The sequence below is a fragment of the Streptomyces sp. NPDC085927 genome (genome assembly GCF_044540975.1).
In the GTDB taxonomy this organism is placed as follows: Bacteria; Actinomycetota; Actinomycetes; order Streptomycetales; family Streptomycetaceae; genus Streptomyces; species Streptomyces hirsutus.
The window spans coordinates 227,402-277,169 of record NZ_JBITSN010000009.1 but is presented as its reverse complement, the minus strand read 5'-3'; the positions used below and the strand labels follow the sequence as shown (position 1 = coordinate 277,169).

General features: G+C 70.9%; 37 protein-coding genes and 1 riboswitch (1 of these 38 only partly in view). Of the genes, 27 read left to right on the top strand and 10 right to left on the bottom strand.

Going from position 1 to position 49,768, the window contains the following annotated elements:
• Positions 1-178: 178 nt before the first annotated feature.
• Together ACIF80_RS24180 and ACIF80_RS24175 are read right to left on the bottom strand one after the other, a co-directional pair.
• A complete protein-coding gene (locus tag ACIF80_RS24180) occupies positions 179-1,390 on the bottom strand; it encodes a trypsin-like serine peptidase (protein WP_399808144.1) in 1,212 nt (403 codons plus the stop codon).
• Positions 1,391-1,569: 179 nt separating this feature from the next.
• On the bottom strand, positions 1,570-2,790 hold the full coding sequence (locus ACIF80_RS24175; protein WP_399808141.1) for a trypsin-like serine peptidase: 1,221 nt from the start codon (positions 2,788-2,790) through the stop codon (positions 1,570-1,572).
• A 507-nt stretch (positions 2,791-3,297) separates the two neighbouring features.
• Here ACIF80_RS24175 and ACIF80_RS24170 point away from each other — a divergent pair.
• Positions 3,298-4,512 (top strand): TolB family protein, encoded by a 1,215-nt coding sequence (locus ACIF80_RS24170; protein ID WP_399808137.1) that lies wholly within the window; start codon positions 3,298-3,300, stop codon positions 4,510-4,512.
• Between the two features lie 183 nt (positions 4,513-4,695).
• Entirely contained in the window at positions 4,696-6,702 is a 2,007-nt protein-coding gene (locus ACIF80_RS24165; protein ID WP_399808135.1) for an ATP-dependent DNA helicase, read from the top strand.
• 224 nt (positions 6,703-6,926) lie between these two features.
• Here the strand turns inward: ACIF80_RS24165 and lexA are convergent, their stop codons facing one another.
• Positions 6,927-7,706 carry a transcriptional repressor LexA gene (lexA, locus tag ACIF80_RS24160; protein WP_399808132.1) on the bottom strand — a complete coding sequence of 260 codons (780 nt, stop codon included), beginning with the start codon at positions 7,704-7,706 and terminating at the stop codon, positions 6,927-6,929.
• Between the two features lie 710 nt (positions 7,707-8,416).
• Here lexA and nrdR point away from each other — a divergent pair.
• The 3 genes from nrdR to ACIF80_RS24145 all read left to right on the top strand — a co-directional run bounded on the left by nrdR (position 8,417) and on the right by ACIF80_RS24145 (position 13,189).
• The gene (gene nrdR / locus ACIF80_RS24155; protein WP_399808130.1) at positions 8,417-8,974 is read left to right on the top strand and encodes a transcriptional regulator NrdR; all 558 of its coding nucleotides are present in this window, start codon (positions 8,417-8,419) and stop codon (positions 8,972-8,974) included.
• Between the two features lie 162 nt (positions 8,975-9,136).
• A complete protein-coding gene (locus ACIF80_RS24150) occupies positions 9,137-12,034 on the top strand; it encodes a vitamin B12-dependent ribonucleotide reductase (RefSeq protein WP_399808127.1) in 2,898 nt (965 codons plus the stop codon).
• 255 nt (positions 12,035-12,289) lie between these two features.
• Complete coding sequence (locus tag ACIF80_RS24145) at positions 12,290-13,189, top strand: hypothetical protein (protein ID WP_399808125.1); 900 nt, start codon at positions 12,290-12,292, stop codon at positions 13,187-13,189.
• Here the strand turns inward: ACIF80_RS24145 and ACIF80_RS24140 are convergent.
• Entirely contained in the window at positions 13,155-13,688 is a 534-nt protein-coding gene (locus ACIF80_RS24140; protein WP_399808123.1) for a TerD family protein, read from the bottom strand. The genes ACIF80_RS24145 and ACIF80_RS24140 overlap by 35 nt on opposite strands.
• Before the next feature lie 157 nt (positions 13,689-13,845).
• Here ACIF80_RS24140 and ACIF80_RS24135 point away from each other — a divergent pair, with 157 nt between their 5' ends.
• From ACIF80_RS24135 to ACIF80_RS24125, 3 genes are all read left to right on the top strand, one after another.
• On the top strand, positions 13,846-14,451 hold the full coding sequence (locus ACIF80_RS24135; protein ID WP_381364918.1) for a YdbC family protein: 606 nt from the start codon (positions 13,846-13,848) through the stop codon (positions 14,449-14,451).
• A gap of 106 nt (positions 14,452-14,557) precedes the next feature.
• A complete protein-coding gene (locus ACIF80_RS24130; RefSeq protein ID WP_399808119.1) occupies positions 14,558-15,217 on the top strand; it encodes a histidine phosphatase family protein in 660 nt (219 codons plus the stop codon).
• 12 nt (positions 15,218-15,229) lie between these two features.
• Positions 15,230-16,135: an ADP-ribosylglycohydrolase family protein gene (locus ACIF80_RS24125; RefSeq protein ID WP_399808116.1), complete on the top strand. Its 906-nt coding sequence runs from the start codon at positions 15,230-15,232 to the stop codon at positions 16,133-16,135.
• Between the two features lie 373 nt (positions 16,136-16,508).
• On the opposite strand, the gene ACIF80_RS24120 is transcribed toward ACIF80_RS24125, so the two are convergent.
• Positions 16,509-18,056: an MFS transporter gene (locus ACIF80_RS24120; protein WP_399808113.1), complete on the bottom strand. Its 1,548-nt coding sequence runs from the start codon at positions 18,054-18,056 to the stop codon at positions 16,509-16,511.
• Positions 18,057-18,242: 186 nt separating this feature from the next.
• On the opposite strand from ACIF80_RS24120, the gene ACIF80_RS24115 reads away from it, so the two are divergent.
• The 3 genes from ACIF80_RS24115 (at position 18,243) to ACIF80_RS24105 (ending at position 20,347) form a co-directional block, all read left to right on the top strand.
• Complete coding sequence (locus ACIF80_RS24115) at positions 18,243-18,866, top strand: TetR/AcrR family transcriptional regulator (RefSeq protein WP_399808110.1); 624 nt, start codon at positions 18,243-18,245, stop codon at positions 18,864-18,866.
• A gap of 81 nt (positions 18,867-18,947) precedes the next feature.
• Complete coding sequence (locus ACIF80_RS24110) at positions 18,948-19,649, top strand: ribonuclease HII (RefSeq protein WP_399808107.1); 702 nt, start codon at positions 18,948-18,950, stop codon at positions 19,647-19,649.
• A gap of 68 nt (positions 19,650-19,717) precedes the next feature.
• The gene (locus ACIF80_RS24105) at positions 19,718-20,347 is read left to right on the top strand and encodes a hypothetical protein (protein ID WP_399808104.1); all 630 of its coding nucleotides are present in this window, start codon (positions 19,718-19,720) and stop codon (positions 20,345-20,347) included.
• A 150-nt stretch (positions 20,348-20,497) separates the two neighbouring features.
• Here the strand turns inward: ACIF80_RS24105 and ACIF80_RS24100 are convergent, their stop codons facing one another.
• A complete protein-coding gene (locus ACIF80_RS24100) occupies positions 20,498-21,112 on the bottom strand; it encodes a hypothetical protein (protein ID WP_399808101.1) in 615 nt (204 codons plus the stop codon).
• 636 nt (positions 21,113-21,748) lie between these two features.
• On the opposite strand from ACIF80_RS24100, the gene ACIF80_RS24095 reads away from it, so the two are divergent.
• The 7 genes from ACIF80_RS24095 (at position 21,749) to ACIF80_RS24065 (ending at position 33,082) form a co-directional block, all read left to right on the top strand.
• Entirely contained in the window at positions 21,749-23,911 is a 2,163-nt protein-coding gene (locus ACIF80_RS24095; RefSeq protein WP_399808098.1) for a RecQ family ATP-dependent DNA helicase, read from the top strand.
• Between the two features lie 273 nt (positions 23,912-24,184).
• Complete coding sequence (locus ACIF80_RS24090) at positions 24,185-25,909, top strand: DUF4192 domain-containing protein (protein WP_399808096.1); 1,725 nt, start codon at positions 24,185-24,187, stop codon at positions 25,907-25,909.
• Between the two features lie 305 nt (positions 25,910-26,214).
• Positions 26,215-26,973, top strand: coding sequence for an NUDIX domain-containing protein (locus ACIF80_RS24085; protein ID WP_399808093.1), 759 nt, complete (start codon positions 26,215-26,217; stop codon positions 26,971-26,973).
• A gap of 169 nt (positions 26,974-27,142) precedes the next feature.
• Positions 27,143-29,074, top strand: a complete 1,932-nt coding sequence (locus ACIF80_RS24080) for an ATP-binding cassette domain-containing protein (RefSeq protein WP_399808091.1) — start codon at positions 27,143-27,145, stop codon at positions 29,072-29,074.
• 163 nt (positions 29,075-29,237) lie between these two features.
• On the top strand, positions 29,238-30,116 hold the full coding sequence (locus tag ACIF80_RS24075; RefSeq protein ID WP_399808088.1) for a FadR/GntR family transcriptional regulator: 879 nt from the start codon (positions 29,238-29,240) through the stop codon (positions 30,114-30,116).
• A gap of 430 nt (positions 30,117-30,546) precedes the next feature.
• Complete coding sequence (locus ACIF80_RS24070) at positions 30,547-32,061, top strand: RNA polymerase sigma factor (RefSeq protein WP_399808085.1); 1,515 nt, start codon at positions 30,547-30,549, stop codon at positions 32,059-32,061.
• A 145-nt stretch (positions 32,062-32,206) separates the two neighbouring features.
• Positions 32,207-33,082: a S1 family peptidase gene (locus ACIF80_RS24065; RefSeq protein WP_399808082.1), complete on the top strand. Its 876-nt coding sequence runs from the start codon at positions 32,207-32,209 to the stop codon at positions 33,080-33,082.
• A gap of 188 nt (positions 33,083-33,270) precedes the next feature.
• On the opposite strand, the gene ACIF80_RS24060 is transcribed toward ACIF80_RS24065, so the two are convergent.
• A complete protein-coding gene (locus ACIF80_RS24060; protein WP_055571934.1) occupies positions 33,271-33,501 on the bottom strand; it encodes a hypothetical protein in 231 nt (76 codons plus the stop codon).
• A gap of 444 nt (positions 33,502-33,945) precedes the next feature.
• On the opposite strand from ACIF80_RS24060, the gene ACIF80_RS24055 reads away from it, so the two are divergent.
• The 3 genes from ACIF80_RS24055 to ACIF80_RS24045 all read left to right on the top strand — a co-directional run bounded on the left by ACIF80_RS24055 (position 33,946) and on the right by ACIF80_RS24045 (position 38,390).
• Positions 33,946-36,069 carry a type IIA DNA topoisomerase subunit B gene (locus tag ACIF80_RS24055; RefSeq protein WP_399808078.1) on the top strand — a complete coding sequence of 708 codons (2,124 nt, stop codon included), beginning with the start codon at positions 33,946-33,948 and terminating at the stop codon, positions 36,067-36,069.
• A 102-nt stretch (positions 36,070-36,171) separates the two neighbouring features.
• Positions 36,172-36,801, top strand: a complete 630-nt coding sequence (locus ACIF80_RS24050; RefSeq protein ID WP_399808077.1) for a DUF485 domain-containing protein — start codon at positions 36,172-36,174, stop codon at positions 36,799-36,801.
• Positions 36,798-38,390 carry a cation acetate symporter gene (locus ACIF80_RS24045; protein WP_399808074.1) on the top strand — a complete coding sequence of 531 codons (1,593 nt, stop codon included), beginning with the start codon at positions 36,798-36,800 and terminating at the stop codon, positions 38,388-38,390. Before ACIF80_RS24050 ends, ACIF80_RS24045 begins: the two co-directional genes overlap by 4 nt.
• 103 nt (positions 38,391-38,493) lie before the next feature.
• Here the strand turns inward: ACIF80_RS24045 and ACIF80_RS24040 are convergent, their stop codons facing one another.
• Positions 38,494-39,432, bottom strand: coding sequence for a sucrase ferredoxin (locus tag ACIF80_RS24040; RefSeq protein ID WP_399808071.1), 939 nt, complete (start codon positions 39,430-39,432; stop codon positions 38,494-38,496).
• Between the two features lie 276 nt (positions 39,433-39,708).
• Here ACIF80_RS24040 and ACIF80_RS24035 point away from each other — a divergent pair, with 276 nt between their 5' ends.
• The gene (locus ACIF80_RS24035) at positions 39,709-39,948 is read left to right on the top strand and encodes a hypothetical protein (protein WP_399808070.1); all 240 of its coding nucleotides are present in this window, start codon (positions 39,709-39,711) and stop codon (positions 39,946-39,948) included.
• A gap of 61 nt (positions 39,949-40,009) precedes the next feature.
• Here the strand turns inward: ACIF80_RS24035 and ACIF80_RS24030 are convergent, their stop codons facing one another.
• Positions 40,010-40,567 (bottom strand): DUF6082 family protein, encoded by a 558-nt coding sequence (locus ACIF80_RS24030; protein WP_399808068.1) that lies wholly within the window; start codon positions 40,565-40,567, stop codon positions 40,010-40,012.
• 322 nt (positions 40,568-40,889) lie between these two features.
• On the opposite strand from ACIF80_RS24030, the gene ACIF80_RS24025 reads away from it, so the two are divergent.
• Positions 40,890-41,996, top strand: coding sequence for a CobW family GTP-binding protein (locus ACIF80_RS24025; RefSeq protein ID WP_399808065.1), 1,107 nt, complete (start codon positions 40,890-40,892; stop codon positions 41,994-41,996).
• 89 nt (positions 41,997-42,085) lie between these two features.
• Here the strand turns inward: ACIF80_RS24025 and ACIF80_RS24020 are convergent, their stop codons facing one another.
• Positions 42,086-44,542 carry a DNA topoisomerase (ATP-hydrolyzing) subunit A gene (locus tag ACIF80_RS24020; protein ID WP_399808062.1) on the bottom strand — a complete coding sequence of 819 codons (2,457 nt, stop codon included), beginning with the start codon at positions 44,540-44,542 and terminating at the stop codon, positions 42,086-42,088.
• 413 nt (positions 44,543-44,955) lie between these two features.
• Between ACIF80_RS24020 and ACIF80_RS24015 the strand changes: the two genes are divergently transcribed.
• The 4 genes from ACIF80_RS24015 to ACIF80_RS24000 all read left to right on the top strand — a co-directional run.
• A complete protein-coding gene (locus ACIF80_RS24015) occupies positions 44,956-46,350 on the top strand; it encodes a M16 family metallopeptidase (RefSeq protein WP_399808060.1) in 1,395 nt (464 codons plus the stop codon).
• Entirely contained in the window at positions 46,347-47,735 is a 1,389-nt protein-coding gene (locus ACIF80_RS24010; protein ID WP_399808057.1) for a M16 family metallopeptidase, read from the top strand. Before ACIF80_RS24015 ends, ACIF80_RS24010 begins: the two co-directional genes overlap by 4 nt.
• Positions 47,736-47,991: 256 nt before the next feature.
• A riboswitch (cyclic di-AMP (ydaO/yuaA leader) is annotated at positions 47,992-48,154 on the top strand.
• A gap of 12 nt (positions 48,155-48,166) precedes the next feature.
• Positions 48,167-48,940 carry a M23 family metallopeptidase gene (locus tag ACIF80_RS24005; RefSeq protein ID WP_399808054.1) on the top strand — a complete coding sequence of 258 codons (774 nt, stop codon included), beginning with the start codon at positions 48,167-48,169 and terminating at the stop codon, positions 48,938-48,940.
• A 256-nt stretch (positions 48,941-49,196) separates the two neighbouring features.
• Positions 49,197-49,768: the 5' portion of a GntR family transcriptional regulator gene (locus ACIF80_RS24000; protein ID WP_399808053.1), read on the top strand. It continues 151 nt past the right edge of the window; only the first 572 of its 723 coding nucleotides appear in the window; the start codon lies at positions 49,197-49,199; its stop codon lies off the right edge, out of view.

Here is a 49,768-nt window from a genome sequence, read left to right as displayed (position 1 = left end):
GGGGGGGCCCGGGGGCGGGGGGGGGGCCGCCCTGCGGGGCCGCCCCCCCCCCCCCGCGGGGGGCCCCCCCGGCCGGGGGGCGCGGCCCGCCCGGGCCCCCCCCCCCCCCCCCCGGGGGGGGGGGGGGCCCGTCTCCGTTGCGCGGATCAGCGAACGCCGTGATCACGTACCGCCGTGCTCACCGGCCGCCGTGGGTCCCGCTCATGTTCTGGTACAGCGCCTCGGCGTCCCGGCCCAGCTGCGGGCCCGCGAGCCAGGTGTTGTCGGTCGGGCCGATCGAGGTGTTCGACACCAGCACGGTCTCGCCGTTCACCACCCGGAACCAGCCGCCGCCGGACGAACCACCGGTCATGGTGCAGCCGATGCGGTGCATCGTGGGCAGATCGGAGGCGAGCGAGAACCGGCCCGGAGTGTCCAGGCACTTGAACATCCGCAGCCCGTTGTAGGGCGGCGCCGCCGGGTACCCCCAGGCGCCCGTCCGACCCGCCCCGTCCGCGGACGGGGCCGAGAAGTCCACGTCCAGGGCGGTACCGACCGTCTCCTCCAGGGACTTGTCCCCCTGCTCCGGCTTCACGTGCAGGACGGCGTAGTCGTACGGTGCTCCGGCGCCACCGGTCTGCGCGCCGCCCTCGATCCAGCCGGTGGAGGTCGAGGCCCAGTCCGCCCACCAGTTGCCGTACGGGGCGATCTCCGAGGCGTCCGTGTTGCTCAGCTCCGCCTCGGACCTGCCCAGGTCGTTGTACGCGGGGACGAAGACGATGTTGCGGTACCAGCCGCCGTCGCCGCCCGCGTGCACGCAGTGACCGGCGGTCCAGACGAGGTTGGACCTGCCCGGGCGGTTCACGTCCTTGACGACCGTGCCGGAGCAGACGCTCGAGCCCTCGGGGGAGTCGAAGAAGACCTTGCCGACCGGGGCCGCGTTCTCGTGGTACGGCGTCTGCTCGGCCTGCGCCTCGACCGGCCCCGGCTCCGGGTCGCTGACGCCCCGGGCGGCGGTCGCGTCCTTGGTCGAGAGGGTCTTGTCGGCCTCCTCGGCGGAACGCATCCGCTCCGGTTTCCACAGGCCCCCGATCACCGGGTTGACGTAGTCCTCGGCCTCGCTGAGCCACTTGTCCTTGTCCCAGTCCCGCCAGCCACCGGCCTTCCACCGGTCGACATCGATCCCGTGTTCCTCGAGCCTGTCCACGAGGTCGGCCGGGACCCGGGCCTTGCCGGTCTCGCCGTCCGCGGCCTGCGAGGTGCCGGGACCGGGCTTCTTCGGGCCGGCCTTGTCGTCGGTGGAACCGCCGCACGCGGTCGCGGTGAGCGCCAGGGCGGCGAGGAGCCCGGCGGCGGCGAGGGTTCTGCGACGGCCCCGCCGGCGCGGGGCGGACGTACGGATGGAGCGCATGGTGCGGTGACCCCCCGGTGCTACGAACGAATGTCCTGCTGCTGGGTACGGATGCCGCACGGGCGGGCCGGCGGATGCGTGCCGCCGGTGCCGCCCGTGCGTGCGCCGTTACCGAAATGCCGTTCCCGCCCGGGCGGGGCCCGTGGGAACGGAACCGCCGCCGCCGGAGCGGCCGACGGTCACTGACCGGCGAACTTGTCGCTGACCGCCTCGTACACGCCCTTGGCCTCGTCCCCCAGCCGCGGGCCGGCGAGCCAGCCCGACGTCACCGGGCCGATGGAGGTGTTGGACACCAGCGCCGGCTTGCCGTCGGAGCCCTCCGCGACCCAGCCGCCACCGGACGAACCAGCGGTCATGCTGCACCCGATGCGGTACATCGTCGGGTCGGAGGCGCTCAGCGAGAGCCGGCCCGGCCGGTCCTCACAGCTGAACAGCTTCTGGCCGTCGTACGGTGCGCCGGCCGGGTAGCCGGTCGCGGTCACGCTCTCCACGTCCGGCACGGCGGGAGCCTTGAAGTCCACCGGCAGCGCCGAACCGACCTTCTCCTCCAGCGACTTGCCGTCACCGCCCTTCTCCGGCGTCACATGGATGACGGCGTAGTCGTGCGAGGCGCCGTCACCGCCGGTCGCACCGCCCTGCTCGATCCACTGGTCGGAGGTCTGCGCCCAGTCGCCCCACCAGACGCCGTACGGGGCGACCTCGTCCTGGGCGGCGCCTTCGAGTTCGCTGCTCGGCCTGCCCGCGTCGTTGTACGACGGAACGAAGATGATGTTGCGGTACCAGCCGCCCTTCTTGCCGGCGTGCACACAGTGTCCGGCCGTCCACACCATGTTGGACTTGCCCGGGTTGGCGGGGTCCTGCACCACGGTCGCGGAGCACACCATCGTGCCCTCGGGGGAGTCGAAGAACACCTTGCCCGCCGTGGGGGCGTTGTCGTGGTACGACGGCGGCACGGCCTGCGCCTGCACCGGCTCCGGCGTCGGGTCCGTCACGCCCTGGTCACCGGAGATGTCGCTCTCGTCGACCTCCGGGTCCGGCTGCTCGGCGTCCCGCATGCGGTCCGGGTCCCACAGGTCCTCGATGATCGGGTTGACGTAGTCGTTGGCCTCGCGCAGCCAGTCGTCCTTGTCCCAGTTCTTCCAGTCGCCGTTCCGCCACTTGTCGATGTCGATCCCGTGCTCCTTGAGCCGGTCCGCGATGTCACTCGGGATCCGGATCTTGCCGTCCCCGGCCGCGGCGGTCGCGGAGGATTCGGCGCCCGCCGTGTCGTCCCCCGAACCGCAGGCGGTGACGGTGAGTGCGAGTACCGAGGCGAGCGCGACGGCGGTCAGCGCGGGGGAGGTTCCGCGGCGCGCCCTTCCGCCTCGGCGAGTGGTGGACGACGGCCGTATGGATCGCATGAACTGACTCCCCCTGATGTGGACGAACTTGGTGCTCCGGCCGTGCTCACGCCCTGGACTCGAACGGAGTCCGGACCCCTCGCACGACCACCGGGAACGGCACCACACACTATGCGTTCGCCGCGGGGGACAACCGACGGAACGGCAACGGTTTCGCTACGAGCTTTCTGACCTGGACCTTCTCAAAAGGCCCATGGATGTGACGCCTTCGCGCGGTGGTCCCGTCGAGGAGCCGGGCACACGGGAACGTCCACTCGTTCCCCTGGCCCTCTTTGCGGGCCGGGCACGCCAATCAGCCGTATCCGGCCGGGAATCGGACCGCGGACCGTGGATCCATTGACCCTCGGCGGGACAGAACGCTTTCATCACTTGAGCCCTCGCCGGAGTCCACGCGTGCGTCTGCCGGGCGTGGACGGGCGCGAGGTGTGCGGGACGGCCGGTGCCGTCCGCAGCCGATGGGGGAGCCACCCGATGAGACCTTCTTCGAGACCTTGTTTCCGACTTTCCGTGCACATCGCCCTGACCGCCGTCCTGGCGGCCGCGGTCGCTGGTGCCGCCGGGCCCGCGGGGGCGGCGAGCGGCGACCCGGCCCCGCGCACCGAGCGGATCAGTGTGGCCCCCGACGGTACCGGCGGCAACAGCCACTCGGTGGAACCGGTGGTCAGCGCCGACGGGCGCGTCGTGGCCTTCGCGTCGGGTGCGACCAACCTGGTGGCCGGTGGCACGGACGGGACGTACAGCGTCTTCTACCGCACGGCCCCCGGCGCGCCACTGCAGCGTGTGGTGGTGCCGGGCGAGACGACGTCCACGCCCCAGGTGTCCGGGTCGGGGAGCCACCTGACCTTCACCTCGTACTCGGCCACGACCGGGAAGTCCTCCGTGCATGTCATGGACCTGCGCACCGGGTCCGTCGAGCGTCTGGCTCCCGTGCTGGACGAGGACTACGAGGTGTCGTACGGCATCGCCCCGGTCAGTGCGAATGGACGCCATGTCGCCTTCGTCGCACGGCCCGCCGCCGGTGAGAACGGCGCGTTCGACTGCCGGGTCATGCTCCTGGACCGCTGGACGGAGCAGGTGCGGAGGGTCAGCCGGCCCTCGGACGGTTCGAAGAACTTCCACCGGTGCACGCAGATCTCGATGAGCGCCGACGGCCGCAAGGTCGCCTATCTGGAGGGATATTCCGGGCCGGCCGACGACGACCAGGGCGACATCCTGGTGTACGACCGGGTGACCGGTAGGACCGTGCAGGCCGATGCCTCGCACGACGGTGCCCCCGCCGACGGGTCGTCGATCGCTCCGGTACTCAGCGCCGACGGCACCCGGGTCGGCTTCAACTCACAGGCGACCGATCTGGTCCCGGAGGCCGATCCGAACGACGGCTGGAACGCCTTCGTCCGCGATCTGCGCACCGGCGAGCTCCGCCGCCACGACGGCCGCACCCCCACGGATCTCACCCTGGTCTCGGACCTGTCGGTGGACGGCTCGAAACTGCTCCTGAACACCGCGGACGCGAACCGCAGGACGACGGGGCTGATCCTGCGCGATCTGCGCACCGGCCACGAGGAACTGCTGGCACCGGGACAGGACGGCGAGCCCGTCACCGTGGGCAGAGCGGCACTGAGTGCGGACGAGTCGACTGCCGTCTTCGACTCCTACTACCCGGGCCTGGTGCCCGACGACACGAATCTGATCGGAGATGTGTTCGTACGCACCTTGCGCTGAGGTACCGGGCACCGCGCGTCGAACCACGGCACCCGTGCGCTCAGCCGCCGGGTGCCCTGCGCGGAGCCGCTGGGCCGGCTGAGCCGCGGGGCGCGGTCGGCGGGCCCTCAGGACCTCCGTCGAGGTCTCGGCCCTTGCGGTCGGCGCACGATTGTCGGTGCCGGGCCGTAGGGTGGTCGCGCTATGACGAAGCCCTCACTCCCTGAACTCCTGCACGCTGCCGTCACCGCCGTCGGCGGCACGGAGCGCCCCGGCCAGGTGACCATGGCCGAAGCCGTCGCCGGAGCGATCGACGACGCCTCCCACCTGCTGGTCCAGGCCGGCACCGGCACCGGAAAGTCGCTCGGCTATCTGGTGCCCGCGCTCGCTCAGGGGGAGAGGGTCGTCGTGGCGACGGCCACGCTGGCCCTGCAGCGCCAGCTCGTCGAGCGCGACCTTCCGCGCACGGTGGAGGCGCTGCATCCGCTCCTGCGCCGCCGCCCGGAGTTCGCGATGCTCAAGGGCCGGTCGAACTACGTCTGCCTGCACCGGCTCCACGAAGGCGTACCGCAGGACGAGGAGGAGGGCCTCTTCGACCAGTTCGAGGCGGCCGCCCCCACCAGCAAGCTGGGGCAGGACCTGCTGCGCCTGCGCGACTGGGCGGACGAGACGGAGACCGGCGACCGGGACGACCTCACCCCGGGTGTCTCCGACCGGGCCTGGTCCCAGGTGTCGGTGTCGTCGCGGGAGTGCCTGGGCGCCACGAAGTGTGCCTACGGCGCGGAGTGCTTCGCGGAGATGGCCCGCGAGCGCGCCAAGCTCGCCGAGGTCGTCGTCACCAACCACGCGCTCCTGGCGATCGACGCGATCGAGGGCGCTCCGGTGCTGCCGCAGCACGAGGTGCTGATCGTCGACGAGGCCCACGAACTGGTCTCCCGGGTCACCGGAGTCGCCACGGGGGAGCTCACCCCCGGCCAGGTCAACCGCGCGGTGCGCCGTGCCGCGAAGCTCGCCGACGAGAAGGCGGCCGACCAGCTCCAGACCGCGGCCGAAGGCTTCGAACGCCTGATGGAGCTGGCCCTTCCGGGCCGTCTCGAGGAAATCCCGGAGGACCTCGGGTACGCGCTGATGGCGCTGCGGGACGCCTGCCGGACCGTCATCTCCGCCATCGGGAACACCCGCGACAAGTCCGTCCAGGACGAGGACGCGGTCCGCAAACAGGCGCTGGCCTCGGTGGAGAGCGTGCACGACGTGGCGGAGCGCATCACCAACGGCTCCGAATGGGATGTCGTCTGGTACGAGCGCCATGAGCCCCGCGGCGGAGCCGCATACCGGCACAGCGGCGCCTCGCTGCGCGTCGCCCCCATGTCGGTCTCGGGCCTCCTGCGGGAGAAGCTCTTCTCCGACCGCTCGGTGGTCCTGACCTCCGCGACCCTGAAGCTGGGCGGCGACTTCAACGGCGTGGGCGCCTCCCTGGGCCTCGGCCCCGAGGGCACCGAGGGGGACGACCTTCCGCAGTGGAAGGGCGTCGACGTGGGCTCTCCGTTCGACTACCCCAGACAGGGGATCCTCTACGTCGCCAAGCATCTGGCGCGCCCGGCCCGCGACGGCGACCGCGCGGACATGCTCGACGAACTCACCGAGCTGATCCAGGCCGCGGGCGGCCGCACCCTGGGCCTGTTCTCCTCGATGCGGGCCGCGCAGCTCGCTGCCGAGGAACTGCGTTCCCGCATCCCGGAGTTCCCGATCCTCCTCCAGGGCGAGGAGACCCTCGGCGAGCTGATCAAGAACTTCGCCGCCGACCCGAAGACCTGTCTCTTCGGCACCCTGTCGCTCTGGCAGGGCGTCGACGTCCCCGGCCCCAGCTGCCAGCTGGTCGTCATGGACAAGATCCCGTTCCCACGCCCGGACGACCCGTTGATGAGCGCCCGGCAGAAGGCCGTGGAGGACGCGGGCGGGAACGGCTTCATGGCGGTCGCCGCCACCCACGCCGCGCTGCTCATGGCGCAGGGCGCCGGCCGTCTCGTCCGGGCCACGGGCGACCGCGGCGTGGTCGCCGTCCTGGACCAGCGACTGGCGACGGCGCGCTACGGCAGCTATCTGAAGGCCTCGCTGCCCGACTTCTGGTTCACCACGGACCGGAACCAGGTGAGGAAGTCGCTGGCCGCGATCGACGCGGCGGCCAGGCAGGCCGAGGGCGAAGCGGACTGAGGGCGAAGCCGGCCGAGGTCGAGGAGCAGGCCCCGGCGCGGGCGGAGCGCGCGCCGGGACCGGCACGGGCCTGAAGGTCCGTGCCGGTCCGTATCGGTCCGTGATCCGACGGCACAGGGCGGAACGGCGCAGGGCGGGACAGCACAGGGCCCCGGAACCGGCGCAGGGGTTCCGGGGCCCGGACCAGGGGCGGAGGACCGGACCGGCCGGTCCCCGCGGCGGACTCAGACGCGGCGCAGAACGGCCACCACCTTGCCCAGAATGGTCGCGTCGTCGCCGGGGATCGGCTCGTAGGCCGCGTTGTGCGGGAGGAGCCAGATGTGGCCGTCCTCGCGCTTGAAGCGCTTGACGGTGGCTTCGCCGTCGAGCATCGCGGCGACGATGTCGCCGTTCTCGGCGACGGGCTGGCGCCGGACCGTGACCCAGTCGCCGTCACAGATCGCGGCCTCGATCATGGAGTCGCCGACGACCTTCAGGACGAACAGCTCACCGTCGCCGACGAGCTGACGGGGGAGGGGGAAGACGTCCTCGACCGACTCCTCGGCGAGGATGGGGCCGCCGGCGGCGATACGGCCGACCAGCGGCACGTACGACGCGGCCGGCTTGCCCGCGGTGTCCGTGGGCTGCGCGGAGGAGGCCTGGTCGGAGCCGCGCACCTCGTACGCGCGGGGGCGGTGCGGGTCGCGGCGCAGGAAGCCCTTGCGCTCCAGCGCCATCAACTGGTGTGCCACCGAGGATGTGCTGGAGAGGCCGACCGCCTGGCCGATCTCGCGCATCGACGGCGGGTACCCGCGTCGCTGCACCGAATCCCTGATGACCTCGATCACCCGACGCTGGCGGTCGGTGAGTCCCGAGCTGTCCGCCCGGATGCCGGGAGGTCGGCCCGGCAAGGAGCGCTTTTGGCCCTCGGGATGCGCGGCTTCGCTCATCGCATGCACCGGCTCGAGCCGGCCCTGGGAGCGGTCCTGGGCAGTGATGCTGGCGCTGTCTGCGGTGGTGGTCACGTCGGCCCCTCTCGATGGTCTCCCTGCAGGACAACGGTAGTAGCTTTCGAAAGGTTGCGCCAAACACACGTTCGAGTGAAAAAACGCGAATTACCTTCTGTGATTGCCCGGAGAGGTGTATTGGCCGCAATTCTCCCTATCGGGCAAAGGTGCCCATTCCCATATTCTTCACCGTCGAGGCGGCGGCCGCCCGGACGTGGGTCAGTCTGTCATTCGCTGCTCCGTGGCGCGGGGGACGGCCCGGCTCTCCCCGGGTCTCTTCGGGAGTCGCACGCGGCCTCCTCCCGGCGCGCACGACATCTCCCCATGCGTGACATCTCCCCGTGCGCGGGGCGGACCCGGCCCGCCCGGGGGCTGCCGGATCGGTGGCCGCCGGCTCCGCGCGAGGTTCCCCGCACGGTCTCGCGGCGGGTTTCACGCGGCTCTTCCGGGGCAGGCGCGGGACTCCGTGAGCCCGTACTGTCGCGTCGCGTGAGCGCACCGTGAGGAGGGCCGGGCGGGAGCCTCCGGTACCGGTTCGAGCGACACGCGTGCTGGAGTGTATGAATGAGCCAATCACCACATCTAGTGGTTGGATTGCACCAGCTGCCCAGAAGTTGTGGTCCCGCGGTTCTGAGGCCTCCGGAGATCGCTTATGCTGGAGCAGCTTCACGGGGCCGAACAGGCCTCTTGAGGCCATGGAGTCTGCTGCGAGGGAGGGTTGGGATTTCATGCACTGCCCCTTCTGCAGGCACCCCGACAGCCGTGTCGTCGACAGTCGTACGACCGACGACGGCACGTCGATCCGCAGGCGTCGTCAGTGCCCCGACTGCTCCCGTCGTTTCACGACCGTGGAGACGTGCTCGCTCATGGTGGTCAAGCGCTCCGGCGTCACCGAGCCGTTCAGCCGTACCAAGGTCATCAACGGTGTGCGCAAGGCGTGCCAGGGACGTCCGGTCACCGAGGACGCGCTCGCGCAGCTCGGCCAACGCGTCGAGGAAGCGGTGCGGGCCACCGGGAGCGCCGAACTGACCACCCATGACGTGGGGCTGGCCATCCTCGGCCCATTGCAGGAACTCGACCTCGTCGCCTATCTGCGGTTCGCGTCCGTCTACCGGGCGTTCGAGTCGCTCGAGGACTTCGAGGCCGCGATCACGGAACTCAGGCAGGTGGAGCACCCCGCCGCGGACGACGGAGACCCTGAGAGGGCTGTCGCGGGGAACCGGGAAGGCGACAGCGGGCCCGACGGGACCGTCCAGGTCCCGGAGCCCACCCGGCCCACCGGCTGACCGGCGGGCCCTGCCCGGTCCTGCGGCCGGGAGCGGCCGGACTGCGGCGACGAAAAGACCTGTTGCGGGCGATGCGAGTGGGCGCCCGCAGCATCAGACAAACACCGTGCCACGGGAACATCGAGGCACTTCAGGGCGTTTTGCCCGTACCAGGGAGGCGGCATGACAGAGACGGCGAGCGGTCCGACACGGAGTTCCCGGGCCAAGGGCAGCGGCAAGGCCGGCAAGGGGCTGCGAGTCGAGCGCATCCACACCTCTCCCGGAGTCCACCCCTACGACGAGGTGGCCTGGGAGCGTCGGGACGTCGTCATGACCAACTGGCGCGACGGCTCGGTCAACTTCGAGCAGCGTGGCGTCGAGTTCCCCGACTTCTGGTCGGTGAACGCGGTCAACATCGTCACCAGCAAGTACTTCCGGGGTGCCGTGGGCACCCCGCAGCGCGAGACCAGTCTCAAGCAGCTGATCGACCGCATCGTGAAGACGTACCGGAAGGCCGGCGAGGACCACAAGTACTTCGCCTCCCCCGCCGACGCCGAGATCTTCGAGCACGAGCTGGCCTACGCCCTCCTGCACCAGATCTTCAGCTTCAACAGCCCCGTCTGGTTCAACGTCGGCACGCCCCAGCCGCAGCAGGTCTCCGCCTGCTTCATCCTGTCCGTCGACGACTCCATGGAGTCGATCCTCGACTGGTACAAGGAAGAGGGCATGATCTTCAAGGGCGGCTCCGGTGCCGGCCTGAACCTCTCCCGCATCCGCTCCTCCAAGGAACTGCTGTCCTCCGGCGGAAACGCCTCCGGCCCGGTCTCCTTCATGCGCGGCGCCGACGCCTCCGCCGGCACGATCAAGTCGGGCGGCGCCACCCGGCGTGCCGCCAAGATGGTCATCCTCGACGTCGACCACCCCGACATCGAGGACTTCATCCAGACCAAGGTCAAGGAGGAGGAGAAGATCCGCGCCCTGCGCGACGCGGGCTTCGACATGGACCTGGGCGGCGACGACATCACGTCCGTCCAGTACCAGAACGCCAACAACTCGGTCCGCGTGAACGACACGTTCATGCAGGCGGTCCGGGACGGCGGCAAGTTCGGCCTGACGTCCCGCATGACCGGCGAGGTCATCGAGGAGGTCGAGGCCAAGGCGCTCTTCCGCAAGATGGCCGAGGCCGCCTGGGCCTGCGCCGACCCGGGCATCCAGTACGACGACACCATCAACAACTGGCACACCTGCCCGGAGTCCGGCCGCATCAACGGCTCGAACCCCTGCAGCGAGTACATGCACCTGGACAACACGTCCTGCAACCTCGCGTCGCTGAACCTGATGAAGTTCCTCGAGGACGACAGCAAGGGCCACCAGTCCTTCGACGTCGAGCGTTTCTCGAAGGTCGTCGAGCTGGTCATCACCGCGATGGACATCTCCATCTGCTTCGCGGACTTCCCGACCCAGAAGATCGGCGAGAACACCCGCGCCTTCCGCCAGCTCGGCATCGGCTACGCCAACCTCGGCGCCCTGCTGATGGCCACCGGTCACGCCTACGACTCCGACGGCGGCCGCGCCCTGGCCGGCGCCATCACCTCCCTGATGACCGGCACGTCGTACAAGCGCTCCGCCGAACTGGCCGCGATCGTCGGCCCGTACGACGGCTACGCCCGCAACGCGAAGCCGCACCTGCGGGTCATGAAGCAGCACTCCGACGAGAACGCCAAGGCCGTCCGCATGGACGACCTGGACACGCCGATCTGGGCTGCCGCCACCGAGGCCTGGCAGGACGTGCTGAGCCTCGGCGAGAAGAACGGTTTCCGTAACTCCCAGGCGTCCGTCATCGCCCCGACCGGCACCATCGGTCTCGCGATGTCCTGCGACACCACCGGCCTCGAGCCCGACCTCGCCCTGGTCAAGTTCAAGAAGCTGGTCGGCGGCGGCTCGATGCAGATCGTCAACGGCACCGTCCCGCAGGCCCTGCGCCGCCTGGGTTACCAGGAGGAGCAGATCGAGGCGGTCGTCGCCCACATCGCCGAGCACGGCAACGTGATCGACGCCCCCGGCCTCAAGCACGAGCACTACGAGGTCTTCGACTGCGCCATGGGCGAGCGCTCCATCTCCGCGATGGGCCACGTCCGCATGATGGCCGCGATCCAGCCGTGGATCTCCGGTGCCCTCTCCAAGACGGTCAACCTGCCGGAGTCGGCGACCGTCGAGGACGTCGAGGAGGTCTACTTCGAGGCCTGGAAGATGGGCGTCAAGGCGCTCGCCATCTACCGCGACAACTGCAAGGTCGGCCAGCCCCTCTCCGCCAAGACCAAGGCGAAGGAGAAGGCCGAGATCACCGAGAAGACCGAGGACACGATCCGTGCCGCGGTCGAGAAGGTGGTCGAGTACCGCCCGGTCCGCAAGCGTCTGCCGAAGGGGCGTCCCGGCATCACCACGTCCTTCACCGTCGGCGGCGCCGAGGGTTACATGACCGCCAATTCCTACCCGGACGACGGTCTCGGCGAGGTCTTCCTGAAGATGTCCAAGCAGGGCTCGACCCTCGCGGGCATGATGGACGCCTTCTCCATCGCGGTCTCCGTCGGCCTCCAGTACGGCGTCCCGCTGGAGACGTACGTCTCGAAGTTCACCAACATGCGCTTCGAGCCGGCCGGTATGACGGACGACCCGGACGTGCGGATGGCGCAGTCCATCGTCGACTACATCTTCCGTCGCCTGGCGCTGGACTTCCTGCCCTTCGAGACGCGCTCCGCGCTCGGCATCCACTCCGCCGACGAGCGTCAGCGCCACCTCGAGACCGGTTCCTACGAGCCGACCGACGACGAGCTCGACGTCGAGGGTCTCGCCCAGTCCGCGCCGCGGGCCCAGGAGCTGAAGGCGGTCGCCGCGCCGAAGGCCGAGGCGGAGGCGGCCAAGCCCGCCCCGCAGCAGGCCCACACCAGCGCCGAACTGGTCGAGATGCAGCTGGGCATCCAGGCCGACGCCCCGCTCTGCTTCTCCTGCGGGACGAAGATGCAGCGCGCCGGCTCCTGCTACATCTGCGAGGGCTGCGGCTCGACCAGCGGCTGCAGCTGAAACCGGGCGGAATTGCGTCTGATGCAACATTGAGCATCTGCTGCTGAGGACGCTGATCTGCACATGAGAGAGGGCGCCGACCATCGGTCGGCGCCCTCTCCGGCGTCTCGGATCTGCGGAGATCGGGGTGTGACCGGGAGGCGCGTTCAAGGGGCAACGGGATGATCTTGAAGCCCTGAGTTCCCGGCTCGTCACCCGTGCGGCGCAGTGTCGTTGGTGGCGATGTTGACCATCGTCTGGGGCCTGGGGTGGGTTGTGGCTTCGATCGAGCCGACCGCGTATCCGCGGTTCAAGCGGCTGATCACCGCGCATGAGCTGCGTCTGTTCTTCTCACCGGCGCGGGACGAGCCGGAGTGGGCGGCCGGTGCCACCGATGGTGATGAGCACCTGCTCGCCCCGGCGTTCCGTCAGGAGGGCAGGACCGAGCTGCATCTGAGCCACGTCTCCTCGCTGACGGGCCTGCGGCATCTCACCATGCTCACCACCCTCTCCCTCGACTGGTGCCAGAAGGCAACGGACTTCACCGAGGTCGGCGAACCCACCGGTCTTACCGACCTCAGTATCACTGGCCACGAGGGCATCGAGGACCTCACCCCGATCGGCCGGCTCGCCCAGCTCACCCGCCTCAGTCTGAGCGGGTGCCGAGCGGTCGAGGACACCGAGCCGCTGCTGAACCTCAGCCGCCTCCGTGAGCTGAACCTGTTCGATGCCAACGTGCGCTCCGCCCACGGTTTCAGCCAGGCGTTCCCCGTCCTGGAATCCATGAATCTCCGCTACTGCCAGTCCTTTAACGGAACCTGGTGCTTCACGACGTCAGGCACCCCCGCCCCCATAGGGGCCGAGCTCAGGGACCGTGGCGTGACCGTCGCCCTCCGCCACCGACTCCGCACGACCCGCTGCGCCCAACCCTGCACCGCACCCCTCCTACCTGGCCGATCCCGGCCTCAGGAGACCCTTATGACCGACGAAATACCGGACGAGCCGAACAGGCTGGACCAGTTCCGTGGGAAGGCCCTCGCGCATGGCATCCCCTCGGACGACGTCGAGCGATGGCTGGACACCGCGCGTCCGTGCGCGATCCTGGAGTTGAAGCCCGGCGACGGGCCGGTCGTGGGCCGGCTCAGGGGCGGCGGACGGCTCCCATGGTGCGGGTGAAGGCCGACGGGTCGCCCTGGAAGCCCTGGACGCCGGGGTGGAACTCCCAGGCTCCGGTGCCGTCCCGGGTGAACTCGGCGACTGTGGCCGCCGTGGCCCCCAGAACGCCCCCGAAGTCGTCCTCGGCCAGGACGGTGTACCCCTCGCGGATGCGCAGGCCGGGGTGTCCCACGCCGGCGAAGGTGCGCGGCTCCCGGTGCTGCTGTACGACGACCCCCACCACCACGCGCGTGTACCGCGCGTCGAGCCGGTTCAGTTCCAGCGTCATGACCTCGTCGAAGCCGAAGCCCTTGCCGTCCTTGCTGTCCCGGTTGAGGATGATCGTGCCGTCGGGGGAGCGGCTGTCGAAGTGCACCACGTAAGAGGGATCGCCGTGCGGATCGCTTGCCGGGTAGGGCGCGGCGACGAGATCCAGGTCGGTGGCCGGCTGCCCCGCAGGACTCGGGTCCCACCTCAGCGCGATCTCGACCTTGCCGATGCCCTTGTTGACGCCGTTCACCAGTCTTCCCCTTCCCCGGACGACCGTCCTGCCCTTCAGTCCAACTGCCGGGCGGACCTGGCAGGTTGTCCATCCTGTCATGCCGGGCCGGGCGAGTGCGGCGAAGCAGTCCCACCAGGGGTGACCGGGCCGTGCTCCGCGGCCTTACGATGGCGCGGTGCTGGTCAAGTGGATTCGCTGCACCGTGGTGGACCGCCGCGGGTTCGAACGGGGACAGCGAAAGTGGGCGGGGCTTCTGGGAGAGCCGGGATTTCGTGGACAGGGCGGGGGCTGGAGCCGGGGACGGCAGGATGTGGCGCACATCTTCTCCTTCTGGGAGAGCCGAGCCTTCTACGATTCCTTCATGGCGCGGTCCCACGACCGGCTCGCCTCCGCGCAGTCGGGCACCTTCAAGGACGCCCAGGTCAGGCTGTTCGACCACCGCTTCGACGTGAAGACCGGCTTCGAACCGCGCTTCACGGACGTCGACCTGCTGAGAGTGGCACTGTGCCGTGTCCACGAGGAGCGGGCGGAGCATTTCGTGCTGATGCACGAGAAGGTCTGGAACCCGGCGATGGCGGGTTCACCCGGCATGGTCCGGGGGCTGTTCGGTGAAGCCCCCGGCAATGAGTTCCTGGTGCTGTCGATGTGGTGGTCGGCGGCCGAGCACGGCAAGTACCGCACCGAACGCGTGGAACGTCTCGCGCTGCGGGCGCAGACGGAGGCCGACATCGCGGCGCTCACGGGGGACATCGTGGACATGGAGCCGGTCTGGACGGTGTGACGTACCGGCGCACGGAACCGTCCCGCACCGCGGGAAGTGTGTGACCTGTGCCGTATGGGGCGCGTACGGGTGCTCGGTCGGCCGTCACCCGTTCTAGGGTTTCAGCATGGCACGACCACGGCGCATCGTCCTTGTCCGGCACGGTGAATCAACGGGCAATGTTGATGACTCCGTCTATGAGCGCGAACCCGATCACGCGTTGGCCCTGACCGAGCGGGGTCGGCGGCAGGCGGAAGAAACGGGCAAAAAGTTGCGCGACCTGTTCGGCCGGGAGCACGTCAGCGTGTACGTGTCCCCTTACCGCCGCACGCATCAGACGCTGAGTGCCTTCGGCCTCGACCCGGAGCTCATACGCGTGCGGGAGGAGCCGAGACTGCGCGAGCAGGACTGGGGCAACTGGCAGGACCTGAAGGACGTCCGTCTGCAGAAGGCGTACCGGGACGCGTACGGCCACTTCTTCTACCGCTTCGCCCAGGGCGAGTCCGGCGCCGATGTCTACGACCGGGTCGACGGCTTCCTGGAGAGCCTGTTCCGCAGCTTCGACGCCCCCGACCACCCGTCGAACGTCCTCATCGTGACGCACGGTCTCGCCATGCGGCTGTTCTGCATGCGGTGGTTCCACTGGACCGTCGCGGAGTTCGAATCCCTGTCGAACCCGGGCAACGCCGAGATGCGGGTACTCGTTCTGGGGGAGGACGGCAAGTACACGCTCGACCGGCCCTTCGAGCAGTGGCGGCAGCCGGAACCGTACGGGATCACCGGATAAGGTGGCAGGGCGATGACGACCGCTGACTCCACCCCCGCAGGGCGCCTGGACCGCGCCCTGGCCAGCCTGCGCGGACTGTCGGTGGGGGACGCGCTGGGCTCGCAGTTCTTCGTTCCGGTGAACTACCCGCTGCTCATGCGCCGTGAGCTGCCCCCGGGCTCCTGGCAGTGGACGGACGACACCGAGATGGCCTGCTCGGTCGTCGCCGTCCTCGCCGCCCACCGGCGGATCGACCAGGACGCCCTCGCACAGTCCTTCGCCCGGCACCACGACTTCGACCGGGGCTACGGGCCCGCGGTCGGCCGGCTGCTGCGGCTGGTCCGCGAAGGCGGCGACTGGCGCGAGCTCGCCGCAGGCCTCTTCAACGGCCAGGGGTCCTGGGGCAACGGTGCCGCGATGCGCATCGCGCCCCTGGGCGCCTGGTACGCGGACGATCCGGAGCAGGCGACCCACCAGGCCGAGATCTCGGCCTACCCCACCCACCAGCACCGCGAGGCCGTGGTCGGTGCGATGGCCGTCGCCGCGGCAGCCGCACTCGCCGCTGCCCCCGAGGGGCCGCCCGGTCCCGAAGCCCTGCTCGACGGGGTCGTCGCGCTGGTGCCCAGGAAGAGTGCGGTCGGCGCGGGGCTGCGGCGGGCCCGGGACATGCTCGACTACGCAGACACGGCCACCGTCGCCGCCGTACTGGGATGCGGACGGCGGACGACGGCCCACGACACCGTGCCCTTCGCGCTGTGGTCGGCCGCCCGAGCCCTGGGCGACTACGAACAGGCCTTCTGGACCACGGCTCAGGCGGGCGGGGACGTCGACACGACCTGCGCCATCGTGGGCGGGGTGGTCGCGGCGGGGAAGGCCGGGACACCGCCCGCCGGGTGGGTCGAGCGGGTCGAGGCGCTGCCGAGCTGGATGCAGGTGTAGTTCCAGCGGTCCGGCCGTGTCAGGACCGGTCCGCCAGGTGTGCGTGACGGGTCCGCTGCCGGCCGTCCCGGTACGGACGCGGATCCACAGGCTTTCGGAACTCTCCGTGCATGAGGGGAACTCTCCGTGACCGGTCGCCCGTTGTCGGGACATCAGCCGTGTGAGACATGAGGCCCGGGACGGGGCGACGGCTGGGCGATTCCCTGTCCCGCCGGAGGTGATCGTGGACGTGCAGCTCACCGCACTGCTCACTGTGCTGCTCGGCTCCGCGATCGCGGTCCTGGCGGACGTGGGGCGGCCCGGTGCCCTCCGGGCCGCCCCACCGGGGCCGGCAGAAGTGGCGCCGGGCCGCCCGGCCCGCGGCGCGCCCTCGTCAGCCGGCGCCCGGTCCGGCGGAGCCGGCGAGGGACTCGAGGTCGCTCTTGCGCACCCGGATCACCAACCAGGCGGTGGCCAGGGCGAGTACGGCCATGGCGGCGGCCGGTATGAAGGCCGTCGAGATGCCCTGCGCGAGCACTTCGTGTCCCCAGGGCTCGGGCAGTTGGTGGGTCCGGGCGAACTCCGCCTTCTGCTCCGGCGTCGCTTCGGCGAGGAAGGCCGGGAGCTGCTCCTTCGCCTCATTCCTGCCGGCCGTCCCGAACACCGTGGTGAGGAGTGCCAGTCCCACCGATCCGCCCACCTGCTGGGTCGCGTTGAGCAGTCCGGACGCCGCGCCGGCCTCGTGCTGGGCCACACCGGAAACCGCGGTGAGGGTCAGTGTCACGAAGTTCAGGCCCATGCCGAAGCCGAAGACGAGCATGGGACCGAGGATGCCGCCGACGTAGGAACTCTCGGAGGTGATCAGCGTCTGCCAGGCCAGACCGGCCGCCGCGAGCGCCGAGCCGACGAGCATGAACGGCTTGGGGCCGAAGACGGGCAGGAACCGCTGCGACAGGCCCGCCCCGAGTGCGATCACGACCGTCACCGGCAGGAAGGCCAGCCCGGCCTCGATCGGGGTGTACCCGAGCACGTTCTGCACGAAGAGAACGATGTAGAAGAACATGCCGAACATGGCGGCGGCCAGGCTGAGCATGATCACGTACGTGCCGGAGCGGTTGCGGTCGGCGAACATCCGCAGCGGGGTGATCGGTTCCCCGGCCCGCGACTCGATGACGGCGAAGGACATCAGCAGGACGACCGCGGCGACGAAGGAACCGATGGTCAGGTTGTCCCGCCAGCCCTCCTCCGCCGCCCGTATGAAGCCGTAGACGAGAGACGCCATGCCGGCCGTCGAGGTCACCGCGCCCGCTATGTCGAAACGGCCGGTGTGCCGCTCGGACTCGTTGATGTAGAGCGGGGCGAGTACGACGATCAGCAGGCCGATCGGCACATTGACGAAGAGCACCCACCGCCAGTCGAGCCACTCGGTGAGCATGCCGCCCGCCAGCAGGCCGATGGCGCCGCCGCCGGCGGAGACCGCGGCGAAGACGCCGAAGGCCCGGTTGCGCTCGGGGCCCTCGGGGAATGTGGTGGTGATCAGCGCCAGCGAGGTGGGCGAGGCGATCGCACCGCCCACGCCCTGCAGCACCCGCGCGGCGAGCAGCTGCCAGGGCTCCTGGGCGAAGCCGCCCAGGAGCGAGGCGAGGGTGAACAGCAGGATGCCGGTCATGAAGACGCGGCGGCGGCCGAGAATGTCGCCGGCCCTGCCGCCGAGGAGCAGCAGGCCGCCGAAGGTCAGCGTGTAGGCGCTGACCACCCAGGTGAGGTCGGTGGTGCTGAAGCCGAGAGCGTTCTGGATGTGCGGAAGCGCGATGTTCACAATCGTCGCGTCCAGTACCACCATGAGTTGGCAGGCCGCGATGACGGTGAGTGCGATGCCGGGATGTCCGCCCCGGCGGGCCGCCCCCGGCTTCCGGTCCTGGATCAATGGAGAGGTTGTCACTATGGATCCCCCACGAGTGTGTCAGTGAACGCTCGCGTTCACTGTTGAGCCCACGTTAGGAGTCGCCGACAGTGAACGCAAGCGTTCACTGAATGCGCAGTCGCCCGGTACGTCCCCCGTAGGTGCCGTGCGGTGCGCGCCCCATCCCCGAAATGCCCGCTTGCACTGCTCGTTGGAGAGAGTCAGATGGTTACTTCGAGCTGGGCGGACGCCCAGGCTCAGACGGCCGCTTCCCGTCGCCGCGGTGCCGTCCTGGAACGCGCGATCCTCGATGCCGCCCTGGAGCAGCTCAGTACGGTCGGCTGGAACGGCCTGACGATGGAGGGCGTAGCCGCCGGCGCCCAGACCGGAAAGGCCGCCGTCTACCGCCGCTGGCCCTCGAAGGAGGACCTGGTGGCGGACGCCCTGCGGGCCGGGCTGCCGCCCTTCGACGCGGTGCCGGACGTGGGGAACGTGCGCGGCGACCTGCTGACCCTGTGCCTGAGGGCGCGTGACGCGATGTTCTCCCGGCCGGGCCTCGCCCTGCGCTCGGTCATTCACGAATGCGATTCCAAGCAGACCGAGCGGTTCCATGCCGTGATCTTCGAAGGGGTCGTGGAGCCGACCATCAAGATGCTCCGAGAGGTGATCGAGCGTGGCATCGAGCGCGGAGAGGTGCGTGCGGACGCGGCGAACGGCTATGTCCTCGATGCCGTCCCGGCGATGATGATGTACCGGTCCAAGATGTGCGGAAGCGAATGGGCGGACGTCGATGTGGAGGAGATGATCGACCTGCTGATGGTTCCGCTGCTGCGGCCCGCAGGCTCCTGACCCGAGGCCGCCGGGACCCCGGCAACGCTCGGGGAACCTGGGTGTCGCGGGCTGTTCCGGGCGGCGTACGCTAAGGGCGCCATGCCGTACGAACCACCAACTCACGCTGTCGAGCGCTCCCTCCGCGCCACGACCGGGGCGAAGATCGTCGCAGGTGTCGACGAGGTGGGGCGCGGCGCCTGGGCCGGCCCCGTCACCGTCTGCGCGGCGGTCACCGGACTGCGCCGGCCTCCCGAGGGCCTCACCGACTCCAAGCTCCTCACCGTCAAGCGGCGGGACGCGCTCGACCGGACGCTGAGGGACTGGGTGACGTCGTACGCCCTGGGCCACGCGTCCCACGAGGAGATCGACCGACTGGGGATGACGGCCGCGCTGCGGCTGGCGGCGGTGCGCGCGCTCGAAGGGCTGCCGGTCCGGCCCGACGCGGTGATACTCGACGGCAAGCACGACTATCTCGGAGCGCCCTGGCGGGTCCGAACCGTGATCAAGGGTGACCAGTCGTGCGTGGCGGTCGCGGCGGCCTCCGTGATCGCCAAGGTGCACCGCGACAAAATGATGGCCGAACTGGGCGCCGGGCATGCAGACTTCGGTTTTGCGGACAATGCCGGGTACCCGTCACCCGTGCACAGGGCCGCGCTGGAGGTCCGGGGGCCCACCCCTTACCACCGGCTGTCGTGGGCGTATCTTGATGCGCTGCCCCAGTGGCGTCATCTCAAGAAGGTCCGCAGCTGGGCGGACGGAAGTGTTCCGGCGATCGAGGGTCAGCTCGGCTTCGATTTCTGACGGTTCCGTTCGCACTCACGTGCCACCCGGTGGCGCGAGTCATACCAATGTTTGATAAAAATCAGCCCATGCCTCTCATTCCCGAGGAGCCTCAGATTCACGAGAGTGCCCAGGGTCCCCGCGCCACTCCGGCCAGCAGCCGTACCGCGCCGACCCCCCGCCCCGTACCCGGTCCCCGCCCTGCGGCTCCGCCGCGCCCCGGTCGGCCCGGCCCGGTCCGGCCCGCGCCTCCGGCGCAACGTACGCCGCGTGATGCCACTGCGGCGGCCAAACCCGTCCCTTCGAAGCCGACCGCTCCCGCTGCGGCCGGCGCCCAGGTCCAGTTGATCCCGGCAACCGTCCAGGGGGCGCTCGACGCCGCCGAGGAAGCCGTGGACCTGCTGCTGGACTCGGGCCGTGCCCCGGGCGACGTGCTGGTGATCACCACCGGCGAGCCGCACCCGTGGGCCGCCCACGAACTCTCCTTCGGCGAGGCCTCCTACTGGTCCCTGCACGACGCCGCCGACGACGTCTTCTACGCGGACGCCGCTGTCGCGGCCCGTGCCGGAGCGCGCCCCGTCGTCGTGGTCGCCGTCAACGGAGGGTCCGAGTCGGTGTCCGCGTCGGCCCTGGCCGTGGCGCACAGCAAGGCCACCGCCCTGATGATCGTCTGCGGCGACCCGCAGCGGGTCAACTCGGTGATGGGCACGGGCGTCTGAGCCGACGTCATGGCGCCCGTCCGTACGGGCGCCATGTGGTCGCCGCTGCGCCGCGCGGGCAGCGGTGCCGGCGCGGGGCGGCAGGGCGCGCAGCTCGCAGGAGCGCGCGAGGCCGCCGACAGCCCCTGGTTCCGAGGGGCCCGTCGGCCCTCAGCGCGCTGCCGCGCGTCGCAGGACGTCGGACGCGACACCGCCGGTGCGCGGTATTCGCGGCGGCGCCTCGGCCGTGGCGAACGGCTCCGGCGCGGAGCCGGTGCTGGGCCGACGCCCACCGCGTCCTTCGCCGAGCACCTGCCAGCCGTCACGGGTCAGCGTGATGTACGCCCCGCAGCGCAGTCCGTGCAGCGTGCAGGCGTCCCGCAGCCCCCACATCCACGCGCCGTCCTCCTCCGTCCAGCGCGCGTCGCCGTCGCGGCAGTAGAGCAGGACAGCGGTACGGACCGGCGTGCGGCGCCGCAGGTCGTGCGGGACGACCCGGCGCAGCTGGGACAGCAGCGCGTTGCGGAACATCCAGCCGTCCGCCGGGGCGGGGCGACGGGTGAACGAAGCACTCGCCCGCACTCGCTCGTCCTGGTCGAGCACGGCGACGATCGCGGTCTCCGGCCCCGGATGGTGCCGGGCGTGCAGCCCGCTGACGACCTCACGCGGGTTGCGCAGCAGTGGGATTCCCGCGGCAGCCCACTCCGCGGGTTCGAGCAGACGAGTGGCGGAAGCGGCGGGCGTCGACAGCGATGCCGCCGAGGACGGAGCGAATCCGAAGGTCACGGTCCTCCCTTCGGCTACGCCCGAACTACGGGCGGGGTCGGATTCAGGGGAGCGCGCACGCAACGGAGCCCAACCTGGGCGGCGGACGAGCCGTGCGGGTGCGGACCTCAATTCTTCCTGTCGAACCTGGATGCGGCAACGAGCAATCGTGCGAGCCGACCGGTATCGGATGATTGAGAGTTATATCCCTGCCCGCTGTGCCCTACGGGCACACATGAAGCGCTCGACGACAGCAGTCCGTACGGGCCACGAGTGCCCGGTGTTCCAAGGGGCCCGGCGCCTGAAAGAGTGCGTGGGGGGCCCGGGCGGCGGTGCGCCGTCCACCGCAGGCGCCGGCCCGTCCCGGGGGCCGGGGTGGGGACGTCGAGACCCATGCCGCTCGCCGGAAGGACGGCGGGCCGCATGCGGCGCGGGGCACATGCGGCGCGGGGCACATGCGGCGCGGTGCGCCCCGACCACGGGGCCGAGGGCCTCGACATCCGAGGCCTTCCGGCGTCCTGCCTGCGCAAACGCCTCGAGCAGGAGCCGTCCGAAGGGCTCACGACGTTGCTCTTGGGGCTGGAGGGCTCGGGGGATCCGTACCTCGTCATGGAGCGGGATTGGCCGACTGTCCGAGCCGTGAGGTTGCATGGGGGCATGAACGATCTGGAGCTGCGTGCCGAAGCCGACGCCATCCTCGCCGAGCTGGTCGGTGATCCCGGGGGCACGGCACGGCTCCGGGAGGACCAGTGGCAGGCGGTGGCGGCCCTGGTGGTGGACCATCGCCGCGCCCTGGTGGTGCAGCGCACCGGATGGGGCAAGTCGGCGGTGTACTTCGTGGCCACCGCGCTGCTCCGGCGGCGTGGTTCCGGCCCCACGGTGATCGTTTCGCCGCTGCTGGCGTTGATGCGCAACCAGGTCGAGTCGGCAGCGCGGGCCGGCATCCAGGCGCGCACGATCAACTCGGCGAACCCCGAGGAGTGGGAGGCCATCCACGAGGAGGTCGAGCACGGAAAGGTCGACGTTCTCCTCGTAAGCCCGGAACGCCTCAACTCCGTCGACTTCCGCGAACGGATGCTGCCCCGGCTCGCGGCCACGACCGGCCTCCTGGTCGTCGACGAGGCCCACTGCATCTCCGACTGGGGCCACGACTTCCGCCCCGACTACCGCAGACTCCGCACGATGCTGCAGGAGCTCTCCCCGGGGGTCCCGGTGCTGGCCACCACGGCCACGGCCAACGCTCGCGTCACGGCGGACGTGGCCGACCAGCTGGGCACCGGAGCCGGCGAGGCCCTGGTGCTGCGCGGCACCCTGGAACGGGAAAGTCTGCGGCTCGGCGCGGTCCGGTTGCCGGACGCCGCCCACCGTCTGGCCTGGCTCGGCGAGCACCTGAACGAGCTGTCGGGCTCCGGGATCATCTACACGCTGACCGTCTCGGCCGCCGAGGAGGTCACCGCCTACCTGCGCGCGCGCGGCTTCGCCGTGGCCTCGTACACCGGCCGGACGGAGAACGCCGACCGTCAGCAGGCCGAAGCCGACCTGCTGGCGAACCGGGTGAAGGCCCTGGTGGCGACCTCCGCCCTCGGGATGGGCTTCGACAAGCCGGACCTGGGCTTCGTGGTCCATCTCGGCTCGCCGTCCTCACCCATCTCGTACTACCAGCAGGTGGGCCGTGCGGGCCGCGGTGTGGAGCACGCCGACGTGCTGCTGCTTCCCGGTAAGGAGGACGAGGCGATCTGGCGCTACTTCGCCGAGGTCGCCTTCCCGCCCGAGGCGCAGGTCCGCCAGACCCTCGCCGCCCTCGCCGACGCGGGGCGGCCGCTGTCCGTGCCCGCCCTGGAGGCGTTGGTGGACCTCCGGCGGACTCGCCTCGAGATGATGCTGAAGGTCCTGGACGTGGACGGCGCCGTGCGGCGTGTGAAGGGCGGGTGGACGTCCACCGGCGCCGACTGGGTCTACGACGCCGAGCGCTACGCCTGGGTCGCCCGCCAGCGTGCCGCCGAGCAGCAGGCCATGCGCGACTACGTCAGCACCTCCCAGTGCCGGATGGAGTTCCTGCGCCGCCAGCTGGACGACGAGAAGGCCGCCCCGTGCGGCCGCTGCGACAACTGCGCGGGAGCCTGGGCGGATCCCGGCGTCTCGCCCCAGGCATTGGCCGGTGCGGCCGGTGAACTGGAGCGTCCGGGGGTGGAGGTCGAACCGCGCCGCATGTGGCCCACCGGGATGCCCACCGTGGGCATCGACCTCAAGGGGCGCATTCCGGCGAAGGAGCAATGTTCCCCCGGGCGAGCCCTGGGCCGTCTCTCGGACATCGGCTGGGGCAACCGCCTGCGCCCGCTCCTGGCGGAGCAGGCGCCCGACGGTCCGGTTCCCGACGACGTCCTCCAAGCGGCGGTGGCAGTCCTCGCCGACTGGGCGCGGTCCCCGGGCGGGTGGGCGGTCACCGGCCCGGACGCATCGGCGCGGCCCGTGGGAGTCGTCGCCATGCCTTCCCTGAGCCGGCCCCGGCTCGTCGGCTCCCTTGCCGAACGGGTGGCCACCGTCGGGCGTCTCCCGTTCCTCGGCACCCTCGGCCACACCGGGCACCACGGGGCGCATCGGGCCCACAGGAGCAACTCGGCCCAGCGGCTCCAGACGCTGTCCGCCGCTTTCACCGTTCCCGAGGAACTGGCCGGCGCTCTGGCGGCCGCTCCGCACGGTCCGGTCCTGCTCGTGGACGACTACACCGATTCCGGCTGGACCCTCGCAGTGGCCGCCCGCCTGCTGCGCCAGGCGGGCGCGGAGCAGGTTCTCCCGCTGGTCCTCGCCGTGACGGCCTGAAGACGTGTGAGAAACCGGCTTCTGCCGCCGACGGTGCTGCCGCCCTGTCAGGGGGCCGGTCGCGTCGCCGCGGCTGCCGGGTCGTGGCCCGCGACCCGGAGGCGTCCCCGACGAACCGAGCGCGGGCGGCGACAGCGGCCGTCCGCGGACATTGTCTGGCAATCGCATCGCAGTGGAAAGGAAAGGGCAGGTCGGAGAGGGTGCGTGACGTGCCCCTGGTCAGAGTTGTCCACAGGGTGAGCAGGATCTTCCGATCCGCGAAATCGTCCTGCCATGACGAACAGCAACGAAACGAACGGATCCCCCGAAAACGGTGACCTCACCGGTCGGGAGCGGGACGAGCAGGCCGGCCTTTCGGGACGCGACGAAAACGCCCGCGGCGCCGAGGTCCCGGGGCAGAGGACGCGCAAGGGCGCGAGTACGCACGCAGGGCGGGCGAAGGACATCGCCTGCACCGCTTACGGCAGCCACGGCGGCGAACAGCAGGTCACCCTGCGCACCCCCGCCGAACTCGCCGACGCCCTGCCCTATCTGCTCGGCTACCACCCCGAGGACAGCATCGTCCTGGTCGCCCTGTACGACAAGGACGGACGGGGCCGGTTCGGCGGCCGGGCCAGGCTCGGCATCCCCGCGAACCGGGACGACTGGCCCGCCGCCGCCCGGCAGCTGGCCCAGGGGCTGGTCACGGGCAGCGAGCGCCGAGGCGTCAAGCCCGAGCAGATGGTCGTCTTCCTCTGTCAGGAACCGGGGGAGGGCGAGCCCGGACAGCGGGTCAAGGAGCGGCTGGGTCCGCTCGCTCACGCGCTGCGCCTGGAATGCGGTGCTCTCGACGTCCCCGTGGTGGAGGCCCTGTGCCTCTCGGACGGCCGCTTCTGGTCGTACTGCTGCGACGACGAGGGGTGCTGTCCCGCGGCCGGCACGCCGATGGGGCTGCCGGGCACCTCGGTGCTGGCCGCCGCCGCGACCTACGCCGGACTTCAGGTCCGGGGCACGCTGCGCGAACTGCGGGCGAGGTTCCTCCCGTGGGAGAACGCCGCCGCCCTCGAACAGGAAGCAGCCCTGGACGCCGCCCACCGGACGCTGGTCCCCAGGATCCTCGACGCGGCGGGACGGGACGAGGTCGCTCGGCAGACCCGGGAACTGGCCTCGCGCGTCATGGAGCGGCTGGCCGGCGCCCCCTCCGTGTCCGGCATGCTCCCTGCGGACCTGCGGGACGACGAACTGCTCCGGCACGACGAGGCCGCCACGCTGATCCTCGGCCTGCAGGACCGGACGACCCGGGACCGGGCGGCGGAGTGGATGGAGGGCGAGGAGGCAGGCCCCGCACTCCGCCTGTGGCGGGCGCTGGCCCGCCGTTGCGTCGGATCGTACGGCGAGCACGCCGCAGCTCCCCTGACGCTCGCCGGCTGGGTCGCCTGGTCCACCGGCGACGAGCTGGAGGCCAGGGAGGCACTCGCCATGGCCCTGGGCGCCGATCCCGACTACCTCTTCGCCCGCCTGCTGCACCAGGCCTGCAACGAGGGCCTCGACCCGGAATCGATCCGTCGCTGCCTGCGCGCGGAACGCGATGGCCACGGGAAGACGGACGGCGAGGTCCCGGCCACCGGCGTGGTCGGCGGGGCGGACAGTGAGGATCCGGACAGCGAGGATCCGGGAGACGAGGAGCCCGGTGACACGGAGCCCGATGCGGCGGGAGAACCCACAGCCTTCGGTCCCGGGGCTGTCGTGGGGCGGGAGACGCCCTCACGCCGCCGGCGCCGAGAGCATGTCTCCGGTGCCGGTGCCGGTGCCGGTGCCGGTGGCGGTGGCGGTGGCGGTTTCTTGAGCCGGGGGCGAGCGGAGGGCAGCCGCCCGACCGCGCGTATTCCGCATCCCCGCACGGCGGTGGGTGGCACGCGTCCGGGCGGTGAGCGTCCCGGCATCGAGGGACCGGGCGCCGCACGCCGTCGTCGCGCTGCCTCGCGTCGGGGAGGAGTGACCGGGCGGGAAGAGGGGTGACTGCCGGGTGGGCGAAGGAAGCGGCGACGGCCGGGCGCCGCCCTCTCCGGGGCCCACCCCGCAAGTGAGCCGGCCGTCGCCGACCGAGGGCAAGGAGGCTGAAGAAGCGAGGGGGGCGGAGGGGCAAGGGACCAAGGGGTCAAGGGGAGAGAACTGGTGAGGAGGAGCACCGCAGCGGTCCCGCAGCGCGGGACGCGCCGGCCATCAGGGCCCCGCGGCGGGAGGCACCCGGCCGAAGCGGGTCGGCTGTCGACGCCGTCGGCGAAGGGAGTGTTTATCGTCAGGCAGACGACTATGATCGCCGCATGCCCTACGACCCGTCAGCCTTTCCGCCTTTTGCCGTCACCGTGGACCTGGTCGTGCTGACCGTGCGCCGCCATGCCCTGTGCGCGCTGGCGGTCCGCAGGGGCGAGCCGCCGTTTCAGGGACGCTGGGCGCTCCCCGGCGGATTCGTCCGGGCCGACGAGGACCTGGCGCAGGCAGCGGCACGCGAACTGGCGGAGGAGACCGGGCTGAGCGTGCACGACCCCGCCGCCCCCGCCCAGGCCGGCGGCGCGCACCTGGAACAGCTCGCCACCTACGGCGATCCCGAGCGAGACCCGCGGATGCGGGTCGTGAGCGTCGCACACCTCGCCCTCGCCCCCGACCTGCCCGCACCCAGGGCGGGCGGCGACGCCAGCAACGCGCGCTGGGCCCAGGTCGGGGAACTGCTGGAACAGGCGGACTACGGCAGGGACGGCGAGCCGGTGGCGCCGCTCGCCTTCGACCATGCGCAGATCCTGGCGGACGGGGTGGAGCGCGCCCGCTCCAAGATCGAGTACTCGTCGCTGGCCACGGCCTTCTGCCCGCCCGAGTTCACCGTCGGCGAGCTGCGCCGTGTCTACGAGGCCGTATGGGGTGTGGCCTTGGACCCGCGCAACTTCCATCGCAAGGTGACAGGTACACCAGGCTTCCTGGTGCCGACGGGCGGTACGACCACCCGTCAGGGCGGCCGTCCCGCCCAGCTCTTCCGGGCCGGCGGAGCCACCCTGCTCAATCCGCCGATGCTGCGCCCCGAGGTGTGAACGCACCGGCCTGAGCGGCAGGAGCGGATGCTGACGCGAAGGCCGCGGCAGAGGCGTCCGGCCCGAGCGGGTGCGGGCGTGGGCGCGGACCCCGTACGGCTGAATTCCCCGTGGTCGGCAGGCCTTGCGGTGACCGAAAAATCCGATATGGCGCGCTATCTTGCTTTGGGTGATCCAGGCCATCGGACTGACCAGCAACCCGCGCAAAGAGCTACCGCCCGTCGTCGACGACGTCTCCTTCGAGGCGCACGCAGGCCGCGTCACGATGCTGCTCGGAGCGCCGGGCGCGGGCAAGACGACGGCACTCAGGCTCATGCTCGAACTCCAACCGGGCCGTGGCATCACCTACTTCAGAGGCCGTCCGCTGCACAGCATCGGCCACCCGTCCCGCGAAGTCGGCGTACTGCTGGGCGATGTGCCGGGCCACCCCGCACGCACGGTGCGCGGACACGTCCGCATGCTGTGTGCCGCGGCGGGAGTTCCGGTGCGTCGCGGGGACGAAGTCCTTGAGGCGGTCGGGCTCGTGAGCCTGGAGGAGAAGAGACTCGGCACGCTTTCGCGGGGCATGGACCGACGCCTCGGGCTGGCCTGCGCACTGTTGGGGGACCCGCACACCCTCGTGCTCGACGAACCCGCACGCGGGCTCTCCGCCGGCGAGAACCGCTGGCTGCACGGCATGCTCCGGGCCTACGCGGACCAGGGCGGCACCGTCCTGAGCACCACCGCCGACCCCAAGGAAGCGGCGCGCACCGCGGACCGGGTGGTCACCCTCGATCAGGGCCGGCTCGTCGCCGATCAGCCGGTCGCGGACTTCTCGCGCACCCGGCTGCGCCCCCGCGTCGCCGTCCGCACACCGCATGCCGCCCGGCTCTCGGCACTGCTCACCAAGGAGGCCCGTACCGACCGGCGTTCCGTGGAGGTGGCCGAGGACGGCGGCAACCGTATCTCCGTCTACGGCAGCACCTGTGCGGAGGTCGGCGAGACCGCCTTCCGGCACGGCATCGTCGTCCACCAACTCGCGGACGAGACAGGGGACATGGGGCCCGGCGCAGGCGTGTCCCACACCGAGGGGCCGACCGCCCCGGACGAGGGGACACCCTCCGCAGTGCGGCCCTCCACCGAGCAGCCCTCGGCAGTGCCGCCGCCCACCGCGCCGTCGGCCTGCGCCGCCACTCCCGACGCCGGACATCCCGACAACCCCCTGGACTCCCCTCCTGCCGACCGCCCTCCTGCCGACCGTCCGCCGACCGACCTCCGCGCCGGAGATGAGGCCCGGGTCCTTGAGTCCGGCTCCTCGGCCGGGCTGCCGCCTCCCCTCTCCGTTCGCTCCACCCCCCGCCCCCTCCACCCGCTGCGCTACGAGATCCGCAGGGCCACCGGCGTCGGGACCGGGTTTCTCGTCGGAGCGGCCGTGCTCGTGGTGTCCGCACTCACCGCCGTACTGCTGGCCCGGATCGGACACACCCCGCAGCCGCGCCTGCTGGCCGCATGGCCCAGGGAGTTGCCCCTGCCGCCCGCGGCGATCGGGGCGGGGCTGCTCGGGGCGCTGGCCTTCGGTGACGAGTTCCGCCACCCCGCCCTGGCGGCGAACCGGGGCGGTGTGCCCCGGCGGCCGGCGCTGCTGACCGCCAAACTCCTCGTCGCCTCGGCCGCCGCGCTCGTGCTGGCCGTCCTGACGGTCGGGTGCGATGCGGAGCTGCTCCATCTCGTCTACGGACGGGAGCTCATTGAGATCCCCGCCAACTGGTTGTCGCTCAGCGCGAGTTGGCTCGGACTCGTGATCGGGTGCGCCTGGGCGGGAGTACTGGCCGCAGGGGTCTTCCGGTCCACCACCGCCGGTCTCGCCACGGTCGTCGCCGTCCCCCTCCTCCTTGGGCCCGTCGTACGCAAGCTGGCCGAGGGGCCGCCGGTACGGACCGCGGCCGGGGCGCCCCCGCGGATGCGTGAGGTGGATCCGCTCCGCTGGTCCTTCGGGGGCGAACGGTATCTGGAGGGGGCGCTGCGGATGATCGCCCAACCGGTGGGTGGTGCGCTGGCGTTGTCCCTCGTGGTGCTGCTCTGCGCGTATCTGCTCACATCCTTGCGGAACAGGGCCCGGTGACGACCGACGGTGCCTCGATCGGTCCGTCGATGGCTGCAACTCCCCGGAGGGAGCCCGCTTCCTTCCGATAAGGCGTCAATTGCGACGGGGTGAGCGATCACCCTTTCGTGTGCTTTTCACCAAACTCCTCAAGGGAGTTGGGAGCCACGCCGACAAAAGATGCGTGAGTACCCTTGCGCACACCATGATGACCACCGCCCGCTCCGCGGAATCCGGCCTCGCGGGTCCGGGCGAACTCGACCGCTACCCCTATGCCGACGCGCCCGCCGGCGGCCGTGTCGGGCCCCCTGCCTGGGACGCCGATCCCGAGCTGGGCCGTGGGAGCCGCCGCAGCGCGAGCAACCGCGGCCGCGGGTTGCACGGCCAACTCGTCCAGCAGCTGGGCCAGATGATCGTTTCGGGCGATCTGGGTGCCGACCGGCCCCTGGTTCCCGAGGAGATCGGCCAGCGCTTCGAGGTCTCCCGCACCGTCGTCCGTGAGTCGCTCCGTGTCCTGGAGGCCAAGGGCCTGGTCAGCGCCCGCCCCAACGTCGGCACGCGCGTGCGCCCGGTCAGCGACTGGAATCTGCTCGACCAGGACATCATCGAGTGGAGGGCCTTCGGGCCGCAGCGCGACGACCAGCGCCGTGAGCTCAGCGAGCTGCGCTGGACGATCGAGCCGCTGGCCGCCCGGCTCGCCGCCGGGCACGGGCGCGAGGAGGTCCAGCAGCGCCTGTCCGACATGGTGGAGATCATGGGTCACGCCATGGGACAGGGTGACGCGCTGACCTTCGCCCGAGCCGACTCCGAGTTCCATTCGCTGCTGATCCAGGTCGCCGGCAACCGCATGCTGGAGCACCTTTCCGGGATCGTGTCCGCCGCGCTGCAGGTCTCGGGGGGGCCGCTCACGGGCTGTGAGCGGCCGAACGAAGCGTCGCTCGGGCACCACGGCCGGATCGTCGACGCGCTCGCCGGCGGCGACGGCGCGGCGGCCGAGGCGGCCATGCGTCAGTTGCTGATGGTCCACCCCGAGGTCGAGCGAGTGGTGCCCGGACCGCGCTAGCGCTGACCGCGTTCCGCGGACGGCCCGGCCTGCCATCCCCCTCCTGTGGCACCCTCGGACCGGTGAGCCGCCCGCTGTAGGACCCCGCGGGATCACCTTCGATCCCGCGGGGTCCTACAGTGATGAAGGGGCCGTAAGGTCCGGCATGGTGCCACTGTCACCCCCGAGTGGCCGTCTTTGTCACGATCTGATCGATTATGGACACTTACGGGGTGTGACTCGGGCCACGCGGATTGGGCGTAACGCTCCTGGAAAGAACGCGATGACCTAAGAGGTGACAGTCGCGGAGGAAATACGGACGCCGTTCACGGCGCTGTGCAACTCCCCGGCCCCCGCCCGCATCGTCGGCCCATCCCCAAGCCGGCGGTCGGCTCCTGTCCGTCGTGGACGGGGCCGGAAGCCGTTTTCTCAACGTCCCGAGAGGTTGTTCGTGTCGGCCAGCACATCCCGTACGCTCCCGCCGGAGATCGCCGAATCCGTCTCTGTCATGGCGCTCATCGAGCAGGGAAAGGCTGAGGGGCAGATCGCCGGCGATGACGTGCGTCGGGCCTTCGAAGCTGACCAGATTCCGGCCACTCAGTGGAAGAATGTACTGCGCAGCCTCAACCAGATCCTCGAGGAAGAGGGTGTGACGCTGATGGTCAGTGCCGCGGAGCCCAAGCGCACACGAAAGAGCGTCGCCGCGAAGAGTCCCGCCAAGCGCACCGCGACCAGGACGGTCGCGGCGAAGGCGACGACCACCCGGAAGACCGCCGCCACACCGGCCGCACCCGACGCCGCCGAGGAGGAGGCACCCGCCAAGAAGGCGGCTGCCAAGAAGACCACCGCGAAGAAGGCGGCCGCCAAGAAGACGGCGGTGAAGAAGACGGCCGCCAAGAAGACCGCGGCCAAGAAGGACGACGCCGAGGCGACCGACGAAGAGACCGTCGAGGAGACCAAGGCGACGGACGAGCCGGAGGGCACGGAGGCCGCCGGTTTCGTCCTCTCCGACGAGGACGAGGACGACGCGCCCGCCCAGCAGGTCGCCGCCGCCGGTGCCACTGCCGACCCGGTCAAGGACTACCTCAAGCAGATCGGCAAGGTGCCCCTGCTCAACGCCGAGCAGGAGGTCGAACTCGCCAAGCGGATCGAAGCCGGTCTGTTCGCCGAGGACAAGCTGGCCAACTCCGACAAGCTGGCGCCGAAGCTCAAGCGCGAGCTGGAGATCATCGCCGAGGACGGCCGCCGCGCCAAGAACCACCTCCTGGAGGCCAACCTCCGTCTGGTGGTCTCCCTGGCCAAGCGCTACACCGGACGCGGCATGCTGTTCCTGGACCTCATCCAGGAGGGCAACCTCGGCCTGATCCGCGCGGTGGAGAAGTTCGACTACACCAAGGGCTACAAGTTCTCCACCTACGCCACCTGGTGGATCCGTCAGGCGATCACCCGCGCGATGGCCGACCAGGCCCGCACCATCCGCATCCCGGTGCACATGGTCGAGGTCATCAACAAGCTCGCGCGCGTGCAGCGCCAGATGCTCCAGGATCTGGGCCGCGAGCCCACCCCGGAGGAGCTGGCCAAGGAACTCGACATGACCCCGGAAAAGGTCATCGAGGTCCAGAAGTACGGTCGTGAGCCCATCTCCCTGCACACCCCGCTGGGCGAGGACGGCGACAGCGAGTTCGGTGACCTCATCGAGGACTCCGAGGCCGTCGTCCCGGCCGACGCGGTCAGCTTCACGCTTCTGCAGGAGCAGCTGCACTCCGTCCTGGACACCTTGTCCGAGCGCGAGGCGGGCGTCGTCTCCATGCGTTTCGGTCTCACCGACGGTCAGCCGAAGACCCTCGACGAGATCGGCAAGGTGTACGGCGTCACGCGCGAGCGCATCCGCCAGATCGAGTCCAAGACCATGTCGAAGCTGCGTCACCCGTCGCGCTCCCAGGTCCTGCGCGACTACCTCGACTAGGACAGCGCTCACAGCGGTCCCGCGGAACAGCACCGAGGCCCGGCCCTTTCACGGGGCCGGGCCTCGGTGCTGTTCCGCGGGTGCGGAGCGTGACGGGGTGGATCACTCTGGGTGTCTCATCAACGCCCCAGTGTGAGGAGAGCGCATGCGTCGTCGCCTAGCCCGGGTCCTGGCCCGGCCACTGGTCCTCGCCGCCGCCGCCGCGACCGCGATACCGCTGGCAACGGCCGCTCCGGCGGCTCCGGCGGTCACGGACCGCATCGTCGTCGGCGGGTTCCCGGTCGATGTGGCCCAGAGCCCGTGGACCGTGGCGCTGTCCAGCCGTGACCGGTTCGGGGGTACCCGGGCGGGACAGTTCTGCGGGGGTGTGGCCGTCGGCCGGACCACGGTGCTCACCGCCGCCCACTGCATGAACGAGGAGGTTCTGGGAGCGCCGCCGGAGCGGGTGCCCGACCTCAGAGTGATCTCCGGCCGTACGGATCTGCTGTCGGAGCAGGGGGAGGAGACAGAGGTGCGCGAGACCTGGGTGAATCCGGACTACGACCCGCTCAGCAACTCCGGAGACTTCGCCGTGCTCACCCTGGCCGCACCGCTGCCCTCCGGCTCGGTGATCGGCATGGCCGGCGCGGGCGATCCCGGATACCGGTCCGATACCCCCGCGACCGTCTACGGCTGGGGGGACACCACGGGCTCAGGAACCTACGCCGGCAGTCTGCATGCGGCGCGGGTGCGCGTGCTGCGCGACACCCTGTGCGAGGAGGCCTACCCGGGCGGCAGCGAGGGCACCTACCGGGCCGGGACCATGCTGTGCGCCGGTGAGCAGGCCGGCGGGCCGGACGCCTGCCAGGGGGACAGCGGCGGACCGCTGGTGGCCGAGGGACGGCTGATCGGCCTGGTGTCCTGGGGCAGCGGATGCGGCTGGGCGGACAGTCCCGGGGTCTACACGCGTGTGTCCGAGGTCGTGCGGACGCTGGACGGGGCTTCGGCCCGACAGGCCGGAGGGGCGCCCGACGGCGCCTGAGGACGCCTGGCGAGCCCTGAGCAGGCCTCCCGGGGCTCTCCCGGCAGGGCCCCGGGGCCGAGAAGGCCCAGGAGTGAGAGCGCACGAGAAAAGGGCGGCTGTCTCCGCATCGGAGGCAGCCGCCCCTCCTGCCGGCCTGTGCCGGTCTGGCTCGTCGTCGTACGCGAGATGTCAGCGCGTCTGCGTGATCAGCGCTCTTCCTCGACGGCAGGGGCCGACGGGGAGGTCAGCCGCTCGCTCTCGTCCTGTATCTCAGCGGCGATCTTCTTGAGTTCCGGCTCGAACTTGCGGCCGTGGTGGGCGCAGAAGAGCAGTTCTCCGCCGCTCAGCAGGACGACGCGCAGGTATGCCTGGGCGCCGCAGCGGTCGCAGCGATCGGCGGCCGTCAGGGGGCTCGCGGGGGTCAGAACAGTAGTCACGTCGCCTCTTCTCTAGCTCGACGAGCTGTCGTACCAGGGTCAACATCCAACCAGGCCCAAAACGTTCCCGCTCGTGGCTGCTTCTCGAAAAAATCTTTCCGAGGTGGCCGGATGTTGCCGGTTGGCGGCGAATGTGCCGTATCGCGTGTCTGTGTCGTCGTACGGATTCGCGTCGGATCGGTGGTGGTCGGCCCTCCCGGCTGGGTTGCCGGTTGTTGTTGAGGACGTGCCCGGAGCCTAAATGGTTCATGCCTGGAAGGGAACGTGATGTGTGCTTCACTCCGTCGAGGGATCGAACAGGTATACGACTCTCGACTAGTCTAGGTTTCAGACGAGGGTGGCGTGACAACGGCTCTACCAGGCCTCGGTACCCTCTCACCGGTGACAAGCGACGCGCCCTTACCTATGAGGGCCCCATCTGAAATTCAGCGAGGAGCGAACCGCGTGACCGCCGAGACGTCCGTGCCGTCCACAGCGCTGCTGGCAGGAGCAGACCGGGACGGTTCCAACTACACCGCGCGGCACCTGCTCGTCCTCGAGGGGCTCGAGGCCGTGCGGAAGCGCCCCGGAATGTACATCGGGTCAACCGACAGCCGCGGTCTGATGCACTGCCTCTGGGAGATCATCGACAACTCGGTGGACGAGGCCCTCGGAGGCCACTGCGACCGCATCGATGTGATCCTCCACGACGACGGCTCGGTGGAGGTCCGGGACAACGGCCGCGGCATCCCGGTCGACGTGGAGCCCAAGACCGGCCTCTCCGGTGTCGAGGTCGTCATGACCAAGCTGCACGCCGGCGGCAAGTTCGGCGGCGGTTCGTACGCCGCCTCCGGCGGACTGCACGGCGTCGGCGCGTCCGTCGTCAACGCGCTCTCCGCGCGGCTGGACGTCGAGGTGGACCGCAGCGGGCACACCCACGCGATCAGCTTCCGCCGCGGTGTCCCCGGTGCCTTCGCCGCCCTGGGCCCGGACGCGAAGTTCGAGGCCGGGAGCGGGCTGCGCAGGACCAAGAAGATCCCGAAGACCCGCAGCGGCACGCGTGTGCGCTACTGGGCCGACCGCCAGATCTTCCTCAAGGACGCCAAGCTGGCCCTGGAGACCCTGCACCAGCGCGCCCGCCAGACCGCGTTCCTGGTGCCCGGCCTGACCATCGTCGTCCGCGACGAGCTCGGGCTCGGCGACGGGGGCAGCAAGGGCGAGGAGTCCTTCCGCTTCGACGGCGGCATCAGCGAGTTCTGCGAGTTCCTGGCCACCGACAGGGCCGTCTGCGACACCCTCCGCTTCACGGGGCAGGGCATCTTCAAGGAGACGGTCCCGGTCCTGGACGAGTACGGGCAGATGACCCCCACCGAGGTGACCCGCGAGCTCGGCGTCGACGTCGCGATGCGCTGGGGGACCGGGTACGACACGACGCTCCGGTCCTTCGTCAACATCATCGCCACCCCCAAGGGGGGCACCCACGTCGCCGGCTTCGAGCAGGCCGTCGCCAAGACGGTGAACGAGGTGCTGCGCACGAAGAAGATGCTGCGCGTGGCCGAGGACGACGTCGTCAAGGACGATGCCCTGGAGGGCCTCACGGCGGTCGTCACCGTCCGCCTGGCCGAGCCGCAGTTCGAGGGACAGACCAAGGAGGTTCTCGGCACCTCGGCGGCCCGCCGCATCGTGAACACCGTGATCTCCCGGGAGCTCAAGGCCTTCCTGACCTCCACCAAGCGTGACGCCGCCCAGCAGGCCCGTGTCGTCCTGGAGAAGGCGGTCGCCGCGGCCCGGACCCGCATCGCCGCCCGGCAGCACAAGGACGCCCAGCGCCGCAAGACGGCCCTGGAGTCCTCCTCGCTGCCCGCCAAGCTGGCCGACTGCCGCAGCGACGACGTCGAGCGCAGCGAGCTGTTCATCGTCGAGGGAGACTCCGCCCTCGGCACGGCGAAGCTCGCGCGGAACTCCGAGTTCCAGGCACTGCTGCCGATCCGGGGCAAGATCCTCAACGTTCAGAAGTCGTCCGTGACGGACATGCTGAAGAACGCGGAGTGCGGGGCGATCATCCAGGTCATAGGGGCCGGGTCCGGACGGACGTTCGACATCGACACGGCTCGCTACGGCAAGATCATCATGATGACCGACGCCGATGTGGACGGCTCCCACATCCGCACCCTGCTCCTGACACTGTTCCACCGCTACATGCGGCCCATGGTCGAGTCCGGCCGGGTGTTCGCCGCGGTGCCGCCGCTGCACCGTATCGAGCTCGTCCAGCCCAAGAAGGGTCAGGACAAGTACGTGTACACGTACTCGGACCGTGAGCTGCGCGACAGGCTGATGGAGTTCCAGACCAAGAACATCCGCTACAAGGACTCGATCCAGCGCTACAAGGGCCTCGGCGAGATGGACGCCGACCAGCTGGCCGAGACCACCATGGACCCGCGCCACCGCACCCTGCGCCGGATCAACCTCACCGACCTGGAGGCCGCCGAGCAGGTCTTCGATCTGCTCATGGGCAACGACGTCGCTCCGCGCAAGGAGTTCATCTCCAACTCGGCGGCGACCCTGGACCGGTCGCGCATCGACGCGTGACCGCCGTGCGATCGACGCGCAGCGGTCCCCGCGGTCACCTGATGGGGTGAAGCAGAACGGGAAGAAGAGCCGGGGATCATCCCGTTCTGCCCATCCTTGGGCATGCAGCAAAGCGATGACCGCCCCCACCCGGGCGGAGGCGGTCCCGAGGGTCCCGCCGGACAGGCCGAAAGACGCTCCGCACCTCCCGGGGGAGGCTCGCCCGGACAGTCCGGCGGCGGCCGTCTCCCGTTCCCCGGCGGGCCGTCCGGTGTCGTGAGCTATGAGGACCCCTGGTACGACGCCCTCGCCTCGGGCTGGGGCGAGGGCACCGGCAGTGCCACCGGAGCGTCCACCGCGGTTCGGACGCCGGCGCCGCCGGCGGTCGTACCGGCCGCGCGCGGGCGGGAAGGCGCCGGGGCGGTGGCGGACGTGTACCTCCAGGTCCAGCGCAGCGCCGCGTTCCAGGAAGTGCGCAGCCGCTACCGGAGGTTCGTGGTCCCGGCGGTCGTCGCCTTCTGCGCCTGGTACGTGGCGTACGTCGTGACCGCCACCACCGCGCCGGACCTGATGGCGCGGCCGGTGGCCGGCGCCGTGAACGTGGGGATGCTCGCCGGACTCGGCCAGTTCCTGACCACGTTCCTGCTCACCTGGGCCTACGCACGGCACGCACGACTGCGCAGGGACCGGGCGGCGCTGGAACTGCGCTGGGACACACAGGAGTTGGCGCGCGGCCGGGACGGTGACTCGTGACGGGCGATCACCAGGCGCTGGCACTGCTGCTGTTCAGCGCGTTCGTCGCGGTCACCCTGGGGATCACCACCTGGGTGAGCCGCCGACGGCAGGGCTCGGCCGAGGAGTTCTACGCCGGCGGCCGGCTCTTCTCACCGATGGAGAATGGTTTTGCCATCGCGGGCGACTACATGTCCGCCGCCTCCTTCCTCGGCATCTCCGGACTGATCGCCCTCTTCGGCTACGACGGGATGCTGTACTCGGTGGGCTTCCTGGTGGCCTGGCTCGTGGTGCTGCTCCTGGTCGCGGAACTGGTGCGCAACTGCGGCCGGTTCACCCTCGCCGACGTGGTGGCGGCCCGGATGCGGGAACGACCCGTCCGCATCGCCGCGGGAACGTCGTCGGTCACCGTGTCCGTGCTGTACCTGGTGGCGCAGATGGTGGGCGCGGGCAGCCTGGTCGCGCTGCTGCTCGGCGGCCGGAGCGAGGCGGCGCAGGCCTGGACCGTCGTCGGCGTCGGGGCACTCATGGTGATCTACGTGTCGATGGGAGGGATGCGGGCCACCACCTGGATCCAGATCGTCAAGGCGGTCCTGCTGCTCGGCGGCACCATCGTGCTGACCGTCCTCGTCCTGCTGCGGTTCCACGGCGACTTCAACCGGCTGCTGCTCACGGCGGCCGAGCGCAGCGGTCACGGGGAGGCGTTCCTGGCCCCCGGGCTCGCCTACGGCGGGGACTGGACGTCCCGGTTCGACTTCATGAGCCTGGGGCTCGCGCTGGTGCTGGGCACGGCCGGGCTGCCGCACATCCTGTCCCGCTTCTACACCGTCCCGACCGCGCGGGCGGCCCGGCGCTCGGTCGTCTGGTCGATCGGGCTGATCGGTGGGTTCTACCTGATGACGATCGTGCTCGGGTTCGGTGCCGCCGCCGTCGTCGGACCGGATGCCGTGCGCGGGTCCAACGCGGCCGGGAACACGGCGGTTCCGCTGCTGGCGCTCGACCTGGGCGGCGGCGCCGGCTCCACCGGCGGAACGGTGCTGTTCGCGATCGTCGCCGCGGTCGCCTTCGCCACGATCCTCGCCGTCGTCGCCGGGATCACGCTCGCCTCGTCGGCGTCCGTCGCCCACGACCTGTACGCGTCCCTGCGGCGCCGCGGTGGAAAGCCGCGCAGCGAGGTGGCCGTGGCCCGGGTGGCCGCGCTCGGCATCGGCGTGCTGGCGATCGGGCTCGGCCTGCTGGCCCGTGATCTCAATGTCGCCTTCCTCGTCGGGCTGGCCTTCGCCGTGGCCGCCTCCGCCAACCTGCCCGTGCTGCTCTACTCCCTGTTCTGGCGCGGATTCACCACCAGGGGCGCCGTGTGGGCCGTCTACGGCGGGCTGATCCCGGCCATGGTGCTGGTCCTGCTGTCCCCGGTGGTCTCCGGCAGCCCGGAATCCCTGTTCCCCGGCGTCGACTTCCACCTCTTCCCGCTCCAGAACCCCGGCCTGGTCTCCATCCCGCTCGGCTTCCTCGCCGGCTGGCTCGGCACGGTCACCTCGGCCGAGATTCCCGACGAGGCCAAGCACGCGGAAGCGGAGGTGCGGTCGCTGACGGGCGCGGGAGCCGTGTGACGCGGGCTGGGTGACGAGGGCTGTGCGGCGCCGGGTCAGGGTGGGGCGGGCCGTGCGACGACGCTCAGGCGCGGGCCGGCCGTCCCCACATAACGGGTTCCGGTCAGCTCGCGAGCGCCGCCATGGTCACCTCGCGGATCGCTACCACGTCCATCCGCGCGGGCGAGCCCAGCGCCGACCCGCAGCTTTCCGCGCGGGGCGGCAGGGACGACCCCTGGGCCACCTCCACGCGCCAGCGGCGCCCGTCGGTGTGCGCGACGAGCACCTCCCAGCACGGGGCCGCGCCGTCCGTCCGTACGACGGTCAGCGCCCCGGCGGCGTACTCGTCCACCGCGGTACGCACGGCCAGTTCGGCCGCCTGGCCGGGGCGCTCCCAGGCGGAGCTCCCGCGGCACCCCTCCACAGCGATCCGGCCCTCCTGCGCGCCGCGCAGTGCCTCCTTGACGGTATGCGCCTCGGCCCTGCCGTACGCGTAGCCGTGGGGCAGTACGAGCACCGTGGGCGAGAAGCGGTGTCCGCCCAGGTGGGTGACCTCCCAGACGCCCTCGACGCCGGAGGCGGCGAGCTCGGCCGCCAGGGGCCGGCCGAGGAGCGCGCAGCAGCGGTCGCGCTTGCCGTTGGTGCAGACGAGGGCGAGCGGGCCGCCCTCGTACGGCCGCCCGCCGAGCGCCGTGGCGAAGGTGCCGCTGTGTCCCCTGCCGAGGGCCGCGAAGTCGAGGCCGAGCAGGCGCTCCGGGTCCGTGGTCGTGGCGGCGTGCAGCCACGCGCTGCCGGGCGCGGTGTGGGCCACGTACACCTGGCGCGCGGCGGGCGTCCGGCGGTCCGCGTGACGTCCGGGGCGCCTGATCAGGGCGATGCGCACCCCGGTGCCCGACGCGGCGGCTTCCAGGGCCCGGCCCAGCGCCGGGTCGAGGTGGCTCGACGTGAGCGCCTTGGGGCCCCAGGGACCGGACTGTTCCAGCAGGAGCCAGGTCCTCGCGGTGGCCGCTGTTCCCGCGACGGGCTCGTCGAGCTCGCGGGAGGCGGTTGAGCACGTACTCACAGAGGTGAGCCTAACCTGAGTTGCTCCTGAGCGCCGAGCGACGCCGCCTTGGTGCAATCCGCTGCGAACCACCCCAAGTGTTTCTGATCATCGATTCTCCGATCACTCGCGCTCCGGTGAGTGATATGAATGCGCGCAAGCGTTGCGCCTATTGAGGTGTGAGGCGGTCGCGTCGTGGCGAGCCGTCCCCCGGCCGGGGCTCGGGCCTGCGAGGATGCCGTCGCGTAGCAGCGGGCGCGGGCCCGCTTGTGCCTTGAGGACAAAGGAAATTCATCAGTGAGTCAGATCATCCGCCGCCTTGGTGTTGCTCCACGTCATCGAGGCAGTACGGGGGGCGGGACCTGTCCCGACATCTTCGAGTTGGTGGACGGGAACTTCGCGGTCATCGGCACGGACGCGACTGATTCGCTCGATGCCCAACTGCCCGAGGACGCGGCTCGGGCCGACTACGAACGCATCGTCGTGATTTCCCGGGAGACCCTGATCAAGGCGAAGGCGGACATCCCGGACGCCTGAGTCGCGTCGGCCGGACGGACCTGCTCCTTGCGGCGGTGCCGCTGTGGGGCGGTGCTGTGGCTCACGGGCCGAGGGGCGGTTCGCCGACCACCCACCACTCGTCGGTGTCGGCCTCGTCGAGCTGCAGCAGCAGGTCGTCGATCAGCAGGCCGAGTTCCGCCTCCTCGGTTCCCGTCAGGCTCGCGCGCTGATGCCGGGTCGCGTACCAGTACTCTCTGACGATCGGGTTCTGGAACATGCCCCGGGCGTGTTTGAAGAACTCGTCCCGGTCGAGGTTGCCGATGCGGTAGTAGCAGAGCAGGTTCGTGTACAGAACGTTGGCGAAGAGGTACTGGCGACGCTTCTGCGCGGTGACCGGAATCTCGAAGATGTCCAGGACTTCGGTGAGTTCGGGGTCGTCCATCGCCTTGCTCAGCAGTTCCCAGTGCTGGCGCTGCTGGCTCGCCAGATTCGCGTGCCGCTGGGTGTGCGACTGCTGTTCCAGGCGTTCCAGGCGGGTGCGCAGCGACTCCAGCGTGTGGCGTCGGGCCGCCGCGGTGGCGAGGATGCCCGCGGCCATCCCCAGCCCCGCCACCGCGGCGGCATCAAGCCCGCGCTTGCGAATTTTCCGTGTGGCCATGTCACTTACCCCCGATCAGGCAGCCGTCCGCCGGCCGTCGGGGTTCGGGTCGACTGCAGGGGACCGGCGAGCGGTGGGCGGCGCTTGCCGCCTTCCAGGGTGCCGAGCGGCTCTGATCGGCGGGAAGGCGGAGAGGCGGCGCACGGAGGGAAGCGAGGGTCGCACAATCCGGCGCCTTGTCCAACGTCTGCCCCGCGAATGCTGCTAACAATCGTTCACTTCGCCACAGTTCTCACCGCTCGTATCCTGGGGAGTCAGTTGATTCCCGGACGTACGCCGAAGCGCGAGCCGGGGTACGCGTAGGTGTGAGAGGGGTCGCGCGGTGGAGCGGAGCAGCGGTCGGCAGATTCCGGTCGTCGTCCTGGCCGGGTTTCTCGGGTCCGGGAAGACCACCCTGCTCAACCACCTTCTCCACCGCAGCGGCGGCAGCCGTATCGGGGCCGTCGTCAACGACTTCGGTGCCATCGAGATCGACGCCATGGCCGTGGCCGGAGCGCTCGGCGACTCGACCGTCTCGCTCGGCAACGGATGCCTGTGCTGTGCCGTCGACGGCAGCGAGCTCGACGTGTATCTCGAACGGCTGGCACGGCCGTCCGCCGGGATCGACGTCATCGTCATCGAGGCCAGCGGCCTCGCCGAGCCGCAGGAGCTCGTGCGGATGGTGCTCGCCAGCGAACACCCCCGGATCGTGTACGGCGGACTCGTCGAGGTCGTGGACGCCGCCGAGTTCGAGGAGACCCGGGCCAGACATCCCGGGATCGACCGGCACCTCGGCCTCGCCGATCTGGTCGTGGTGAACAAGCTCGACCGGGCGGCGGACGCGGAGGGCCTGCTGGGTGTCGTGCGGTCGCTCGTCGACCGCGCCGCCGTCGTCCCCGCCACGCACGGCCGTGTCGATCCGGAGCTCCTCTTCGACCGCAGGCCGGCCGAGGAGCGCGTCGGACAGCTCTCCTTCGACGACCTGCACCGGCACGGACCCGACGCCGACGAGCACGCCGGCCATCTGCACGCCCGGTACGACAGCCTGTCCTTCACCTCCGCCGTACCGCTCGACCCGCGGCGGCTGATCCGGTTCCTCGACAGCCGCCCGGAGGGGCTCTACCGGATCAAGGGATACATCGACTTCGGGCCCTACGACACCGGGAACCGGTACGCCGTGCATGCCGTCGGGCGGTTCCTGCGGTTCTACCCGGAGCCCTGGCCGGCCGGCGCGGAACGGCTCACGCAGCTGGTGCTCATCGGGACCGGCATCGACAGCGCCGCCCTCCGCAAGGAGCTGGAGGAGGCCTGCGGCAGCGAAGCCCCCGACGCCCCGCACGCCGACGAACAGGGCATGTGGGGCGTGCTGCGATACGTACCGGAGCCCGAGGAACCGCAGAGCCGGGAGGACCCGCAGGGTTATGAGGCCCCGCAGGCCCCGCAGGCTTGAGGTCTTTCGTTTGGATCAGGCCGGACCGGACCGGATCAGGCCTGATCCGGCATCGGACCCCGCGAGCCCGGCATGATCCGGCGAGAGCCCTAGACCGGCCCCGCCACCACCGCCACCGTCTTCGGCAGCGACACTCCCGAGCCGTCGCGGCGCGGGTCGGGCTCCGGCAGGTCGACCGGCGTCCCGTTCTTCTGGGAGGCGCGGGCCGGGGTGGGGCCGGCCCAGGCCAGGGACAGGCAGTCCTCGCCCTTGAGGAACCGCTGGCAGCGCACCCCGCCGGTGGCCCGGCCCTTGCGCGGGAACTGGTCGAACGGGGTCAGCTTGGCCGTCGTCTGGACGGAGTCGTCCAGCGTGCCGCGCGAGCCGGCGACCGTGAACACCACCGCGTCCGCCCCCGGATCGATCGCCGTGAAGGTGATGACCTTCGCGCCCTCGGCGAGCTTGATGCCCGCCATGCCGCCGGCGGGACGCCCCTGCGGACGGACCTGTGAGGCCTGGTAGCGCAGCAGTTGCGCGTCGTCGGTGACGAAGATCAGGTCCTCCTCACCCGTACGCAGCTCGACGGCGCCGACGATCCGGTCGCCCTCCTTGAGGGTGATGACCTCCAGCTCCTCCTTGTTGGAGGGGTAGTCGGGCACCACCCGCTTGACGACGCCCTGTTCCGTGCCGAGCGCGAGACCCGGCGACGACTCGTCGAGCGTCGTCAGGCAGATCACCCGCTCACCGTCCTCCAGGGAGACGAACTCCGAAACCGGCGCCCCGCCCGAGAGGTTCGGGGTCGGCATCGACTCCGGCAGCTGCGGGAGGTCGACGACGTTCACCCGCAGCAGACGCCCCGTCGAGGTGACCACACCCACCTCGCCCCGGGCGGTGGCCGGCACCGCCGAGAGGATCATGTCGTGCTTGACCCGCTTGGCGTGCGCGCCCTTGGGGAACGGCTTCGCGTCCGCCGTACGGGCGAGCAGGCCCGTGTCGGACAGCAGCACCCGGCACGGGTCGTCCGCCACCTGAAGCGGCACGGCGGTGACCGGCGTGGCGGACCCGTCCAGCAGGACCGTACGGCGGTCGTTACCGAACTTCTTGGCCACCGCGGCCAGTTCGGACGAGACCAGCTTGCGCAGCTCCGCGTCCGACTCCAGGATGCGGGTCAGCTCCTCGATCTCCTCGTTCAACCGCTCCTGCTCCGCCTCCAGTTCGATGCGGTCGAACCTGGTGAGGCGGCGCAGGGGGGTGTCCAGGATGTACTGGGTCTGGATCTCGCTCAGCGAGAACTGCTCCATCAGACGCTGCTTCGCCTGCGCGGAGTTGTCGCTGGAGCGGATCAGGCGGATGACCTCGTCGATGTCCAGCAGCGCCGTGAGCAGGCCCTCGACCAGGTGCAGACGGTCGCGCCGCTTGCTGCGGCGGAACTCCGAGCGGCGGCGGACCACGTTGAAGCGGTGGTCGAGATAGACCTCCAGCAGCTCCTTGAGGCCCAGGGTGAGCGGCTGGCCGTCCACCAGGGCCACGTTGTTGATGCCGAAGGACTCCTCCATGGGGGTCAGCCTGTACAGCTGCTCCAGGACCGCCTCCGGCACGAAGCCGTTCTTGATCTCGACGACCAGACGCAGCCCGTGGGCGCGGTCGGTGAGGTCCTTGACGTCGGCGATGCCCAGGAGCTTCTTCGAACCGACCAGGTCCTTGATCTTGGCGATCACCTTCTCCGGGCCCACCGAGAACGGCAGCTCGGTGATGACCAGGCCCTTGCGGCGGGCGGTCACCTCCTCCACGGTGACCGTCGCGCGGATCTTGAAGGTCCCGCGGCCCTTCTCGTACGCGTCCCGGATGCCCGGGAGGCCGACGATCCTGCCGCCGGTGGGCAGGTCGGGGCCCGGCACATGGCGCATCAGGGCGTCGAGGTCCGCGTTCGGATACCGGATCAGGTGGCGGGCGGCCGCGATCACCTCGCGGAGGTTGTGCGGCGGCATGTTGGTGGCCATGCCGACCGCGATGCCCGACGCACCGTTCACCAGGAGGTTCGGGAACGCGGCGGGCAGGGTCGTCGGCTCCTGCTCCTGGCCGTCGTAGTTGGGCGCGAAGTCGACCGTGTCCTCGTCGATGGACTCGGTCATCAGGCTCGTGGCCTCGGTCATCCGGCTCTCGGTGTACCGCATGGCCGCCGGCGGGTCGTCGTTGCCCAGGGAGCCGAAGTTGCCGTGGCCGTCGACCAGGGGGACCCGCATCGAGAAGGGCTGCGCCATGCGCACCAGGGCGTCGTAGATCGACGCGTCGCCATGGGGGTGCAGCTTGCCCATGACCTCGCCGACCACGCGCGCGCACTTCACGTAGCCGCGGTCGGGACGCAGGCCCATCTCGTTCATCTGGTAGACGATGCGCCGGTGCACCGGCTTCATGCCGTCACGCGCGTCCGGCAGGGCGCGGGAGTAGATGACCGAGTACGCGTACTCGAGGAAGGAGCCCTGCATCTCGTCGACGACGTCGATGTCGAGGATCCGCTCCTCGTACGAGTCGTCGGGCGGCGGGGTCTTCGTGCTGCGGCGGGCCATCGCTGCCGGCTCCTTGCTGAAGCGTGGGACGGTATCTGACGCGGACCATTGTGGACCGCCGCACCGACAACCGGGACCATGACCCCCGCCGCCGTCCTCCGTCGGGGACCGGGGCGGGGTGCCGGCAGAGTACGCGCACCTCCCGCCGGCGCCGCGGGCGGGGCACCGGCCCGGCCGGGGCGCCGGCACCGGGCGCGCACCTCGTACGCCCCGTGATCCCGCGCCCGGCGCGGTCCCGTACGCCCCACGAACCCCATGCGTATCGCACCGTCCCACCCGTACCCGTGGTTCTCGCTCTCGGCGTACCCGGTCCCGTCCGGGAACTTCACCAGTGCTCCGCACGCTTGCATACAGTGGCAGGACCGGCACAAACGGCGGATGCGACGACCGCCTCCGCGATCGAAGGGACATACATGCCCATGGGTCACACGGCCACCGCCCAGGCAGGCCCCGGCGGCCTGACAGCGACCGAGCACCGGCTGTCCAACGGCCTGCGCGTGGTGCTCTCCGAGGACCACCTGACCCCCGTCGCGGCGGTGTGCCTCTGGTACGACGTCGGTTCGCGTCACGAAGTCAAGGGACGCACCGGCCTGGCTCACCTTTTCGAGCACCTCATGTTCCAGGGGTCCGGCCAGGTGAAGGGCAACGGCCACTTCGAACTGGTCCAGGGAGCCGGAGGCTCGCTCAACGGCACCACCAGCTTCGAGCGGACCAACTACTTCGAGACCATGCCGACCCACCAGCTGGAACTCGCCCTCTGGCTCGAGGCCGACCGCATGGGCTCCCTGCTGGCCGCCCTGGACGAGGAGTCCATGGAGAACCAGCGGGACGTCGTCAAGAACGAGCGCCGCCAGCGCTACGACAACGTCCCCTACGGCACGGCTTTCGAGAAGCTGACCGCCCTCTCCTACCCGGAGGGCCACCCTTACCACCACACGCCCATCGGCTCGATGGCGGACCTGGACGCGGCCACCCTGGAGGACGCCCGCGCCTTCTTCCGCACGTACTACGCGCCGAACAACGCCGTGCTCTCCGTCGTCGGTGACATCGACCCGGAGCAGACGCTCGCCTGGATCGAGAAGTACTTCGGCTCCATCCCGTCCCACGACGGCAAGCCCGAGCCCCGCGACGGCTCGCTGCCCGAGATCATCGGCGAGGAGCTGCGTGAGCTCGTCGAGGAGGAGGTCCCCGCGCGGGCGCTGATGGCCGCCTACCGGCTGCCCGAGGACGGCACGCGCGCGAGCGACGCGGCGGACCTGGCGCTCACCATCCTCGGCGGCGGTGAGTCCTCGCGGCTCTACAACCGGCTGGTGCGACGGGACCGTACGGCCGTGGCGGCCGGATTCGGCCTGCTGCGGCTGTCCGGGGCGCCCTCCCTGGGCTGGCTGGACGTGAAGACGTCCAATGACGTGAAGGTACCCGTCATCGAGGCCGCGATCGACGAGGAGCTCGCCCGGTTCGCCGAGGAGGGCCCCACGGCCGAGGAGATGGAGCGCGCCCAGGCGCAGCTGGAGCGCGAGTGGCTGGACCGGCTCAGCACCGTCGCCGGCCGGGCCGACGAGCTGTGCCGGTACGCCGTCCTGTTCGGCGACCCGCAGCTCGCCCTCACCGCCGTCGGACGCATCCTCGACGTGACCGCCGAGGACGTCCGGGAGGTCGCCGGGGCCCGCCTGCGTCCCGACAACCGCGCGGTGCTCGTCTACGAGCCGGTCGCCGCCGGAGCCGGGGAGTCCGAAGAAGCCGCAGCCGCCGGCACCGAAGAGGCCGCGGCCGCCGGCACCGACGAGAACGAGGAGACGGCGAAGTGACCGAGCTCGCCACGATGGACTTCCACCCCCAGCCGCAGGCGGGCGAGGCCCGGCCCTGGGCCTTCCCGGCCCCCGAGCGCACCACCCTCGACAACGGTTTGACGGTGCTGCGCTGCCACCGCCCCGGCCAGCAGATCGTCGCCGTCGAGGTGCTGCTCGACGCGCCCCTGGAGGCCGAGCCGGTTGGGCTCGACGGTGTCGCCACGATCACCGCGCGGGCGTTCTCCGAGGGCACCGACAAGCACTCCGCCGAGGAGTTCGCCGCCGAACTGGAGCGCTGTGGCGCCACCCTGGACGCCTACGCCGACCACCCCGGCATCCGCCTGAGCCTCGAGGTGCCGGCCTCACGGCTCGCCAAGGGGCTCGGGCTGCTCGCCGACGCCCTCAGGGCGCCCGCCTTCGCCGACAGCGAGATCGAGCGCCTCGTCCGCAACCGACTCGACGAGATCCCGCACGAGCTGGCCAACCCCTCCCGTCGCGCCGCCAAGGAACTCTCCAAGGAGCTGTTCCCGGCGACGTCGCGCATGTCCCGCCCGCGCCAGGGCACCGAGGAGACGGTCGCAGCCATCGACTCGGCGGCCGTACGGGCCTTCCACGAGAAGCACGTCCGCCCCGCGACCGCCACCACGGTGGTCGTCGGCGACCTCACCGGCACCGACCTGGACGAGCTGCTCGGCGACACCCTCGGCGCCTGGACCGGATCGGCCGCCCAGCCGCGGCCCGTTCCGCCGGTCGTCGCCGACGACACCGGCCGGGTCGTGATCGTGGACCGCCCCGGTGCCGTACAGACGCAGCTGCTCATCGGCCGCGTCGGAGCGGACCGGCACGACCGTGTGTGGGCCGCGCAGGTGCTCGGCACCTACTGCCTCGGCGGCACCCTCACCTCCCGGCTGGACCGCGTCCTGCGCGAGGAGAAGGGGTACACCTACGGCGTACGGTCGTTCGGCCAGGTCCTGAGGTCCGCCCCGGACGGCACCGGCGCGTCGCTGCTCGCCATCAGCGGCTCCGTCGACACCCCGAACACCGGCCCCGCCCTGCAGGACCTGTGGACGGTGCTGCGCACCCTCGCCGCGGAGGGCCTCACCGACGCCGAACGCGACGTCGCCGTGCAGAACCTGGTGGGGGTGGCGCCGCTCAAGTACGAGACCGCCGCGGCCGTCGCCGGCACCCTGGCCGACCAGGTGGAGCAGCACCTGCCCGACGACTACCAGGCCGAGCTGTACCGGCGGCTCGCCGCCACGGGCACCGTGGAGGCGACCGCGGCAGTGGTGAACGCCTTCCCGGTGGACCGCCTCGTGACCGTCCTGGTCGGCGACGCGGCGAAGATCAAGGAGCCCGTCGAGGCGCTCGGCATCGGCGAAGTCACCGTCGTGGCCGCCGAGTAGAGGCCCCGTCGGCGGCCGGGACGCCGCTGAGGGGGCAGTCCGCGGGGATCCCGTGGGCACCCGGCGGAGCGCATGCGCGCGTGGCCCTGGTGGCATGCAAGCCACCAGGGCCCGCTCATGCCCGAATTGGGGTGGGAGATGCCTGTCTGCCCTGTGGGATGCGCTACAGAAGTCGGGATCCGTTTGGGAATTGAAACGGGCTCCGCTTAGCGTCATGCGGTCTGTTCGTCGGGCAGTGCGCCGCAGCCGCGGCACCGGACAGTCATCGCCGAGTCCCCGTACGGCGCGAGCCAGGGGAGCCGGGGACCCAACCGTCCCTGGGGTGAATCGGACGCCCGCGCGTGTCGCGAGGGGGCCCGTAGGAGACCTTCCTGCTCCGAACCCGTCAGCTAACCCGGTAGGCGAGAGGGAAGGAAAGGACCACCCTGTACATGGCGTTCACCCGCGCCACCGGGAAGCACCGTCGCCCCGGCCGCGTGCACCGCGGCACCGCCAAGGCGGCGGGCGTCGCGGCCCTCACCACCACCGGTGTCATCGGCTCCTTCGCGGCTCCGGCGCTCGCCGCCGAACCCGCCGCGGAACAGACCGGCCTCACCCCCGTGATCACCCTGGGCGACGAGGCCGCCGCCCAGGTCGACGCGCAGGCGGCCGCCCAGCACGAGGCCGCACGCGAGGCGGCCCAGGCCGCCGCCCGCGAGGCCGCCGAGGAAGCCGCGCGGGAGAAGGCGGCCGAAGAGGCCGAGAGGGCCCGCGAAGCCGAGGAGCGCGCCGCGCGGGAGGCCGAGCGCAAGCGTCTCAACACCTTCGTGTCCCCGATCGCGGGCTCCTACGTCTCGACCGGTTACCTGTCCGGCGGCGCCGTCTGGTCCTCCGGCACTCACACGGGTGTCGACTTCCACGCCGCGAGCGGCACCCCCGTGCTCTCGGTCGGCATGGGCACCGTCGTCGAGGCCGGCTGGGGCGGCGCCTACGGCAACCAGGTCGTGATCAAGATGCACGACGGCACGTACACCCAGTACGGCCACCTGTCGTCCGTCGGTGTCTCGGTGGGCCAGCAGGTCACCCCGGGGCAGCAGATCGGCGTCTCCGGGGCCACCGGCAACGTCACCGGCGCGCATCTGCACTTCGAGGCCCGCACCACCGCCGAGTACGGCTCCGACCTCGACCCCGTCGCGTACCTCCGCGCGCACGGCGCGAACCTCTGACCGGGCACGCACCCCCGGCCTCCGTGCACACCTCGACGGCCGCGTGATCCCCTGACACCGCGGGTGTCCGCTTTCCGCGGAATGGCCCCGGCCCGCTCTCCGGGCCGGGGCTTTCGGTGTTTCCGGCGGGCGGCCCGTTGTCCAAAAAACAGACATGATTCCCGGCTCACCGTCGGAAATTCCCGCGCGTTGCAATAGAGTCACGGAACGGGCGTCACCCGTTGACGTTATGCGGGGATTAATTCGGAGGTCGGTCATGCGTATTCCGGCGCACTCGGTGTGCACGGCGATCCGGGACGACATCGTCTCGGGTGTCTACGAGCGTGGCGGCCGGCTCACCGAGGAACTCCTCGCCCGCCGCTACGGCGTCTCGCGCGTCCCCGTCCGGGAGGCCCTGCGCACCCTGGAGGCCGAGGGCTTCGTGGTGACCCGGCGGCACGCGGGCGCGTGCGTCGCGGAACCCACCGAGCGTGAGGCCGCCGACCTGCTGGAGATGCGGCTGCTGCTGGAGCCGCTCGGAGCCTCCCGTGCCGCGCAGCGCCGCACCGAGGCCCACCTGAAGGTGCTGCGCGGCCTGGTCCGGCTGGGCCAGGAGCGGGCCCGCCAGGGCCACAGCGACGACCTGCGCTCCCTGGGCGGCTGGTTCCACGAGACGCTCGCCCAGGCGTCCGGCAGTCCGGCGCTGACGTCGACGCTGATCCGGCTCCGGCACAAGATCGGCTGGATGTACGAGGTGCGGGGGACGAGGGACCCGGTGGAGTGCTGGGCGGAGCACGGCGCGGTCGTGGACGCCGTGGCGCGCGGGGACGGCGAGCGCGCGCGTACGGT

Bases quoted from the DNA above. Each gene is read 5' to 3' on its own strand.
- ACIF80_RS24180 (WP_399808144.1), bottom strand. From the start codon at position 1,390: ATGCGCTCCATCCGTACGTCCGCCCCGCGCCGGCGGGGCCGTCGCAGA.
- ACIF80_RS24175 (WP_399808141.1), bottom strand. From the start codon at position 2,790: ATGCGATCCATACGGCCGTCGTCCACCACTCGCCGAGGCGGAAGGGCG.
- ACIF80_RS24165 (WP_399808135.1), top strand. From the start codon at position 4,696: ATGACGAAGCCCTCACTCCCTGAACTCCTGCACGCTGCCGTCACCGCC.
- nrdR (WP_399808130.1), top strand. From the start codon at position 8,417: ATGCACTGCCCCTTCTGCAGGCACCCCGACAGCCGTGTCGTCGACAGT.
- ACIF80_RS24150 (WP_399808127.1), top strand. From the start codon at position 9,137: ATGACAGAGACGGCGAGCGGTCCGACACGGAGTTCCCGGGCCAAGGGC.
- ACIF80_RS24130 (WP_399808119.1), top strand. From the start codon at position 14,558: ATGGCACGACCACGGCGCATCGTCCTTGTCCGGCACGGTGAATCAACG.
- ACIF80_RS24125 (WP_399808116.1), top strand. From the start codon at position 15,230: ATGACGACCGCTGACTCCACCCCCGCAGGGCGCCTGGACCGCGCCCTG.
- ACIF80_RS24115 (WP_399808110.1), top strand. From the start codon at position 18,243: ATGGTTACTTCGAGCTGGGCGGACGCCCAGGCTCAGACGGCCGCTTCC.
- ACIF80_RS24110 (WP_399808107.1), top strand. From the start codon at position 18,948: ATGCCGTACGAACCACCAACTCACGCTGTCGAGCGCTCCCTCCGCGCC.
- ACIF80_RS24105 (WP_399808104.1), top strand. From the start codon at position 19,718: ATGCCTCTCATTCCCGAGGAGCCTCAGATTCACGAGAGTGCCCAGGGT.
- ACIF80_RS24095 (WP_399808098.1), top strand. From the start codon at position 21,749: ATGAACGATCTGGAGCTGCGTGCCGAAGCCGACGCCATCCTCGCCGAG.
- ACIF80_RS24090 (WP_399808096.1), top strand. From the start codon at position 24,185: ATGACGAACAGCAACGAAACGAACGGATCCCCCGAAAACGGTGACCTC.
- ACIF80_RS24085 (WP_399808093.1), top strand. From the start codon at position 26,215: ATGCCCTACGACCCGTCAGCCTTTCCGCCTTTTGCCGTCACCGTGGAC.
- ACIF80_RS24065 (WP_399808082.1), top strand. From the start codon at position 32,207: ATGCGTCGTCGCCTAGCCCGGGTCCTGGCCCGGCCACTGGTCCTCGCC.
- ACIF80_RS24050 (WP_399808077.1), top strand. From the start codon at position 36,172: ATGCAGCAAAGCGATGACCGCCCCCACCCGGGCGGAGGCGGTCCCGAG.
- ACIF80_RS24030 (WP_399808068.1), bottom strand. From the start codon at position 40,567: ATGGCCACACGGAAAATTCGCAAGCGCGGGCTTGATGCCGCCGCGGTG.
- ACIF80_RS24020 (WP_399808062.1), bottom strand. From the start codon at position 44,542: ATGGCCCGCCGCAGCACGAAGACCCCGCCGCCCGACGACTCGTACGAG.
- ACIF80_RS24015 (WP_399808060.1), top strand. From the start codon at position 44,956: ATGCCCATGGGTCACACGGCCACCGCCCAGGCAGGCCCCGGCGGCCTG.
- ACIF80_RS24005 (WP_399808054.1), top strand. From the start codon at position 48,167: ATGGCGTTCACCCGCGCCACCGGGAAGCACCGTCGCCCCGGCCGCGTG.